At 53.8% G+C, this 57,671-nt stretch carries 41 protein-coding genes (2 of these 41 cut by a window edge); 36 read left to right on the plus strand and 5 right to left on the minus strand.

The annotated features are described in order from the left end of the window. From SACSAC_RS13630 to SACSAC_RS13650, 5 genes are all read left to right on the plus strand, one after another. On the plus strand, positions 1 to 40 hold the 3' portion of the coding sequence (locus tag SACSAC_RS13630; RefSeq protein ID WP_037287283.1) for an aspartate aminotransferase family protein. It extends 1,148 nt beyond the left edge of the window; only the last 40 of its 1,188 coding nucleotides appear in the window; its start codon lies beyond the left edge, outside the window; it ends in the stop codon at positions 38 to 40. A 152-nt stretch (positions 41 to 192) separates the two neighbouring features. Then, positions 193 to 1,149 (plus strand): ornithine carbamoyltransferase, encoded by a 957-nt coding sequence (gene argF, locus SACSAC_RS13635; RefSeq protein ID WP_037287286.1) that lies wholly within the window; start codon positions 193 to 195, stop codon positions 1,147 to 1,149. Positions 1,150 to 1,279: 130 nt separating this feature from the next. Next, positions 1,280 to 2,512, plus strand: coding sequence for an argininosuccinate synthase (locus tag SACSAC_RS13640; RefSeq protein ID WP_037287288.1), 1,233 nt, complete (start codon positions 1,280 to 1,282; stop codon positions 2,510 to 2,512). Positions 2,513 to 3,128: 616 nt separating this feature from the next. Beyond that, positions 3,129 to 4,532, plus strand: a complete 1,404-nt coding sequence (gene argH, locus SACSAC_RS13645; RefSeq protein ID WP_037287290.1) for an argininosuccinate lyase — start codon at positions 3,129 to 3,131, stop codon at positions 4,530 to 4,532. Between the two features lie 256 nt (positions 4,533 to 4,788). Then, positions 4,789 to 5,934 (plus strand): GGDEF domain-containing protein, encoded by a 1,146-nt coding sequence (locus SACSAC_RS13650; protein ID WP_051507107.1) that lies wholly within the window; start codon positions 4,789 to 4,791, stop codon positions 5,932 to 5,934. Positions 5,935 to 6,095: 161 nt separating this feature from the next. Here SACSAC_RS13650 and SACSAC_RS13655 read toward each other — a convergent pair whose 3' ends face one another. Continuing rightward, positions 6,096 to 6,884: an alpha/beta hydrolase gene (locus tag SACSAC_RS13655; RefSeq protein WP_037287292.1), complete on the minus strand. Its 789-nt coding sequence runs from the start codon at positions 6,882 to 6,884 to the stop codon at positions 6,096 to 6,098. A 299-nt stretch (positions 6,885 to 7,183) separates the two neighbouring features. On the opposite strand from SACSAC_RS13655, the gene SACSAC_RS27145 reads away from it, so the two are divergent. The 3 genes from SACSAC_RS27145 to SACSAC_RS13670 are packed head-to-tail and all read left to right on the plus strand — an operon-like array spanning position 7,184 to position 10,189. Beyond that, a complete protein-coding gene (locus SACSAC_RS27145; RefSeq protein ID WP_169833773.1) occupies positions 7,184 to 7,762 on the plus strand; it encodes a type IV pilus modification PilV family protein in 579 nt (192 codons plus the stop codon). Beyond that, positions 7,743 to 8,297, plus strand: a complete 555-nt coding sequence (locus SACSAC_RS27150; RefSeq protein WP_051507109.1) for a prepilin-type N-terminal cleavage/methylation domain-containing protein — start codon at positions 7,743 to 7,745, stop codon at positions 8,295 to 8,297. Before SACSAC_RS27145 ends, SACSAC_RS27150 begins: the two co-directional genes overlap by 20 nt. Positions 8,298 to 8,332: 35 nt before the next feature. After that, on the plus strand, positions 8,333 to 10,189 hold the full coding sequence (locus SACSAC_RS13670) for a hypothetical protein (protein WP_037287295.1): 1,857 nt from the start codon (positions 8,333 to 8,335) through the stop codon (positions 10,187 to 10,189). A gap of 92 nt (positions 10,190 to 10,281) precedes the next feature. Here SACSAC_RS13670 and SACSAC_RS27155 read toward each other — a convergent pair whose 3' ends face one another. Continuing rightward, complete coding sequence (locus SACSAC_RS27155) at positions 10,282 to 15,336, minus strand: DUF5057 domain-containing protein (RefSeq protein ID WP_051507110.1); 5,055 nt, start codon at positions 15,334 to 15,336, stop codon at positions 10,282 to 10,284. 372 nt (positions 15,337 to 15,708) lie between these two features. On the opposite strand from SACSAC_RS27155, the gene SACSAC_RS13680 reads away from it, so the two are divergent. From SACSAC_RS13680 to SACSAC_RS13740, 13 genes are all read left to right on the plus strand, one after another. Then, positions 15,709 to 17,373, plus strand: a complete 1,665-nt coding sequence (locus SACSAC_RS13680; protein WP_037287296.1) for a GspE/PulE family protein — start codon at positions 15,709 to 15,711, stop codon at positions 17,371 to 17,373. A gap of 37 nt (positions 17,374 to 17,410) precedes the next feature. Further along, positions 17,411 to 18,460 (plus strand): type IV pilus twitching motility protein PilT, encoded by a 1,050-nt coding sequence (locus tag SACSAC_RS13685; protein ID WP_037287299.1) that lies wholly within the window; start codon positions 17,411 to 17,413, stop codon positions 18,458 to 18,460. Further along, positions 18,460 to 19,668 (plus strand): type II secretion system F family protein, encoded by a 1,209-nt coding sequence (locus tag SACSAC_RS13690; RefSeq protein ID WP_037287301.1) that lies wholly within the window; start codon positions 18,460 to 18,462, stop codon positions 19,666 to 19,668. The genes SACSAC_RS13685 and SACSAC_RS13690 overlap by 1 nt, the downstream gene beginning before the upstream one ends. A gap of 134 nt (positions 19,669 to 19,802) precedes the next feature. Continuing rightward, positions 19,803 to 20,291 carry a prepilin-type N-terminal cleavage/methylation domain-containing protein gene (locus SACSAC_RS13695; RefSeq protein ID WP_245608639.1) on the plus strand — a complete coding sequence of 163 codons (489 nt, stop codon included), beginning with the start codon at positions 19,803 to 19,805 and terminating at the stop codon, positions 20,289 to 20,291. Between the two features lie 255 nt (positions 20,292 to 20,546). Further along, positions 20,547 to 21,302, plus strand: a complete 756-nt coding sequence (locus SACSAC_RS13700) for a prepilin peptidase (protein ID WP_037287304.1) — start codon at positions 20,547 to 20,549, stop codon at positions 21,300 to 21,302. 15 nt (positions 21,303 to 21,317) lie between these two features. Beyond that, entirely contained in the window at positions 21,318 to 22,976 is a 1,659-nt protein-coding gene (gene pilM / locus SACSAC_RS13705; protein WP_037287307.1) for a pilus assembly protein PilM, read from the plus strand. After that, entirely contained in the window at positions 22,957 to 23,571 is a 615-nt protein-coding gene (locus SACSAC_RS13710) for a hypothetical protein (RefSeq protein ID WP_156951004.1), read from the plus strand. Before pilM ends, SACSAC_RS13710 begins: the two co-directional genes overlap by 20 nt. 413 nt (positions 23,572 to 23,984) lie before the next feature. Next, positions 23,985 to 24,671, plus strand: coding sequence for a cell division ATP-binding protein FtsE (gene ftsE / locus SACSAC_RS13715; RefSeq protein WP_037287312.1), 687 nt, complete (start codon positions 23,985 to 23,987; stop codon positions 24,669 to 24,671). After that, positions 24,661 to 25,569, plus strand: coding sequence for a permease-like cell division protein FtsX (gene ftsX, locus SACSAC_RS13720; protein ID WP_037287314.1), 909 nt, complete (start codon positions 24,661 to 24,663; stop codon positions 25,567 to 25,569). The genes ftsE and ftsX overlap by 11 nt, the downstream gene beginning before the upstream one ends. Positions 25,570 to 25,620: 51 nt before the next feature. Then, positions 25,621 to 27,003, plus strand: a complete 1,383-nt coding sequence (locus SACSAC_RS13725; protein WP_037287316.1) for a M23 family metallopeptidase — start codon at positions 25,621 to 25,623, stop codon at positions 27,001 to 27,003. A 154-nt stretch (positions 27,004 to 27,157) separates the two neighbouring features. Further along, positions 27,158 to 28,609: a S41 family peptidase gene (locus tag SACSAC_RS13730; RefSeq protein ID WP_037287319.1), complete on the plus strand. Its 1,452-nt coding sequence runs from the start codon at positions 27,158 to 27,160 to the stop codon at positions 28,607 to 28,609. Between the two features lie 73 nt (positions 28,610 to 28,682). Further along, the gene (locus tag SACSAC_RS13735; protein WP_051507111.1) at positions 28,683 to 30,104 is read left to right on the plus strand and encodes a PDZ domain-containing protein; all 1,422 of its coding nucleotides are present in this window, start codon (positions 28,683 to 28,685) and stop codon (positions 30,102 to 30,104) included. A gap of 323 nt (positions 30,105 to 30,427) precedes the next feature. Then, complete coding sequence (locus tag SACSAC_RS13740; protein WP_169833774.1) at positions 30,428 to 32,257, plus strand: methyl-accepting chemotaxis protein; 1,830 nt, start codon at positions 30,428 to 30,430, stop codon at positions 32,255 to 32,257. A gap of 169 nt (positions 32,258 to 32,426) precedes the next feature. Here SACSAC_RS13740 and SACSAC_RS13745 read toward each other — a convergent pair whose 3' ends face one another. Both SACSAC_RS13745 and SACSAC_RS13750 read right to left on the minus strand, forming a co-directional pair. Then, the gene (locus tag SACSAC_RS13745) at positions 32,427 to 33,257 is read right to left on the minus strand and encodes an OmpA/MotB family protein (RefSeq protein ID WP_037287321.1); all 831 of its coding nucleotides are present in this window, start codon (positions 33,255 to 33,257) and stop codon (positions 32,427 to 32,429) included. Further along, positions 33,257 to 34,033 carry a flagellar motor protein gene (locus tag SACSAC_RS13750; RefSeq protein ID WP_037287324.1) on the minus strand — a complete coding sequence of 259 codons (777 nt, stop codon included), beginning with the start codon at positions 34,031 to 34,033 and terminating at the stop codon, positions 33,257 to 33,259. The genes SACSAC_RS13745 and SACSAC_RS13750 overlap by 1 nt, the downstream gene beginning before the upstream one ends. Positions 34,034 to 34,550: 517 nt before the next feature. On the opposite strand from SACSAC_RS13750, the gene uvrB reads away from it, so the two are divergent. The 8 genes from uvrB to rfbB all read left to right on the plus strand — a co-directional run bounded on the left by uvrB (position 34,551) and on the right by rfbB (position 50,154). Beyond that, positions 34,551 to 36,542 (plus strand): excinuclease ABC subunit UvrB, encoded by a 1,992-nt coding sequence (gene uvrB, locus SACSAC_RS13755; protein WP_037292818.1) that lies wholly within the window; start codon positions 34,551 to 34,553, stop codon positions 36,540 to 36,542. 569 nt (positions 36,543 to 37,111) lie between these two features. Further along, positions 37,112 to 39,988: an excinuclease ABC subunit UvrA gene (uvrA, locus tag SACSAC_RS13760; protein WP_037287326.1), complete on the plus strand. Its 2,877-nt coding sequence runs from the start codon at positions 37,112 to 37,114 to the stop codon at positions 39,986 to 39,988. 286 nt (positions 39,989 to 40,274) lie between these two features. Continuing rightward, positions 40,275 to 41,324: a S1C family serine protease gene (locus SACSAC_RS13765; protein ID WP_037287329.1), complete on the plus strand. Its 1,050-nt coding sequence runs from the start codon at positions 40,275 to 40,277 to the stop codon at positions 41,322 to 41,324. 49 nt (positions 41,325 to 41,373) lie between these two features. Next, on the plus strand, positions 41,374 to 43,266 hold the full coding sequence (locus SACSAC_RS13770) for a stalk domain-containing protein (RefSeq protein WP_037287333.1): 1,893 nt from the start codon (positions 41,374 to 41,376) through the stop codon (positions 43,264 to 43,266). Positions 43,267 to 43,458: 192 nt separating this feature from the next. Further along, complete coding sequence (locus SACSAC_RS13775; RefSeq protein ID WP_037287336.1) at positions 43,459 to 45,090, plus strand: PA2928 family protein; 1,632 nt, start codon at positions 43,459 to 43,461, stop codon at positions 45,088 to 45,090. Positions 45,091 to 45,145: 55 nt separating this feature from the next. Beyond that, on the plus strand, positions 45,146 to 46,279 hold the full coding sequence (locus tag SACSAC_RS13780; protein WP_037287339.1) for a hypothetical protein: 1,134 nt from the start codon (positions 45,146 to 45,148) through the stop codon (positions 46,277 to 46,279). Between the two features lie 231 nt (positions 46,280 to 46,510). Beyond that, positions 46,511 to 49,024: a U32 family peptidase gene (locus SACSAC_RS13785; protein WP_037287342.1), complete on the plus strand. Its 2,514-nt coding sequence runs from the start codon at positions 46,511 to 46,513 to the stop codon at positions 49,022 to 49,024. A gap of 122 nt (positions 49,025 to 49,146) precedes the next feature. Then, positions 49,147 to 50,154: a dTDP-glucose 4,6-dehydratase gene (gene rfbB, locus SACSAC_RS13790; protein ID WP_037287345.1), complete on the plus strand. Its 1,008-nt coding sequence runs from the start codon at positions 49,147 to 49,149 to the stop codon at positions 50,152 to 50,154. A 41-nt stretch (positions 50,155 to 50,195) separates the two neighbouring features. Here rfbB and mraY read toward each other — a convergent pair whose 3' ends face one another. Beyond that, on the minus strand, positions 50,196 to 51,149 hold the full coding sequence (gene mraY / locus SACSAC_RS13795; RefSeq protein ID WP_037287348.1) for a phospho-N-acetylmuramoyl-pentapeptide-transferase: 954 nt from the start codon (positions 51,147 to 51,149) through the stop codon (positions 50,196 to 50,198). A 286-nt stretch (positions 51,150 to 51,435) separates the two neighbouring features. Here mraY and galU point away from each other — a divergent pair, with 286 nt between their 5' ends. From galU to pcrA, 7 genes are all read left to right on the plus strand, one after another. Further along, a complete protein-coding gene (gene galU, locus SACSAC_RS13800) occupies positions 51,436 to 52,332 on the plus strand; it encodes a UTP--glucose-1-phosphate uridylyltransferase GalU (RefSeq protein WP_037287351.1) in 897 nt (298 codons plus the stop codon). 88 nt (positions 52,333 to 52,420) lie between these two features. Next, positions 52,421 to 53,137 (plus strand): glycosyltransferase family 2 protein, encoded by a 717-nt coding sequence (locus SACSAC_RS13805; RefSeq protein ID WP_037287352.1) that lies wholly within the window; start codon positions 52,421 to 52,423, stop codon positions 53,135 to 53,137. Next, positions 53,134 to 53,526, plus strand: coding sequence for a DUF2304 domain-containing protein (locus SACSAC_RS13810; RefSeq protein ID WP_037287354.1), 393 nt, complete (start codon positions 53,134 to 53,136; stop codon positions 53,524 to 53,526). Before SACSAC_RS13805 ends, SACSAC_RS13810 begins: the two co-directional genes overlap by 4 nt. After that, the gene (locus tag SACSAC_RS13815) at positions 53,510 to 53,986 is read left to right on the plus strand and encodes a GtrA family protein (RefSeq protein WP_051507113.1); all 477 of its coding nucleotides are present in this window, start codon (positions 53,510 to 53,512) and stop codon (positions 53,984 to 53,986) included. The genes SACSAC_RS13810 and SACSAC_RS13815 overlap by 17 nt, the downstream gene beginning before the upstream one ends. Before the next feature lies 1 nt (position 53,987). Next, the gene (locus SACSAC_RS13820) at positions 53,988 to 55,253 is read left to right on the plus strand and encodes an ArnT family glycosyltransferase (RefSeq protein ID WP_037287356.1); all 1,266 of its coding nucleotides are present in this window, start codon (positions 53,988 to 53,990) and stop codon (positions 55,251 to 55,253) included. Positions 55,254 to 55,719: 466 nt separating this feature from the next. Then, positions 55,720 to 56,415 carry a heptaprenylglyceryl phosphate synthase gene (gene pcrB / locus SACSAC_RS13825; protein WP_037287358.1) on the plus strand — a complete coding sequence of 232 codons (696 nt, stop codon included), beginning with the start codon at positions 55,720 to 55,722 and terminating at the stop codon, positions 56,413 to 56,415. A 343-nt stretch (positions 56,416 to 56,758) separates the two neighbouring features. Beyond that, on the plus strand, positions 56,759 to 57,671 hold the beginning of the coding sequence (gene pcrA / locus SACSAC_RS13830) for a DNA helicase PcrA (RefSeq protein ID WP_425414809.1). 1,460 nt of this gene lie beyond the right edge of the window; only the first 913 of its 2,373 coding nucleotides appear in the window; its start codon is at positions 56,759 to 56,761; its stop codon lies off the right edge, out of view.

Genomic DNA, 57,671 nt, shown 5'->3' on the forward strand with positions numbered 1-57,671 from the left:
TTCGATTATTGAAGAAAAGGTACCGACACCCAGCGCTTAAAATAGAGCGAATGTGACTGTCTGAACAGTCAAGATTTCATAGTAGGGAAGAGTCGTCTCAGGCGGCGCTAGAGCGTTCGGCAAACCGGACAGTGACTTCCGGCTCGCGAACGCTTCTTTTTTGAAAATAACTGAATTCAAGGAGGCAACCTCATGGACCTGACCCAACAAGCGCACGGCATCGCCCTCAAAGGACGCGATCTCGTCGAACTGACCGATTACACGACCGAAGAAATTCAATACCTGTTGGACCTGGCGATCGAACTTAAACGCAAACAGAAAGCGGGAGAAACGTTCCGTCCGCTGGAAGGCAAGACGCTTGGCATGATTTTCGAAAAGTCGTCGACGCGTACCCGCGTATCGTTCGAAGTCGGCATGTTCCAACTCGGCGGGCATGCCCTTTTCCTCAGCAAAAACGATATTCAACTCGGACGCGGCGAAGCCATTCCCGATACGGCAGGCGTGTTGTCGCGTTACCTGGACGGCATCATGATCCGCACTTTCGGCCATGAAAACGTGACGGAGCTGGCAAAATACGCGGACATCCCGGTCATTAATGCCCTAAGCGATCTCGGTCATCCGTGTCAGGTGCTCGCCGATCTGCAAACGATCCAAGAACATAAAGGATCGCTGCGCGGCAAAAAGCTGGCATATATCGGTGACGGCAACAACATGGCGCACTCGCTGCTGCTCGGCGGCGCGAAGATGGGCATGGACGTGAGCATTGCGAGCCCGGAAGGCTACGAGTCGGATTCGGATATCGTGCGTCAGGCACAAGAAATCGCGAATCAAACCGGTTCGAAAATCGCCATCGTGCGCGACGCGCGCGAAGCGGTCGAAAACGCCGATGCCGTGTACACGGACGTCTGGGCGAGCATGGGCTTTGAAGAAGAACAGAAAGTTCGCGAGTTGGCGTTCAAAGACTATCAGGTTAATGAAGAGTTGGTACAGCACGCAAAGAGCGACTATCTGTTCCTGCACTGTCTCCCGGCACACCGCGGCGAAGAAGTGAGCGCAGGCGTGATCGACGGCAAAAACAGCGTGATCTTCGACGAAGCGGAAAACCGCCTGCACGCGCAAAAAGCGGTCATGGCGACCCTGATGGCGTAAGTTTTTTTACCGGACAAAAAAAGAGCGGCGCTCCTGAGTAAGCAGGAGAACGCCGCTCTTGCGACGAAAAAAGAAAGACCATCCTAACAAGATATGAACGGCAGCGTTCAGAGCGGAGGAATAAACAATCATGGCAAAAGAAAAAATCGTACTCGCGTATTCCGGTGGATTGGATACCTCGATCATTTTGAAATGGCTCAAAGAAACCTATGACGCGGAAATTATCGCTTTTACGGCGGATATCGGTCAAAAAGAAGAACTGGACGGCTTGGAAGAGAAAGCACTGGCGACAGGCGCTTCGAAAGTCTACATCGACGACCTGCAAGCCGAATTCGCTTCGGACTTCATCTACCCGATGTTCCAATCCGGCGCTCTGTATGAAGGACAATACCTGCTCGGTACCAGCATCGCGCGTCCTCTGATCGCGAAACGCATGGTCGAAATCGCTCGCGCCGAAGGCGCTACGATGATCGCCCACGGCGCGACGGGCAAAGGCAACGACCAGGTTCGTTTCGAACTCGGCGTCGCGGCTCTCGCTCCGGATATCAAAGTTGTCGCTCCTTGGAGACTCGACACGTTCCGCGACACGTTCCCGGGCCGTGCCGAGATGATCGCTTACGCCGAAAAACACGGCATCCCGGTTACGGCATCCGCTGCTAAACCGTATTCCACCGACCGCAACCTGCTGCATATCAGCTATGAAAGCGGCGTGCTGGAAGATCCTTGGTTCGATGCCAGCGCTCCGGAAAACAAAGAAATGTTCCTGCTCAGCGTAGATCCCGAAGACGCGCCGAACGAGCCGGAAATGCTGGAAATCGAATTCGAAAAAGGCAACGCGGTCGCACTGAACGGCGAAAAGCTGAGCCCGCTGCAAGTCATGGACAAACTGAACGAGCTCGGCGGCAAACACGGCATCGGCCGCGTGGACATGGTGGAAAACCGCTTTGTCGGCATGAAGAGCCGCGGCGTGTACGAGACTCCGGGCGGCACGATCCTGTTCACCGCTCACCGCAAAATGGAATCCCTGACCATGGACCGCGAAGTCATGAACCTGCGCGATTCCTTGCTCACCCGTTACAGCACGCTCGTGTACAACGGCTTCTGGTTCGCACCGGAGCGCCTTGCGCTGCAAGCTCTGGTGACGGAAAGCCAGAAAAACGTAAGCGGCACGGTTCGCGTGAAACTGTACAAAGGCAACGTGATCGGCGCCGGCGTCAAAAGCCCGGTCAGCCTGTACAACCCGGACATCGCGACGATGGAAGCCGACCCGAGCCAAGCTTACGATCAGAATGATGCGACAGGGTTTATCAGCCTTAACGCGCTTCGTTTGAAAGTGGGGACGGGAGTCGAACAGAGTAAGTAGTCTTTTTTGGGGGAAAGAGTGGGTTCCGGGGGAGTTTCGTAGCTTATGCTTCCGAAGTGACTTTCTTCGAAAGTCTGTAGCTCCTTCACTGAAACTCACCCTCCACCCACGCTATTCCCTTTTTTATAGGGGAAGTAAGGGCGTCCGGCTTGCGCGAGAAGACGGACAAGCTCTTGACCTTGCGCAGCCAAAAGTCAGGGTTCCTCGAACGGGAACCTGGCCGGACAGGGCAAGCTTAGCTGCCCGCTTCCAGCCCCGGGTCTTCCGGTCGAACAGGGCCACGCGGAGCGGCCCGCCTTCGACCCCGCCCTTGGCCGGATAAGCTGCGCAGCTTATCCGCCTCCGGCCCGGATCTAAGTCCCACCCGAGCGTCGCACAAGGCAGCAATCCGCTGCCCGCAACCCGCTCCCGTACCACCGTCAGCCGCGGCCCGCCGAAGGCAGGGCAAGCGCGGCGGCGCGTATCGCTAGCACCACCACTACACTAAAGCAAACCTCCCGCCCAAAGCCGACCGCAATCTCTGCCCTTTACAGGTGTCCAGAGGGCAGTCGCCCTTTGGGGCCCTCCCTTGGGGAGGGTTTGGGAGGGGACGCCACGAGGGGGAAGAGGAACGTTTATGAATAAACTATGGGGAGGCCGCTTCACCAAGCCGACCGACCGTCTGGTCGAGGAGTATACCGCCTCCATCAATTTCGATAAAGCACTGGCCGAAGAAGACATTCAAGGCAGCCTGGCGCATGTCGCCATGCTGGGCAAATGCGGCATCATTCCGCAAAAAGACGCCGACACGATCGCCGAAGGCCTGATCAAAGTCCTGCATAAGATCGAAGCCGGCGAAGTCGAATTCTCCGTTTCCGACGAAGATATTCATATGAACATCGAAAAGCACCTGATCCAGGAAGTCGGCCCGGTCGGCGGCAAGCTGCATACCGGCCGCAGCCGCAACGACCAGGTCGCGACCGACATGCACTTGTACCTGCGCAGCCGCGTCGTCGAACTGACAGGGCTGGTGCAAGCGGTCCAACAAGCGCTGATCGACCAAGCCAAGCAGCATACCGATACGATCATCCCGGGCTACACGCACTTACAAAGAGCGCAGCCGATCCTGTTCGCGCACCATCTGCTCGCTTACGTCTCAATGTTCCAACGCGACGCGGAGCGCCTGATGGACAGCTACAAGCGTATCAACGTACTGCCGCTGGGCGCGGGCGCGCTTGCGGGCACGACGTTCCCGATCGACCGGCATTTCGTGGCCGAACAGCTCGGTTTCGACGGCGTGTATGAGAATAGTCTGGATGCGGTCAGCGACCGCGACTTCATTTTGGAGTTCCTGTCCGGCGCGTCGATCCTGATGATGCATATGTCCCGTCTTTGCGAAGAGTTGGTCCTGTGGAGCAGCACCGAGTTCGGCTTCGTCGAGCTGGATGACGCGTTCTGCACAGGCAGCAGCATCATGCCGCAGAAGAAAAATCCGGACGTGGCCGAGCTGGTTCGCGGTAAAACAGGCCGTGTCTACGGCAACCTGATGGGTCTGCTGACGGTGTTGAAATCTCTGCCGCTCGCGTACAACAAAGACATGCAGGAAGACAAAGAAGGCATGTTCGACACGGTAGCGACGCTTGACGGGGCGCTGCGTTTGTTCGCTCCGATGATCGCGACGATGCAGGTTCGCACGGGCCGCATGCGCGAAGCGGTCAACAAAGACTTCTCGAACGCGACCGACATTGCGGATTTCCTGGTCGGCAAAGGCCTTCCGTTCCGCGACGCGCACGAAGTGATCGGCAAAACGGTCCTCTACTGTATCGAGAACGGCAAGTATCTGCTTGACCTCACGCTCGAAGAGTTCAAGACCTTCTCCGATCTGTTCGACGACAAAATCTACGACGTGCTTCAGCCGGAGAACGTGGTCAATGCCCGCAACGTCTACGGCGGTACGGCCAAGCCCCAAGTTGAAGCCGCGATCGAACGCGCAACGGCAACGCTTGAGCACACGACCGAGTGGCTGAGCACGCGACTGTAATCAATTATCGTAATCGATCATGATACTAGAATGATTTTTTTCGGCAGTATTGATGCGCCTTCGCTTCATCGAGCCTGTGCGAAAGAAAAGACGTCTTCCTCCGCGAAGGCGTTTTTTTTGCTTTTTCCTTTATTTTGAAAAAAGCAAACTTTGTTTGCAGAAACTCGGGAATCGGGTAAAATGTAGAAAAAGCGGCCGGCTAACCTGTCTTCTGCTTAATTCGCATTGTTGCAGACTGCGAGGCGCAATCTTAATTATGTTCAAAGAGTTATTTATCAACTTTACGATTCTGGCGACTCTGTTGTTTTTCGGTAATGTTTTTTTTAATCGTTTTCGTAAATCCTCGCTGGCCGCGCGTTCCGCTTCTTGGCTGCCTTGGTTTACCGGAGCCGCTTTGGGCGTCGCGGGTATCCTCATGATGGAATTCTCTTTTCCGATCGGAGAAAATTCGGTTATCGATCTTCGTCAAACGGCGATTATTATCGGCGTTTACGTCGCGGGAATTCCCGGCGGTTTTGCAGCGAGCCTGATCATCGCGGCTTTTCGCTTTTTCTTTTTCGGCGATTTCGGCTTGTCTTCGTACGTCGGTGCTTCTAATGCGCTCGTCACGTTCTTGCTCGTCATTTTGGTATTGAAAAAAGGACAGTTGGAACCCAAAAGATGGGCTTCGGCTTTTGCCATTCAAGTGGTTGTGCTCCTCGGCAGTTTTTATATCATGATCGGCCCGAGTTTCGTCAAGATCATACCGGTCTATTCCGTGATCATCGCGGGAACCGCCGTCTTTACTTTCCTCATGCTGCGCCATCTCAAAAATTCCAATGAACTTTTCGCTTTTATGGAAGACGCCGCGCACCGCGACTTCCTGACAGGCCTGCATAATCCGAGAGCTTTTCACATGCAGTACGACCGACGCGTGAAGCGTGCCCAGAAACATGGCGAAGAATTCGGCCTGATCCTGCTCGATATCGATCACTTCAAGCGCGTAAACGACACGCACGGACATCCGGCCGGGGACATTGTGCTCAGGCAGCTCGGCAAAATTCTGACCTCTTATTCGCCTGTCGACAGCTATGCGGCCCGGAACGGAGGCGAAGAGTTCGCGATCGTGATCGACCGCCACGAAGAAGAGTCGATCTTGCGCGTCGCGGAACGGATACGAGCGGTCGTGGAGGGACATGCTTTCGTGCTGGATGACGGAACCCGTCTACAGTTGACCGTCTCGCTCGGGTACGGCTTGTCGTACGCGGGCGCTCCCAGAACCTTGTTCCGCCGCGTCGACGATGCGTTGTACCGCGCGAAGGAAAGCGGGCGCAATCGGATCTGCAAAGCGAGCAACGAATTAGGGCGCTTGAGCGAAGCCGCATCGTCCGCCGGCCGAACCGACGCTCCGACCTCCAAATAGTATCTTCAAGCGTTTTCACGGAATGTGTAACGTCGAATAAGCCATGTCTCATCGTTACCGAGACGCGGCTTATTCGCATTCGCGCATAAAAACAGTCGTCCGTCGTTATTTCGCGATCCTTTCCGCCTGCAATGGAGACGAAAGAAATCGACGAACGGTCTTTACTCGCTCGGATCGCCGAGAGGGAGCCATTCCAGCACGTTTTGGATCATTTTATCCCAATAACCCCATTCGTGCTCGCCGGGACCTTCTTCGTACTTAAAGTCCAGTCCGCTGCCTTCGGCCGCTTTTTTGAACGTCTGATTGTCTCGGTAAAGGAAATCTTCGGTGCCGCAGCACTGGTACAGCTTCGGCTTAGGCATGCTCGATTTCGATACGCGATCCAGCAGGTACAGCAGATCATTTTCGCTGCCGCGTACTTTCTCCTCGCCGAAAACGGTACGCAGCAGGCCGGAACGGGGGTTGTCGGGATTTTCGGTCATCGAAGCGATGTCCAGCGCTCCCGAGAGGCTGGCTCCCGCCGCGAATAGATCCGGTCTGCGCAAAGCCAACTTGAATGCCCCGTATCCGCCCATCGACAGTCCTGCCGCGAAGTTGTCTTCGCGCTCGGCCGACAGCGGGAAGAAGGAACGTGCCAATTCCGGCAGCTCTTCGCTGATAAACTCCCAATATTTTTCACCGTAAGCCATGTCCGTATAGAAACTCCGGTGTACCTGCGGCATGACGATCGCGATTCCGTAAGCGGCGGCATATCGTTCGATCGACGTGCGGCGTACCCAGATCGTGTCGTCGTCGGACAATCCGTGCAGCAGGTAGAGCGTTTTGTGCGGCCCGGGACGCTTGACGTTTTCCAAGCCGATCTGCGAACGGGTCTGCTGCGGCAGAATGACGTTCATCGACGTACTGAGACCGAGCGATTCGGAATAAAAGTTGCAGGACAGTAATGCCATAAGTAAATTTCCTCCTTCAGTGTAAGTCCCTTGAATGCATAATGCGAGAGGCAAGATCCAATCGATGATAGTTGAAGAAAACGCTTTATTCGACTTGTTTATCATACCACTTTTGTCGACCTTCATGCGATTCCCGCAAGTCATTGGGATCAGGGCCGAAAGACCTAAATAATCATTGCCCCCCTGCAAGCCCGACCATATAATGAAAGAAGGAAAAAAGACCGATATATAAGCGAATGCCGTCTTTTCGGAACGTGATTTTCAAGAGTTTCGCAGACGCGCCGGAAGGAGGAGTTTTTTTGCTGGAGCGTTTTAAAAAGGAAGAAGGATTTACGCTGATCGAGATTTTGGCGGCGTTGTTGATTTTATCGATCGTGTCGCTTGCGATGACGGCTTATTTTAGCAATGCGATGACGTTTGCGAAAACGAACCAGAACAAGACGATCATGTCTAATCTTGCACGCAATGCGCTGGTCTACATGCAAAAGCAGGACTTTGATCGCTTGAATGAATACTTTAAATCGGATAGCGCAACGGTTGTTCAGGCCGCGACTCCGACGCTTGCGAAACGCGTAGGCATCACGCCGGAGACTTTTACGAGTTGCGCGGTCGAGACGACGGGAGTTTGCGAATTCAAAAATATTTTTGAAAACGGCAATTTAGAACCCGTCAAAGCCGTACTGGAGCCGCAAGTCAACGGAATCCGGTATCGGGTCGTGATCGAATATCAGCAAAATCTGAATCGGGCGAAAGCTGCGGGCGGGGATTTGCTGCTGCCGATCAGCGCGACGGTGACGACCGCATCGGACGGAGCAGGCGGGCCCGGGGCGGACGCGATTACGGTGGAGGGGTATGTCAATGCGCAATCGATTCGTTAAACGCTGGAAACAGGAAGAAGGCTTGACGCTCATCGAGCTGCTTGCCGTGCTGTCGCTGATGGGGATGATTCTCGGACTTATTTCGACGACGATTTTCTTCGGCTTTCGCAGCTATAACGCGGTAGGCGTCGAGAACAGACTGCGCGAAGAAGGGGATATTTTGATGTCGTCCATCATTACGGAGCTGTACGTGTCCGCGCCGGATCATGTATATGCGCTTGCCGACGGTAGCGGCTTTCGTATGGTAAATACCGATTTGAACGGAACCGAGCTGCCCGCGACGCAAAAAACGGTACAAATCGTGAACGGTCAACTGGAGATTCGAAAAGCAGGCGATGCGGCCGACGTCATTTATCAATCGACGCAGACGAACGCTCAGGTCGTATCCGGCCTTTCGTCGATACGGATCGAAGGAAGTACGGTCGGCGGTTTTGAGTACTATACGACCGGATTGATCAATATTCATCTTGTATTGGCGCTTGGCGGAGAGGCAAACCGATCTCAAATCGAGTTGGAAAGCCGTTTCGGATTTTAACGAAGAACAGATTTCGAAAGGAGAGCAAATCCAATATGAAACGGGCTCGCGAAGAAAAGGGCTCTGCCCTGGTGATGGTCATGTTCATGATGCTGATCTTGACGCTGCTTGGAGTGGCTGTATTGAGCGCAGCAGTAGGCGGAGCCAGACGGACGTTGACGCGAGAAAACGATATCCAGAGCCTGCAACTGACGCAAAAAACATTGGATGAGTCCGTCGCTTATATCGCCGCGAATCTGGAAGGGCAATCCGTGCAAGGCAATGCGCTTGGCTTACGTATCCAGTCCGTACTGTCTGCGATGCCGGCCTTACGCTCGGGTGACGATGGTTCCGGCGTTCAGACCGATTTGCAGTCGGCATCTGGAGAACTGATCTCGGCCGTTCCCAAAGCCGATTTTGAAGGAGACCCGCTTCGCGGCAATTCCTCCTATACGATTACGTTAACCGCCGAAGGCAATGTGAACGGCGTCAAACGCATGATGACCCAAAAAGTTAAAGTCAGCATGTACCCCGACTTTCTAAACTATGCGTTCGGTTCGGAAGAAGACCTGATCCTCAACGGTTCACCGCTGATTCGGGGCAATATTTATGCGGGAGAGACGTTGCGCGTCAGAAAAAAAGCCGAATATGCCTACAAAGGAAAAAGCGATTTGAGAAAAGAAAGCTTATTTCCTCTTATGTCTGCACGGGATGACGGAGCGATGCCGCTGGCTTTCGTTCAATCGCTGGATCAATTCGTGATTACCGAAGACCAGGATCGTTATCCGGAACGGGCGGTCAATCGGGGAACGGACGGCAGCGCGCTCAGCGGTGAGTTGACGAAAGTGAACGTAACCAAAGCGTTGGGCATCGACTTGAGTCAAGTACGCATTCGAAATAATGAACAGTTCATCCAAATCAATGTGCAGCAGTCGTTCCGGGAAAAGTTGGCAGAGGCACTCGGCGTGGACATCAGCAGCCTTCCCGACGACTTGACTGGATACTTGAACCGTTACGGCGGCGCGCTGGAAAAGCCGGAAAAACCCAAAGAGCCGGAACGCGTGCCCGAACCCCTGACGGAAGAAGAACGGAAATCGATCGCGTATCAGGCGAAGCTTCAGAAATACGACGAGGATCTCAAAGCTTACCTCGAAAAGTTAAAAGAATACGAAGCGGCGTTGGCTAAGCTGGCTTCCACGTTGTCCGCAATGCCCGGAACCGTCGTTTTCAAAGGCAATCCCAATGTGGACGGAGGCAGCTTGAAAGTAGACGGAAAATGGCTGCGCGATTTGGTTCAAACAAACAAATCGGCAAGTACGGGAACCGTAGGAGGCCCCCAACCTTGGCTGGTCATCAACGGTGACTTGAATGTCAACAACGAGATCGACAATTCGGCTTTGCGATTGTACAGCAATATCCTGGTTACGGGCTCCGTGAATCTGACGGGAAATATTGAAGTAGATTCGACGATGTTCGTTCTGGGAAGCACAACCATTCAGGATGCGGCCATTACCGGAGCCAAAGTTGCAGGTTCGGAGGAAAAAGAGATCGTGTTGATCTCGAAAGGTTCGATTCTTCTGAATCGGGTGGATGCGTTCAGTTCGACCGATAAAGTACAGACTCTGCGAGGATTCTTTTATACGGACTCCACCGCTCAACTGTACGGCGTAGGTTCGAACTTCGATCTGCGAGGCGGATTTTTCGCAAAAGGTTCGCTGACCGTCAATGCAGTAGTCGGCAATTCTACGGAAGGACTGGATCAGATCAACTTTGACGATCAGGTCGCAGGTAAAACAAGCCGCTTCAAAGTTGATTACAACGATGAAGTATTCGAGCATCAAGGCTTGGCACTTCCGAAAGTCGATCGGATCAGCGTCAAAGCCGAGAAGATCGAATTGGCGGATACCCCGTAAGTCCACTATTGCCGCATCCCGATTTGAATACAAAAGAAGCCCGCTCATGAATTCGTGAGCGGGCTTCTTCGTTTTGAAATTTTAAATTCGGCTTAGTACCGATCTCCGTCGGCCGGAGCGTTCGGATCGGCAGGTTTTGCGACGATAACCCGCGTCGAAGCGGTAATCGGCGCGGAATCGGGAGTTCTCTTGTAAGAGACCGTAACGACAATCTCGCTGCCTTCCTGTTTGCCTGTGATTACCCCTTTAGGACTTACGCTTACTTTGTCAGGCTCGGCGCTGCTCCATTCCAGTTGACCCATGATATCGCTGGCTTTGATGGAGAACGGCTCAACCAACAACGATTGAGGTCCGTTGTTGATCAGATCGACCGAACCTCCTTTTTGCACGGGCACCGTTGGCGGGAGCAGCAGCGCGGTCACGACAGGCTTGACGTTTACCGTTCGTGTGACTGTCATATCGCCTGCAGGCGTAGAAATGGTTGCCGTGATTTCCACGATACCCGGCTTGTTTCCGTTCAATTGGACATTTTGGCCGTTGTTGGTCGGAGTCTCCAAAGCCGCATAAGGTCCGATGCCCGAACCGGAGTTCTCTACGTCTTTGACCGACCATTTGATCTCTTTCGCTCCCGGGTAACCGGCCGGAAGAATATTGGTTTCAAAGTTGATCGATTCGCCCATGAACACAGTGTCGGGTCCTTGCATGTCCATGTCCAGTACCCAAATCGTTTTGGTTTGCGTGATCTCCGACGGTTTGTCGCCCGCGGTACGTACCGTGACCGTAACTTGTACCGGTCCCGGCGCCAAGCCGTCGACTTTTGCTTTGACCGGCTGCGGGCTGTCCGCAGTGATGACCGGATTCAATCGCGCTTTGTCGCTTCCGTCGGTAATCGACCAAACAATCCGATCGATATTGGCTTTGCCTGGTTCGATAACCGTGTTCAATTCAATGGTTCCGTTTTTCTTGACGGCATCGGGACCCAGGATTTGAACACTGTCGAGTTTGTCGGTAATCGTAAGCTGATGCGTGGCGTACAGCACTTTGGGCTTGGCGTTCGAGGCGCTGACCACCGTCGCCGTCGCTCTGAGCGTCACCGTTCCGCTTTTTATTCCCTCCACGTGAAGCTGTGAAGGATCGGTTTGTTTGGTTATCTTGACTCTTCCGCTGTTTTCTTCGATCACTTCCCATTGCACGTCTTTGATCGTGAGACTGGCGTTGTTAAGCACGGTTCTAATATCTTGTTTGGTCTCTCTGACGTTTACGGACGGGCTTCCCTGGATTGACAGTGCAGGCGATTCCACATTGATTTTGACCGTGCCCGTTTTACCGCTGCCGTCCGTTGCGGTAGCTGTGATGACTGCCACGCCTTCCGAAACGCCTTCCACGATTATCTTCTCGGACTTACCGTCTTTCGTGTTTTCCGGGTAAGTAATTTTCACGAAGGGATCTTTGGTCGACCAAGTCAAAAGGGGACGAGGGTCGCTTGCGACCGTGCCGTCCGACAGCTCGACGGTAGGTACGATCGTCGTAGAGTCATTAATCCATAGCGCTTGATCCGACATGGCAATACTTTTGGTTTTGACTACTGCATTGAAATAGGCCGGAGGGAACGGGATATTTTGGGTTTCGCCAGGCGTTGGGGCAGCACCCGGAGCAGCGCCCGCGAAAGTACCCTTGCCGATCGAAGTCCAACCTGTAGTCGTATAAGCTCCTGCAACGATTGTACCGAAGACGTCCCCGCCTTTAAAGTCCACCGTTCCGGTCGGAGCCAACAGAGTGGCTTTCAACCCTACGGATGTGAGCGTTACGGAACCTGTTCCTACGTAGTTGACGATGACTCGGTCTGCGGTGATCCCACCGAGAAGATCAAATCCGCCGGAAAAGGTCACGTTTCCGCCCACTACGTTCAAGATAACCGTAGAACCTGCCGGAGAATAGATCTTGATATTTTTCAGGTCGGAAAGTTGCCGACCGTCCACTTTGAACACATTGACGGCCGGGTCTTGAGTAGACGATTCTTTGCTTCTGAATACGATACCGCTTGTATCGGCGGTGTCTCTCGTTCCGTTGACGGTCAATGCATTGTAAGCGTTCGACAGATCGAGAAGCTGCTGCTTGACAGCCGCAAAGTCGGATACGCCTTTTGCGTTGGTCGTGCTTTTTTGCGCGGCCAGGCTCGAACGAATCGAATCCGGGCTTGAAGACTTTACGTAGGGACTATCGAAGTTGGATGTCCCGCCGTAAAGAATGCTGCCGCCGTTAACTCCGTATTGGTACTGGGAGCCTGTCAACGAGAAATTGCCGGGCGTATAAAAGTTCATGCCGTTGCCAACTTGATAGTTGACTAAATTCAAGTTGCCGCCTGCCCAGATCGAAGTGTTGTTCAGTCCGTTGTTTCCGGTCATGTTTACGCTGCCGTTTGCCACGACCGTAGTATTGTCGAAGCCGAATTGGCTCGAAGTAAAAGATCCTCCGGACAAGATCGGCCCGTTATAAATCGATCCGCCCGTGATGTCCAGATCGCCTCGTGTCGCCACGGTCGGGAAAGACGGATCTTTGGAAGGAAGCCCGCCGCCCATGCTGAAATTGCTTAAAGATACCGCGCCGCCAAACAAAGCGCGTCCCGATAACTCTCCTCCTCCGATCGTCGTTTTGCTTTCTCCGAGCGTGATCAGGCTGTAGCCCTTGAGCAGGTCGATTGCTTGTTGACCCGAACCGGAAGAATCGGACGCATGCACGTCTTCGTAGCTCAACCTCGCTTCGTTGAGATTGTATTTGTTCGCGACGGTCGGAATGACATTGACGCTGAACGCGATCTGACTGCCTTTGTCCGGTACGTAGGAAGAACCGTTCAGCGTATACGTGATTTTGTCGAACTTTTTCGTTAACGTGTAACCTGTCGCCGCCGTCCCTGTTTTGGTCATGCCTATCGGCAAATCGCCGGCAATTTCAAGCCCCGCTTGAAGTTTTTCGGTATACGCCACGTTCGAGATTTCGAGCTTTTGAAGCCCGCTCTCGCCGGGGCGGATATCGGCAGCCGGGATATTCTGCGGCGTTACCGTGTATTTCATGCCTACCGTACTGCGGGTCAGCACTTCGAAATTGCTCGGTACGTCGGTCGTGCGATCGGGAAGCAGATTCGCTTTTACGTTTTTCATGGTCAGGTCGATCGTTTTGACTACGGAAGCTCCCTGTTTGTCGCGAGCCGTAATTTCGATTTGAATTGTTCCTTCTTTTAACGGCAAAGGGTTAGCGAATTTTTTGGTAATGACCGCGCCTTTAGGCACGTTTTCTTCAGGAATCGCCATGTCTTTGACATATTGGCCGTTCACTTTGAACCGCACGGACGAATACACGGTAGGATCTTGAAGATCGAGGTCATTCACTTGGTAGCTGAATACGAGATCCTTCAAATAAGAAGGCTTGGTTCTTTCCGACTCCGTCGGCGCGATGACTTCGATGGTCGGCGCGTGGTTGGAGCCGATAAACGCTCGGAACATGGTATTGACGAACAGCTTTTGTTCCCATTCCGGGAATCGGGTATTGGTATGTCCCGTACCGGAGTACGTGACGTTTCCTTTGGAGTACGTATAGTAATGATCGTAGCTGTCGTCGCTGTCGCGTTTGTAAGAAGCATCGTCCCCGGTTTCGCTCACGATGTTGTACCACGGAACGACCGTCGGATCTTCCAGATCGAGCGCGTAATATTGGTTGTGCGTCAGCTTGATTTGGCCGACGTATCCGTCTTTGTTGCTAGGCTTAACCGACAGGTCGAACGGAAATTGCGTCAGCATCCCGCTGTTGACGATCTTGGTGCGGGTCGACGGGTTCGGCGCTCCGAGACCGAGGTTCGTATAAAGACCGGTCTGCCCGGTAGCTTTCTGGAAGCTTTTGATCCAGGCATTGTATTTGTCGCCGATCATCGTATCGTGCGTAAACATCACGGCTTGGCCCGTATTGATAAAAGCATTGACTCCTGCCGCGGCTGCGTCGCTAAGAGCACTTGAAGTTTGCGAATTGTAGTTATCGACAAAGCCGAAAATGACCATGTCGTACTTGCCGTTCAAATTCGCGTAAGAGTTGGCATTGCTCGCGTTGTTGAATTCGCTGAACAAGACCGGCGTGATTTGAATATCGTAATCTGCCGAGCGAAGATACGACGGAGTCATGTTGGTATCCGTGGTCAGGCTGCTCGCGTTGTTGCTCGGCATGACCTGAAGAACCCGGATGACCGTTTGTTTGTCATGCACCCGGAATGCTCCGCTCGTGTAGTCGGTCAAATTATTGGCCGTGACTTCAAGCCTCCAATAAATCGGGCCAGAGAACGTTTGCGGGAGCTTGTAGCTAAGCTTGCCCGAGCGGGCGGTCAACGTTGAACTGGACACGATATTTTCGTCCGTAAGCTTCAGAACCTTATCTACGCTGATATACAGTTTTGCGTTAACCGGCGAACTGAAATCGCGCACGTTGTTGGCGTTGAACGTGAAATTTAGCGTATCACCCGTAGTGTATACCCGGGTCGGATTCGCAAGGAAATCCTCCGGCTTGGTCAACAGCTCGATCTGCGGGCGCTGCTTGTACGAAGCGTTCCCCGATTTGATTTCTTTGACGATCGCGTTAAGTGCGGCAGCGTCGTTAACGGTACGAACGTTGCTTCGGGTTTTGTATGCGTTATACAGCGCATACAGCTTGCCGTCGGCGCTTTGCTTCGCGACGGAAGCGTGGAATATGACCGGAAGGCCCAATTGAATATAATCTTGCGCGATCTGATCGGCTTTCAGTTTCGTGATGTCGTTCAGTTTGTCCGTCGTATTGTGGGCTTTTCTTTGCTCGTTGTTGGGACCCGACGTGAACGTGGAGGGCTGGGCCGTACTGTAAGTACCTTCGCCGAAGTAAACGGCATCGTACTTTCCGTTCAGCTCTTCGCGCATAGCCACGAATGTCTTCATGCGCATCGTATCGACCGTCACGTTATCGGTGCCAGCTAGGGCGTCCCGCAAAACGAAGCTGCCGTTATCTACGATCTCCAGAATTTTGATCTTGTAAGGAGGTTCGGTATCGGCCATCGCTCTCCAGACGCCGAGCGGCACGCTGACCAGAATCAGGATCATTACGATGCTCCATATGCCTAGGCGCTTTTTCGTCACTAAAATTCCTCCTTGGGTTCTATGCGAAATATTCATATCGGAAGAAAACTTCCAGAAATAATTGTCAAAAGGAATAGCCTGTGTTATATAATCATTTTAGGTCATAAGGCTTAGGTTCTCAATACTAATTCCTTATTATCTGTAAATCAGTTGCGCGAAATTAGCAATATGCACGATTTTTCGATTTTTTTCTTAAACCCTCTAAAAAAACCCTCCCGATTCTACGATATATATAAAGACGCTTCGGGTCGTCGGTCCCATTTTTGGTGAATCCTTCGTCTCATGCGCTTGTTAATCCTTATTTTATTTCGGTTGGAAACAGCAAAGTTTGAATCTCAAATTTTAATAAATATAGGCGGAGATGAAGCGGGAATGGCAATCATTAAAAAAAGGCTCGGCGACTTGCTCGTCGAGAACGGCATTATTTCCGAAGAACAACTGCAGCAGGCGCTCGTCGAGCAGCGGGAGACCAAGCGCAAACTCGGTGACCACCTGATCGCGCAAGGCACCATCACGGAGCAGCAGTTGATCGAAGTGCTGGAGTTCCAGCTCGGAATTCCCCACGTCAGCCTGTTTAAATACCAGATCGATCCGGCAATCACGCAGATCATTCCGGAAAGTATGGCCAAGCGTTATCAAGTGCTTCCTTTTATGAAAGAGGGCGGGAAGCTGATGGTTGCCATGGCCGATCCGCTCGACTATTTCGCGATCGAGGATCTGCGCATGAGCACGGGCTTCCGGATAGAGCCGGCGATCTGTACGCGAGACGAACTGCAACGCGCGATTGCCCGTCACTACGGCATGCGCGATTCGATGAATCTGATGATGGGCGAACTGCCGAGCGCGGAGGAGATCGAAGAAACCGAGATCACCGACGAAGACTCGCCGATCGTGAAGCTGGTCAACCAGATGATCCAGCAGGCTGCCCAACTCAGGGCTTCGGATATTCACGTCGACCCGGGCGAAAACAATCTGGCAATCCGCTACCGGATCGACGGATCGCTGCGGACCGAACGGATGATTCCGAAACAGATGCAGGGATTCATCACGGCGCGCCTGAAAATCATGGCCAAACTGAACATTGCCGAACGGCGTTTGCCGCAGGACGGCCGGATCAAAATGCAGGTGGATTACCGCATGATCGATATCCGGGTATCTTCGCTGCCGACCGTACACGGCGAGAAAATCGTACTCCGGCTGCTCGACCTGACGACCGGCGTGCAATCCATGGACAAGTTGGGTTTCGATGATCGGAACTCGTCCGTGTTCAAGGAAATGATCGAACGCCCTTACGGAATCATGCTGCTCACCGGACCTACCGGCAGCGGTAAGACGACGACGCTTTATTCGGCACTCAACCATTTGAATACGGAAGAAACCAATATTATCACGGTCGAAGATCCGGTGGAGTATCAGATTGAAGGCATCAACCAGGTTCACGTAAACCCGGCAGTCGGATTAACGTTCGCAGCCGGTCTGCGTTCCATTCTCCGGCAGGACCCGAATATCGTCATGGTCGGGGAAATCCGGGATACCGAGACGGCAGAGATCGCGGTGCGCGCCTCGCTCACGGGCCACTTGGTCTTATCGACGCTTCACACGAATGACGCAGTCAGCAGCGTGACGCGCCTTCGCGATATGGGCATCGAGCCGTATCTGATCGCTTCGTCGCTCATCGGGGTCGTGGCTCAGCGTCTGGTCAGGAAAATATGCCCGGAATGCCGAACCGAGTACACGCCTTCGGAACAGGAAAAAATTCTTATGCAAAGCAATGGGGCCTTTGCCGATAAATTGTACAAGGGCAGAGGATGCGGCAACTGCAGCAGTACGGGATATCGCGGTCGGGTTGCCATCCATGAAGTTCTGCCGATGACGGACGCGATGCGCCGTTTGGTCAACGAATCGGGCAGTATCGAAGATATGCGCAACGTAGCCAGTAAAGAAGGCATGAAGTCGCTGCTCGAAGACGGCTTCCGCAAAGTCGCGATGGGCATTACCACATTGCAGGAAGTCATGAAAGAAACCGTCGCCCATTAACGGAAGGGCCTCTAACAACGGCGAGGAGCTGCTGAGGATGAACGAACAAACACGGACAATCGAAGAGCTGCTGCGCGAAATGCACGCCAAAGGCGCGTCCGACCTGCATATTGCGGTCGGTGCTCCGCCAAGCGTACGAATTCACGGCTCGCTGATGCCGCTAAGCGCGGCAACGGTCAGCCCGGCCGAAGCCGAGAGCATGGCGGATGCGCTGCTCGGCGAAGAACGGTCGCGCAGGTTCCGCACGGAAGGCGAATTGGACTTCGCTTACGCGCTTCCGGGCGCCGATCGGTTCCGGATCAACGTATATCGCCAAAAAGGATATGCGGCGATTTCGGCCCGTTCCATTCCCGAGCGCATCCCTACGATGGATAAGCTCGGATTGCCGGATTCGCTGGCCGCGCTCGCCCATCGGCCGCAGGGACTGATCCTGGTCACCGGTCCGACCGGGAGCGGCAAATCTTCCACGTTGGCCGCGATGATTCAAGATATCAACAGCAAGACGAGCAAACATATCGTCACGCTGGAAGATCCGATCGAGTTCATGCACGAGCATCGCAAGTCGCTTGTTCATCAACGGGAAGTCGGATTGGATACGGCGAGCTTCGCAGACGGCCTGAGAGCCGCGCTGCGGCAGGACCCGGACGTCATTCTTGTTGGGGAAATGCGGGATCTGGAGACGATCTCGGCGGCGATTACCGCGGCGGAGACGGGCCACTTGGTCTTAGCGACGCTGCATACGACGGACGCCCCCAAAACGATCGACCGTATCATCGATGCGTTTCCCGGCCATCAACAGCCGCAGGTACGCACGCAGCTGGCATCGGTACTGACCGCGGTCATCTCGCAGCGCCTGCTGCCGAACCGGGGCGGTCAAGGACGAACCTGCGCGACCGAAGTGCTGATTAACACGCCAGCCGTCGCGAACCTGATTCGTTCGGAAAAGATTCATCAGATCCGCAGCGTGATGCAGACAGGCAAGGCTCACGGCATGCACACGCTGGAGATGAATATTCGCGAGCACTTGCAGCGCGGACAAGTTGATCCGGCGGCAGCCAAAGAGTACATGACGGAGGTGACCGCCTGATGGCGCAGTTCGAATATCAGGTGCGAACCGGCAGCGGCAAACGGCTTAAAGGCAAAATGAACGCGAGCGATAAAGCCGCCGCTATGGAAGAACTCCGCAAACGCGGATTGAAAGTTTTCTCGCTTGTTGAGAAAAACAACACTGTATTGGCGAAAGAAATTTATATCGGCAATCCGGTTAAATCGATACATTTCATTATCTACTGCCGGCAATTCGCCACGTTGATTCGCGCAGGGATTACGATTGTGGATGCGACGACGATTTTGGCAGGACAGACGGAGAGCAAAGCGCTGAAAGGCGCATTGATCCAAGTCGCTTCAAGCCTGCTCAAAGGGATTCCGTTCTCGCAAGCCGTGCAGGAACATAAGCGGATCTTTCCTTCGTTGTTCGTAAGCATGGTGCGCGCGGGGGAAGAGACGGGGGATTTGGAAGGCACGCTGGATCGACTGGCCGTTTTCTTCGAAAAGCAGCACTCGACTCGCGAAAAAGTGAAATCGGCGCTGACCTATCCGGCGACGGTAGCGGTACTGGCAATCGTGTCCACGGTGTACCTGCTCTGGGCGATCGTGCCGCAGTTTATCACGATGTTCGATTCGTTCGACGCGGAACTGCCGGCGATTACGGTAGCGGTATTGGCTTTGAGCAACAGCATTCAGCATCGTTGGTATTTCTGGGGCTTGGCGATTTTGATGCTAATTGCGGCCTTTTTTATCGCCAAGCGCACGGAACGGGGATCGTATTGGATCGACTACATGAAGTTGAAAGTCCCGGTCTTCGGCAAATTGAACCAAAAAAGTTCAATCGCGCAGTTTACGCGTACCTTTTCTTCATTATATGCGAGTGCCGTTCCCGTGCTTCAGTCGCTGACGATCGTCGAAGATGTGGCAGGGAACAAAGTAATCGGTAATGTGATCCGTAGCGCTGGAGACTCTCTGCGGCAAGGTCGGTCGTTATCGGCTCCTTTGGAAAAGTCATGGGTTTTCCCGCCGCTTGTCACCCAGATGATCGCAATCGGCGAAGAAACCGGGGCGTTGGGCGACATGCTCGGCAAAGTCGCAGATTTTTACGAGATGGACGTGGATAACACGGTCGACCGTTTGAAGTCTTTGCTGGAACCGTTGTTAATTGTATTTTTGGCAGCAGTCGTCGGAACGATTATGGCGGCAATTATGCTTCCGATGTTTACGTTGTACAGCAGCATTTCTTAAAAAAGCGCGCGGCTCCATATGAAGTGTCGGACCTCAAGGCCGGATATGTAGGGCGCCGCGATCTGATCCTGATTTAGGATCATTGGCAATACCGGAGAACCTCCGGAAAATTAACTCACGGGAGTGAAGACTAGATGAATCAAGCAGTAGAAGCGGTTGTTAACGAAGTAGAAGTGAAAGAATCCGGCAAGTCGACATTCATGCAGCGCGTATGGACAAAAATGGGCAAAGAAGAAAAAGGTTTTACTCTGATCGAACTCTTGGCTGTCCTTGTCATCATCGCAATCATTGCTGTTATCGCAATTCCGTTAATTGGCGGAATCATCAATAACTCGAAAGAAGATTCTGATGTAGCATCTGCTCGTCAGGTTTATGATGCTTCACGTCTCTACGTCATTGGTGAGCTTGGTGGTCAGTTCGAGAAGGTTGGTGGCTTAACAATTACTCTTGCAGAACTGCAAGCAAAAAAATATGTAGATAGCCCGCTTTTGCTTCCAAGTACTAAAGCAGCAGCTTCAGGAGGAAGTGTAGTTTATGGTGAAGACGGAACACTGAGTGAAGTTACTTTGGGTGCAGAAACATACACTGATGATGAGGTTTTGGCAGGTAAGAAAGCAGATTAATTTATAAATATTTTAAAATGATTGATTTAAAACCGGAAAAACCACAGTTTTTCCGGTTTATTTTTCATCCCGAATCCAAATGGAAGCATTTCACTAGAGATTTACGGGAAAGCGGAGTGGTTTTCTTTACCCTTCGGTGTTCTCATTTGCCTAATCTCATCAGGAAATTGGAGGGCAACAGCGATTGGAACAACCTTTTAGACTGGAGCGCCTCGTTCCAAAGTCAAATTCTCCCGCTCCAATCCTTCACACTTTATGACTATATTCATCGCCATCTATATCACCGTCATTGGCCTGCTATTCGGTTCTTTTTTCAATGTGGTCGGACTCAGGGTTCCTGTCGGCGAATCGGTCGTTCATCCGCCTTCGCGCTGCGGAAGCTGCGGCACGCGCCTGGGGGCCAAAGATATGATTCCCGTACTTAGTTATATGTTTTCGCGTGGAACATGCCGGCATTGCGGCGTCGGATTTTCGCCGGTCTATCCGCTGTTCGAAGCGGTAACCGGGCTCCTTTTCCTATGGATGTATCTCCGCTTCGGCCTGACGGGAGCGGCTGTGCTCGGCATCGTGCTGGCCAGCTTATGCGTCATCGTCACGGTCGCGGATTTGAAATATATGCGTATCCCCAATAAAGTTCTGTTGTTTTTCGCTCCGATCCTGATCGCGCTTCGCTTTGCGTTCATGGATGCGGCATGGTGGCATTACGTGCTCGGAGGCATTTTCGGCGGGGGCCTGATTTTATTGGTCGTATTGCTCAGCAAAGGCGGCATGGGAATGGGGGACGTCAAGCTTTTCGCGTTGTGCGGACTGATATTGGGAATAGGACCCGCAATACTCGCTTTTATGCTGGCCTGCGCGTTCGGCACGGTGGTCGGCGTCATGCTGATCGTTTTTAAAATCGTGCAGCGCAAACAGCCCGTGCCTTTCGGACCGTGGCTCGCACTCGGAACGTTGATCGCTTATCTATACGGAACGCAGATTATCGGCGGATATTTATCGCTGATCGGTTAGGAGGACATACCAGGCATGCTGGGAATCGGAAACAAAAAAGCGGGACTCGCGATCGAACAGAACGGTGTCCGCTTCATTCAATTGAAAAACAACAAAACCTGGGAAATCGAAAAGCAAAGCTTTTTGCCGCTCGAATCCGGAACCATCATCGAAAACCAGATTGCCGACGAAGAGAAGCTCCGTCTTCAGATTCGGCAATGGGTCGAGCAGGAAGGGTTAAAAGGAAGCCGCGTTTCCTTATCGGTACCTCCTTCGCAGGTCATTATTCGAAAAATGAATATTTCGGCCGTCAATCCCAAGCAGGTGGAGCAGTTGGTCGCGCTTGAGGTCGAAACGGGACTTCATCTGCCTTTCGAAGAACCCGTATACGATTTTATTCCGATCGGCCGGGAAAAGCAGCTTCAGGAAAACGGCGTGGAAGAAGAAGTGACTCGGGTGCTCGTATTTGCCGCGCCCCGTCGATTGATCAACGAGTATATCGAAATCCTGAACGAAGTCGGCATCAAAACGGATAGCGTGGAAGTATCGGCGACCGCATTGGCCCGAATGACTCAAATTTCGCACGGCCGGTCTTTTGCCGACACGATGCTCGTTCATTTGGAGCATTCGCAAATGGACGTATATATGTTCCGCGAAGGGCATCCGGTATTTTTGCGTACGGTCAATCTGCTCGATATCACCGAAGAAGCGCCTATGTTCCAATCGGAATCCTACTTGGCGCAAAAATCGGCATTAGCGGACGATCACTTGTCCTACGAGCAAATCGTGGAAATCACCGCTGAAATTTCGCGCATGCTTAACTTCTACCAATACAGCTTACATGACGGCGCGGCTCGGATCACGGAGCTTATCGTGACCGGTCCCGCGTCGATCCGGCGCCAACTGGTCGGCGAGCTGAGCCAAGCGTTGTCGGAGATCGAAATCGAGGAACTTCAGCTGGAAGCGACGCCCGGCAAAGCGGAAGACGACTCGCTGAACCTGTACCGGGTAGCCGTCGGCGCCGCACTGCGGGACGAAAAAAACAGTTTGATTGATCTGCTTCCACGCACCGACCGCGAGGCGAGAGTTCTTCCTTATGCGCTCGGAGCACTGCTGTTGATCTGGTTATTGTCTCTTGGAGGCCTGACAGCGTTCTACGTGATGCAAAACAATCAATTGGAAAGTCAAAAGACTCAGATCTCCGGGCTTCAAGCGGACAGCGACGTTAAGCAGCTCGAACTGGCTTCGCTTCAAAGCAGCGGAGGATCGCCTGCGGCCTTAATCGCCCAGCTTAAAGCGCTGCGCATGGATGCAGTATCCGTATTGGAGCAACTGGATGCCGCATTGCCGGAACGCGCCGTGATCCGCGATATTTCCTATTCGCAAAACAGCACGATTGACCTGACGGCGGACGTGGGCAAGATTGACGATGCTTCCACATATCTGGCCGAGCTAAAAAGTCTTACTTTCGTCACGGATGCGCAGATTTCCAGCTTGGTCGAAGAACGAGACACGGGCGGGGTAAGCGGCTTGTACGCGGTGGTCTATACCGTCGCGATGCAAGGCGCGCCGACCGACGCAGCGGGAGCGGCCGAACAATCGGTGCAATCCATCGGTGAAACGATCGCCCCCGGTGCCGCGTCCGACGATCTTACGAAACAGGAGGAGAGCGTCAATGATGGAACGAATCCATAATAACCGTCAGGCGCTCATGCTGGGTGTCGCGGTATTGTTCTTGCTTTTACTGGTGCCGTACATGCTAATGTTGAGGCCTCAAAGCGAAGAAATTTCTGTAAATGACGGGGAAATCGTACGTTTGCAGCAGGAGAACGATCTTTTTCAACGGAAAATAGACGAACTTACTGCTGAAGGAGCGGATGATTTGAGCGACGAAGAGATCGCGCAAGTCCTTCCGACGGTCTCGAATCAGGAACAGATCGTCAACGATTTATACAAAGTCGGCGTGGCGACCAGCGTTCGGCTGTCCGATGCCACGTTTTCGAACGAGAACACGGCGGCAAGCCAAACCGATGCCGGCTCGCAAGCTTCGGTTTCGGGTCAGGTCCGTTCCGTGTATGTGACGGTCAATATTCAAGGCAGTTATGACGGGATCAAAAATTGGATGAGCGAGATCCAGAACCTGCCCCGTTTGACTGCGGTCGAGCAATTCAGAATAGATAAGCCTTACGTGTACCGGGGAACTTTGCTTTCCGCAACGGTTACGTTTACCGCGAGTTATCTGCCGCAAGCGGCGAGCCCGGCGGATCCGGCGGAAGTGCCGGCATCCTGACGAAGCGGCGTGACCTGCGAGGTAGACGCGCTTGATCGTAATCGGTTATACTGGATTTGCGTGTTTGAATGCCATGGATACGGAATGGTTTATAAAGATAGTGCCGGGGTAGCACCCCGTAAGCTTCGGAGCCGCTTGCTAGCGTGCCCGGAGCTTTTTTGCAAGAGGGAGGAATAAGAAAAACCTCCCCCCTGGCCCTACGCATTATGAGAAATCCGGGTCTCTACTCACGGAGTAACAAATTTGTTACAATGAATACATAGAGAAGAGCTTAGGCGCTTAGGCCGATTGACGAATAAAGGCCGGGCATGAATATATAGACGCCGTGATCGGCAGGCGGTACTGGGGAACGACAGGCGTGCGGGGGACGCGAATACGCCTGGCTGCAAAATCAAAAACCGGGAAGTGATACTGTGATCGATATGCAGGATGTGTGGAAGACATATCCGAACGGAACTCATGCGCTCAAAGGAGTTACGGTCCAGATCGACCGTAGCGAGTTCGTATACGTCGTCGGCCCGTCGGGTGCGGGCAAGTCGACGTTCATGAAGCTGATGTATCGGGAAGAAGTTCCGACGAAGGGGCAAATTTCCGTTAACGGATTTAACCTCGGCAAGCTTAAGCAGCGCAACATTCCGCTGCTTCGCCGCAATATCGGGGTGATTTTCCAAGATTATCGGCTGCTGCCTAAACTTACGGCTTACGAGAACGTGGCCTTCGCGATGGAAGTCATCGAAGCACCGAGAAAGATCATGAAGAAGCGTGTCATGGAAGTGCTCGACCTGGTGGGGCTGAAGAATAAAGCCAATCGCGAGCCCCAACATCTGTCGGGCGGCGAGCAGCAGCGGGTTGCCATCGCGCGGGCGATCGTGAACAACCCGTCGGTGATCGTGGCGGACGAGCCGACCGGCAACCTTGATCCGGAGACGTCCTGGGGCATCATGCAGCTGCTGGACGAAATCAATTTCCGCGGCACGACGATCGTCATGGCTACGCACAATAAAGAGATCGTGAACACGATGCGCAAGCGCGTGCTCGCAATCGAAGACGGAGAGGTCGTTCGCGACCAGCTGAGGGGAGAATACGGTTATGAATTTTAATACCCTTCTGCGGCATTTTCGCGAGGGCACGAAAAACGTATTCCGCAACGGCTGGATGTCGATCGCCTCGATGCTGTCCATCGTCGTGTCGCTTTCGCTGCTCGGCGTCGCCCTGCTGCTGGTTCTGAATCTGGATCGGGCGGCAGACGAGGTCGACAAGCAGATCGAGATCAGCGTATACCTGAATCTGGAGATCGATCAGGCAGGTCGCGATACGGTGGAACAAGAAATCCGCAGCATGCCGGAAGTTCAGGAAGTCAGCTTCGTGTCGAAAGAAGAAGGTCTTGAGACGATGCGCGAGACATTAGGCGACGCGATGGTTAAAGGATACGAGGAGACGGGGACGAATCCTCTGCCCGATATGTTCAAAGTACAAGTGATCGAAGCCACGACGGTGCCGTTCGTAGCCGATAAGATTTCGGCGCTGAACGGCGTTGATCCCGACGGGCCGATTTACGAAGTCGATTACGGAAAAGGAACTGCGGAACGGCTGTTTCAATGGACACAGACCGTTCGCGTAGTCGGCGTGGTGCTGGTGCTCGCACTTGGCGTCATGGCGATGTTCCTGATTGCCAATACGATTAAAATCACGATTATCGCCCGCCGCAGAGAGATTGCGATCATGAAGCTCGTGGGGGCTACGAACCGCTTTATCCGCTGGCCGTTCTTCATCGAAGGCGTGCTGATCGGCATGACGGGTTCCGCAATCACGCTGGGCATCCTGCTTTATGTTTACTTCAGAGTCGAATTGGCCGCATCCGGTTGGACTTCGGCGCTGTTCACGCTCATTCCGCTAAGCGATGTTTGGCTCTGGTTCAGTATTTTGATCCTTGGACTCGGCTTCCTGATCGGAGCTTGGGGAAGCACCATTTCCATTCGCAAATTCTTGAAAGTCTAACGTCGAATAAAGGTCCGACAATAATCCGAAATAAAGGATGGGGAATCCGCTTTGAAAAAAACAGCTTCGGTATTGGCCGGCGTTTTGTTGGCCGCAGTGATCGTCCAGCCCGTCAATCTTTACGCTGCGGGCGCGACTGACAAAATCGATCGTCAGCTTGAAGAGCTGCAGCAAAAAGAGCAGGACGCGCAGGCCCAGAAGAACGCGGCGGATGCCGATAAGCAAAAAGCCGAGCGCAGCAAAAACAAAACGGCCGAATACCTGGAGCAGGTTCTCGCGAACATCGAAGCGGTCGGTAGCAAGCTGACCCAGGTGACGGTAGAGTTGGCGGATACGGAAACGCAGCTCGAGCAAACGAAGCAGGAACTTGAAAAAGCCAAAAAACGCATTGCCGAGCGCGAAGGATTTCTCGACACGCGTGTTCGCCTGATGTACACGGACGGAGCCGTTTCCTATCTGGACGTCCTGATGGCTTCGGCTGATTTTAGCGACTTCCTGAGCCGTGCAGACTCGATCAAGCGTATTATCGGACAAGACAACAACGTTTTGGACGAGCAAAAGCGCGATCAGGAGATCGTAATCGAGAAGCAAGCCGATTTGAAAAACCAACATGCCAAGCAGAAGACGCTGTTGGCTCAAGTCGAATCGCACAAAAAAGATCTCGATGCAAAAGAACAAGAGAAACGCGAACTGATCGCCCAATACGAAGTCGATATTGAAGAAGCCGGCGAGATCAGCGAAGAGCAAGACTCGATGCTGATCGAATTCGCGACCAAGCGCTCCGATCTGGAACGCGAGAAGCGCGAAATCGAAGAAGCTCAGCGCCGGGCGGCAGCCGAAGAAGCACTGCGCGTCGCTCAAGAGAAGGCTCGTCAAGCCGCGGCTGCGAAGAAGGCAGAAGAGCAGCGCATCGCCGAAGCAGAAGCCGCTCGCGCGGCAGCAGCCGTTCAAGCTCCGGCGACCAGCGACTACTCGTACAGCAGCGGCGATTCTTCTTCGTCGGATTCGTCTTCCGGTTCCAACTCTTCCTCGAACAGCGGTTCGATGCTGACGCCGGTCGACAGCTACCGCATGTCGTCGGGTTACGGCACTCGCGTGCACCCGATCACCGGCAAAGTCAAAAAGCATACGGGCGTCGATATGGCAGCACCGCAAGGCACGGATATTCATGCCGCCGAAGGCGGCGTCGTAACGGTTGCCCAATGGTGGAACGGTTACGGCAACACGGTCGTGATCGACCACGGTAACGGAGTTTGGACGCTGTACGGCCATATTCGCGACGGAGGCATTGCGGTCTCGTCGGGACAAACCGTATCTCGCGGACAAAAAATTGCCGAAGTCGGCTCAACAGGGAACTCGACGGGACCTCACTTGCACTTTGAGGTACGCATCAACGGCGAACCCGTCAATCCGGTCCCTTATCTGGGCTGGTAAATCCGGTTATACAAGGCCAAGTTCGACCCCATTTGCTTCCCGCCCGGTACGTTTACGGGCGGGTCTTGCGTTTGACGGAAGCTTCGGCCACAATAGGGAAAACAACATCACCATTTGAAGATAGTTTGAGGATACTTCCAAGGAGGCTTGCACCATGGTAAAAAAACGGACAGCGATTCTGTTGGTCATCCTGGCCATGATCATCGGAGGGGGAGCGGTGCTGGCCTTGACGAATTATCCGATCTTCGCGAGCAGCGGGGCGAGCGCAAGCACAGGGCTCAGCCAGGATGAGATGAACAAGCTGAATACGGCGGTCAAACTGATCGAAGACGGCTATTATAAAGAAGTCGATCACGAGAAACTCGTGACAGGCGCGATCAACGGGATCGTAGGCGCGTTGGACGACCCCTACTCCTCCTATATGGCAGCGGAGCAAGCGAGCGAATTCAACGAATCGATCGAAGGTTCATTTACGGGAATCGGCGCGGAAGTCGAACTGAAGAACGAACAAGTAACGGTCGTGTCCCCGATCAAGGGTTCGCCGGCGGAAAAAGCAGGCATTCAAGCGAAGGACGTTCTGCTTTCCGTAGACGACGAATCGCTGGCCGGTCTTGATCTGCAAACGGCCGTGTCCAAGATTCGCGGTCCGAAAGGCAGCAAAGTCACGATCATGGTGAAGCGTGAAGGCACGACCGATCCGATCAAGTTCGAGCTGACGCGTGACGACATCAAGTTGGAGACGGTCAACGCTCATATGGAAGACGGCGGGATCGGCGTTATCGAAGTGACTCAATTCTCCGCCAATACGGGCGATCGCTTCAAGGAAGAATTGACCAAGCTGGAAAAACAGAAGATGAAAGGCCTGGTTATCGACCTGCGCAGCAACCCGGGCGGCCTGCTCAACGTCGTCGTGGACATGGCGGAAGAGTTCGTGCCGAAAGGCAGCATTATCGTGCAGGAAGAACAGCGCAGCGGTACGCGTCAGACGGTTCGTTCCTCGGGCGTAGCTGCTGAGAAAGCTTATCCGGTTACGGTGCTCATCAACGGCGGCAGCGCCAGCGCCTCCGAGATCATGGCGGGCGCGCTGAAGGAATCTGCGGGAGCCAAGCTTTTGGGCGAAAACTCCTTCGGTAAAGGCACCGTGCAAACGAGCATTCCGGATCGCTTAGGCGACGGCACGCTCCTCAAAATCACGATCGCCAAATGGCTGACCCCGGATGCCGAATGGATTCATGAAAAAGGCATCAAGCCGGACGAGAAGATCAGCCAGCCGGACTACTTTACGGTAGCGCCGATCGATAAAGAACAGACGCTGAAGTACAACATGAACAATGATAACGTCAAAAGCGCGCAGATCATGTTGAGCGGACTGGGTTATGATACCAAGCGTAAAGACGGTTACTTCGATGCGGAGACCAAAAAACAAGTTCAAGCTTTCCAAAAAGCGAAAAAGCTGACGGTAAGCGGATTTGTGGACGAAAAGACGGCTCTTGCATTGGAAGCGGCTATTCTGGAACAAATCGCCGATCCGGCCAACGATACGCAGTTGAATAAAGCGATCCGGGAACTCAAGCAGGAAACGCTTGCTCCGGCGTCGAACTCCTGACATAGCGTTTTGAACGAATGAGAGAAGGCGCAAGCCTTCTCTTTTTATTTAGCGGGACGAAAAGGAGACACCGATGAACGAATATGTGGAAATCATCCTGTCGGGACTGCTGGAACTTGTGATTCAGCCTTTTTATTGGGCGGGACTGTTGATCCTGCTCTTGTATTATCGCCGTCAGGGGATTTTGGAACGGAAACTTTTTCATATCCGGCTGCATGGGTACGGCATGCCTGCCATGTGGGCGCTGCTTGGCGGATTATGTGCAGGCGTAGCGGTTTCGTTAGTGATGGCAGGCATCGGATTTACAATGACGCCTGTCGGGGCGGCAGCGGTATGGGTGACTGCGCTCGTGCTGCTGGTCTTCCGTATTCGCTTTGCCAACTTTATTTACGCTGTAGGCGTTCTCGGCCTTTTGCAATTAGTGCTGAGCTACATTCCCGGTCTGCCTGATGCAGGCATTTTCGGCACGATATTCGGAGCGATCGACGAGTTGAATATCGCGGCGCTATTGGTGCTTGCGGCGCTGCTGCATTTAGCGGAAAGCGGGCTGATTGCCTGGCAGGGAAAAGATTTTGCTTTGCCGACGTATATACCGGGAAAAAGGGGACGTCCCGTCGGGGCTTACGTTTTGCGCATGCTCTGGCTAGTGCCGACCTTGCTGCTTGTTCCTTCCGAAAACGGTCCGATCTCATTGCCGTGGACTCCGCCTCTTCTGGCGGGTCTTGGGCTTCCGGAAGCAACCGGATATATGCTGCTGGCGCTGCCGGTCATGATCGGCATGCCGGAAGTGACGTGGACGCTGCTGCCGGAGCGAAAAGCAGCGCGTGCTGCACGTCGCGGGCTGATGTTCGGCGCTGCCTTATTGGTATTGGCGCTGGGTGCCGTATTCTGGTCGCCGATGACCGTAGTCGTCGGGGTTGCGGGCATTGCCTTGCGTGAAGCGCTGATTCGGGACAGTTTGCGCGAAGAGGAAGGTCAATCCGCGATGTATGCCCATTCCGGCCGAGGGCTTCGAATTTTAGCTGTCCAACCGGGGAGTCCTGCCGAGGACATGGGGATTTTGCCGGGCGAGACATTGCTGAAGGTGAACGGCAGTCTGGTTGCCACCACGCAGCAAATGCACGAGTCGCTACGCGTGAATTCGGCCTTCTGCAAGCTGGAAGTGCAGAATCGCAGCGGGGAGAGCAAGTTCTTGCAGCGCCCCATCTACGATGGCGATCACCATCAGCTTGGATTCATCTTCGCGCCGGACGATGCTTCGGTATCCGAAAAGCATGCACATCCTCTGTCCTTGCCGGGCTTATGGAGCGTGCACCCCGAACAAAGACGTATTTCGGGAAGCTCCGCCCCCGAGAGCCAGCCGGTCTTATTGCTGGACGGACCTTTAGGTAAAAGCGAATCCATTGGCGAACCCGATGCTGACATTACAAGCCGAAAAGATGAAGATTACACGGATTTGCAGAGATCCGGCACGGAAACCGCGAAGTCGGAATAGTACCTTGTCAACGCTAAAGTAAGGTTACGCCCGAATAGGCAAATCGGTTGATTTGATCGATTTCAAAGGACAGTTCCGCCAGTTACGCAACCGCTGGTGGAACTGTCTTTTTTATGCGTTCAACGCCGAATCTTCGCAGACCTAACATGATCCTTTCGGCCTATGTCGGTATTTTGTTTATGTATGCGTTATCTTTAAAAAATGTCATAAAAATAGGACCTTTATTCATAAAATTCATGCACAGATTTTACGAGAAGCTGATAGAATGAAGAAACCTAAACAGGAATGAGACTTTAAGACTAGTTGAGGAGGCGATGAACCACGTGAGAAACTTCAAAGTCAAAACGAAGATTTTATTGCTGACTCTGCTGTCGGGAGTCATGCTGTTGGCGGTGGGTTATACCGGATATTCGACGATGAAGCAGATGGCGCAGACGTCGGAGAATATGTATCAGAACAATTTGAGATCGCTGAATGCGATTGGGCAGGTGAGTTCCAACAATAGCGCGATCGAAGCCTACGTGATGGAAATGATGCTCAACTCGGATTATACGGCAACCCAAAATTTGTCCTTAAGCATCAGCGACCGTACGGCTCGCAATGCGATGGCTTATTCGGAATTGGAACAGATCTCGCTGAGTGCAGCTTCCAAAGCGCTGTACGATGAATATAATACGTTAACACCGGATTACTTTAACGTTCGTTCGCGCATTGTCGATTTGGCGACGCGCAACGAAAGCGAACAGGCCTACGCCATGTTCCAAGAGGAATTGCAACCGATTCGCGAGCAGGTCAATCTGGTCGTGAACAAGCTAAGCTCTCAATTGCTGCGCGAAGCGCAAAGCAATAATGCGTCCTCTCTGGAATTGGCGAAAACGTCTACGATTTTGATTATCATCTGTATCGGAGTCGGGATTTTGTTGATTGCAGGCGGAGGATTATTAATCTCTCGTTTGGTTTCTTCTCCGCTGCGCGAAATGCAGAAGATGATGCAGCGCGCCGAGAACGGGGATTTGAGCGTGCAAGGGACTTATCTGTATCGCGACGAGATCGGACAGGTTACCCGGTCGTTTAATCGCATGATCGACGGGCTGCGCGATCTGATTCGGCGGATCGACGAAAGTGCCGTAACCTTGTCTGCTTCTTCGGAGCAACTGGCTGCGAGCGCGGAGCAGACGACGGGAGCCGCCGGCCATATCGCGACGTCTTCATCCGAGTTATCGTCCGGCTTCGAAACGCAAGCGAAGACGATCGGCAGCGTGAGCGGATTTGTTGACGAAATGGAAGGCAATATGCGCCGACTCGGCAAAAACGGCGAAGAGATTGCCGAGTCGGTCGAAGCGGCCAATACGGCGGCAGAACTGGGAAGCGAGGAAGTGAAAAAGACAATCGGACGGATGGGCGAGATCGATCGCAGCGTTGCGCACGCGCTTGAAGTCGTAACGGCACTTCGTCAACGCTCGGAAGAAATCGGGGCCGCTGCGGTATTAATCGATCAGATTGCCCGGCAAACCAATCTGTTGTCCTTGAATGCTTCGATCGAAGCGGCGCGTGCCGGAGAAGCCGGCAGAGGGTTCGCGGTCGTGGCTCAAGAGATCCGCAAACTTGCCGAAAGCGCAGCGGATTCGACGCGGACCATCAGCGAGATCATTACAGCGATTCAGGAGGAATCGGAAGCAGCCGTTCGTTCGCTGAATGAAGGCGCCGATCGCGCCAAGCTCGGTGTCGAGAGCGGCCGAGAAATTTCCGAGGTGTTTGGTCGCATCCGCAGCTCCGTTGCCGAAGTTCGTCAAGAGACGGGCGAGTCCGGCGAATTGATCCATCTCCTAATGACGCAGACATCGCGAATTGCGGATGCGATGCGGGATGTAAGCTCTATTGCCCAAGAAGGCGCGGCTGGAATCGAAGAAGTCAGCGCCGCCGGCGAAGAGCAGTTGTCCACGATGGAAGAAGTCCAAGGCTCTGCGCGCTTCCTGTCCCGGTTGGCGGAAGAACTTCAAGAAACGTTGACTCGTTTTACATTAGAGAGCATAGACGAAGCGGAGGCCAAGACTCCCGCAAAGACTTCCGAATCGGAAACAATCGAGAACGAAACCGCTCATGCGTCATCCGAAGAAAGCAAAGACGAAAAGAATTTGAACACGGTGGCGTAGTAGCTTGTCTTGAATAAATCGAAGGTTTACTGTTCGTCTGAAATGTACACGGTACTAGTGCGCTGAACGAGGTCGAAAATGCTCTGCTCAATCGAAAAATCCTGCGAGAAGATCTTATGATCTCCCGCAGGATTTTTTTAGCTATACGTCGGTCAGATCCATTATCCGTTCAGGGTGTCGATCCAACCGCATCCGATTGCAGCTGCCGCAGCACCGTGATCTCGACGCGCCGGTTCTGTTGGCGGCCTTGGGCCGTCGAATTGTCGCCGACCGGACGCGTATCCGCATAACCGGCATATTGGAACTGGGAAGCATCAAGGCCGCGCGCGTCGATAAAGTAACGAAGCACGGATAAGGCCCGGTCGCCGGACAGTTCCCAGTTATCGGCATAACGCCCGCCCGTGATCGGTTGGTTGTCCGTATGGCCTTCGATGCTGATCGTCGCGTCAACCGTGCCGAACAGGCTGGATAACCGATCCAAAATGCCGGATGCGCCGCTTTTCAGATCGGCCCGGCCGACATCGAACAGGAAGCGGTCGCTGAGCGTGATCGAGATTCCCTGAGGTTTGTCGGCGACGAAGATCTGATCCTCCAGACCGTTGTCCGCGATATACGAGTTGATCGTTTGCAAGAAGCTCGCGAGCTGCCGTTCCTGTTCCCGGAATTGCAGCTCGCGTTCGGTCGGTTCTTCCTGAATCGGCTCTTCCTCGGGATCGTCCGGCACGATCTGCGCTCCCTGATCTTCTCCTTCGGTGCCGGGAAGCTGCTGACCGTCCTCGCCCGTGATCTTCGGACCGCCGTCCAGAATATTATTTCCGGATTGAAACGTCGTTTGCAAAGAAGACGAGACGGCAGCGTACTTCTCCGCGTCCACCGAACTCACTCCGTACATGATGACAAAAAAGATCAGCAGCAGCGTCAACAAGTCGGCGTACGTAATCAGCCAACGTTCCTGCTGATGGGAAGGGCCTTCCTTTTTTGCGCGGCGGCGTCTGCTCATCACAGACCCGCCCCAACCGGTTTTTCATCCTGATAGTCATCCAGATAGGTCGCCAGTTTTTTGCGGACCAGGTTCGGATTTTCCGCGTTTTGAACGGCAAGCAAGCCTTCCAGCATCATTTCCATCACTTGGACCTCCTCTTCTCCGCGCGCGCGGATCTTGGATGCGATCGGCAGGAAAATCAGGTTGGCGCTGGCTACGCCGTACAGGGTAGCGATAAAGGCGACTGCGATGGAAGAGCCGAGGTTGGCCGGTTCCGCCAAGCTGCCGAGTACGCGGATCAGCCCCATCACGGTTCCGATAATGCCCATCGTAGGCGCGTAACCGCCTGCGGATTCGAACATTTTGGCGTACCCGTCGAATCGTTCCTGCCTTTTATCGATCTCCAGTTCGAGAATCCGTCGAATGAGCGGTTGGTCGCCTCCGTCCACGATCAGGCCGAGGCCTTCGCGCATAAAAGGATTCTCGTGGTTTTCTGCCGTTTTCTCTAAAGCGAGCATGCCCGAGCGGCGCGCCGTATAAGCCATATCCGCCAGATCGTCGATCAGCTGCCCGGCGTTCGTCGGCTGCGGAGCGAACGCTAGTTTCAGCGCTTCGGGCAGGGTTCGGAGCCTTTTCCACGGAAAACTGATCGCGACGGCAGCTGCCGTTCCGCCGAATACGATCAGTGCTGCAGCGCCTTGCAGCAAGCCGCCGGCTTGTCCGCCTTCCCACAAAAAACCTCCGATCAGCGCGGCAAAACCGACAATGATTCCGATAATCGTAGTGATATCCATGCGTTCGTTCCTCTCTGCGGCAAAAGCTTAAAATAAGGGTTGAAAGAGTCTTGTGCATTTTCATAAATAATTGCATCGTATAGAGAAAAAGAGTATACTTAACGGGAACACGCATTCTTATTGCTGGAGGTTTGAACGGGCGAAGAGCGGACTCTTTTCGTCAATTTAAGGCGTCGTTTTCCGCAATCTTCAGATTTGTCGTCTTTCGTAAAAAAACGATGACCCGCCTCTGTTTTGCGTATCGGCAGGCTTTTGTCCAAGGTGTTATCCACCTCGTAAAAGCATGGCCGTTTTTTTTGCGAATCCCCAAAACGGCTGCAAAAAGCCCGTAAAATAGGCATTTTCGCGACTTTGGAGTACGGTGACGGTTGCGATGCTTCGTTCTCCGCGCGAAAAAGTGGTTATGTACAATATAAAGCATCCCGACGGCGTGTCAAACGAAAGCGATACGTCGGTTTTTTTCGTATTCTCTGCTACAAATATTATCACTTCAAACGATGAGGGTGAAATAGGGCCAATGAGCGATATTGTAATCAGTAACAAGGCGTTCGAGATTGTCTCGGAATTTTCGCCTCAAGGCGACCAGCCAAAAGCGATCGATCAATTGGTTGAAGGCGTACAGGCGGGCAAAAAGCATCAGACGCTGCTCGGCGCGACAGGCACGGGGAAGACGTTCACGATCGCGCAGACGATTTCAAAGCTAAATCGTCCGACGCTCGTCATTGCCCATAACAAAACGCTGGCGGCGCAGTTGGCGAGCGAGTTCAAAGAGTTTCTGCCGAACAACTCCGTCGACTACTTCGTCAGCTACTACGATTATTTCCAGCCGGAAGCGTATGTTCCTTCTTCGGACACGTACATCGAAAAGGACTCCAGTATCAATGAAGAGATCGATCGGCTGCGCCACTCCGCGACCAGTTCGTTGTTCGAACGCCGCGACGTGGTGATCGTGGCGAGCGTGTCCTGCATTTACGGTCTCGGTTCGCCGGAAGAATACGGAAATCTGCTGCTCTCGCTGCGCGTGGGCATGGAGAAGTCGCGGCAGGATATCCTGTCCCGTCTGGTCGACATTCAATACCAACGCAACGATATCAACTTCGTTCGCGGTACGTTCCGCGTGCGCGGCGACGTGGTTGAGATCTTCCCGGCTTCGCGAGAAGAGCATGCCGTACGCATCGAATTGTTCGGCGACGAGATCGAGCGGATCAGCGAGATCAACGTGTTGACCGGCGAAATTACGGGCGAACGCGACCATATCGCGATCTTCCCGGCTTCCCACTTTGTCACGCGTGAAGAAAAAATGCGCGTGGCGATCACGAACATCGAGCGGGAACTGGAAGAGCGTCTCGCGGTATTCAAGGAGCAGGGCAAATTGCTGGAAGCCCAGCGTTTGGAGCAGCGCACGCGTTACGATATCGAGATGATGAAGGAAGTCGGCTTCTGCTCCGGCATCGAGAACTATTCCGGACCGCTGACTTTCCGCGAACGCGGCGCCACGCCGTACACGCTGATGGACTATTTCCCGGACGACCTGCTGATCGTGATCGACGAATCGCACGTGACGCTGCCGCAGATCCGGGCCATGTACAACGGCGACCAAGCGCGTAAAAATGTCCTCGTCGATTACGGGTTCCGCCTTCCGTCGGCGCTCGACAACCGTCCGCTGAAGTTCGAGGAGTTCGAAGACAAAGCCAATCAGCTTATCTACGTATCGGCAACGCCTGGACCTTACGAGATGGAGCATTGCAGCACGATGGTCGAGCAGATCATCCGTCCGACCGGCCTGCTTGATCCGATCATCGACGTCCGCAAGACGGAAGGCCAGATCGATGACCTGATCGGCGAGATCCGCGACCGGATCGAGAAGGACGAGCGCGTGCTGGTCACGACGCTCACCAAGAAGATGTCGGAAGACCTGACCGATTATCTCAAGGAAGTCGGGATCAAGGTCCGCTACCTGCACTCGGATATCAAGACGCTGGAACGGATCGCGATCCTGCGCGACCTGCGTCTCGGCGTCTTCCATGTCTTGGTCGGCATCAACCTGCTGCGGGAAGGCCTCGACCTGCCGGAAGTCTCGCTCGTGACCATTTTGGACGCGGACAAGGAAGGGTTCCTGCGTTCCGAGCGCTCGCTGATCCAAACCATCGGCCGCGCCGCGCGGAACTCCGAAGGCCGAGTCATTCTGTACGCCGACAAAATCACGGACTCGATGGACAAGGCGATGAAGGAAACGGAACGCCGCCGCGAGATCCAGATTGCTTACAACGAGCAGCACGGCATCACGCCGCAGACGATCAAGAAAAAGGTTCGCGACGTGATCGAAGCCACGAAGGCCGCCGATGCAAGCTCCGACTTCTTGTCGGGCGCCGAAGGCAAAATGACGAAGAAGGAACGCGAGAAGATGGCGGTTCGCATCGAGAAAGAAATGAAGGAAGCGGCGAAAAACCTCAACTTCGAGCGGGCGGCCGAGCTGCGCGACGCGCTGCTCGAGCTTCGCGCGGAGTAATGGTCTAGGGTATGCTGTCGGGGAAGTTCCTGTTCGCTGGGGGCGGGGAGGACTGCGGGAGGGATTGGTTCAAGACGCTGTCTCACCCGGAAAGCCTGATTAGAATTTTAGTGGAAGCTTTCCGGGTTCAAAGGCGTCTTTCACTCAATCCCTCCCTCCGCCCGCCGCTGCGCGGCGAAAAGAACCTTCTTCGACAACCGGACCATTGCTTACGCTCGGTCAGGTGATTTTTATAATAAAAAGATCAACACAAAAACCAAGAACTCCAAAATAAAATAAAGACCCTAAAACGACTTCCCTAAAAGAAAAGACCTGCGGCGATCGTGGGCGTACGGCGGGTAAGAGCGGAGGGGGAGGTGGGTTCCTGAAGAAGCGAAGCGCTCGCCTTTGAATTCGGATTTTCACCTTATAAAAGTCAAATGAGAAAATCCGAATTCAACACGCGATCGTAAGGAACCCACCGGACCCGCAGCGCCTCCGGCGCACGCACTCCCACCGATCCTCGCCGCAGAAGTCTTTTCGAATTAAACAAGTCAAACACCAACAAATAGATGTGGAGGTTGAGGCCGGTGGCAAGCGAAAATATCGTAATCAAAGGTGCCAGAGCACACAACTTGAAAAACATTGACGTGACGATCCCGCGGGATCGTTTCGTCGTCCTGACGGGCCTTAGCGGCTCGGGTAAGTCCTCGCTTGCGTTTGATACGATCTACGCCGAGGGGCAACGCCGTTATGTCGAGTCGTTGTCGGCTTACGCGCGTCAGTTCCTCGGCCAGATGGAAAAGCCGGACGTCGACTCGATCGACGGATTATCCCCGGCCATCTCGATCGACCAGAAGACGACCAGCCGCAACCCGCGTTCGACGGTAGGCACGGTTACGGAAATTTATGATTACCTGCGTTTGCTGTTCGCGCGGATCGGCAAGCCTCATTGCCCGGATCACGGCGTGGAGATCACTTCGCAGACCGTCGAGCAGATGGTGGACCGGATCATGCAGTTCCCGGAGAAGACGCGACTGCAAATTCTGGCTCCGGTCATTTCCGGCAAAAAGGGCGAGCATAAAAGCTTATTCACCGAAGTGTCCAAACAGGGCTTCGTCCGCGTGCGCGTCGACGGCGAGCTGCGCGATTTGTCGGAAAGCATCGAACTGGAGAAAAACAAAAAGCATACGATCGAGGTCGTCGTCGACCGGATCGTGATCAAAGACGACGTGCAGACCCGTTTGGCCGATTCGATCGAGACCGCGCTGAAGCTATCCGGCGGCCAACTGCTGGTCGATATCATCGGTCAGGAAGAGCTGCGTTTCAGCTCGAACTTCGCCTGCCCGATCTGCGGATTCAGCATGGAAGAACTGGCACCGCGCATGTTCTCGTTCAACAGCCCGTTCGGCGCTTGCCCGGACTGCGACGGTCTGGGCGTCAAAATGGTCGTCGATCCCGAGCTTCTGGTACCGGACGAACGCAAGTCGATCGAAGACGGCGCGTTCACGGCTTGGAGCGGAGGCTTATCCAACTATTATCCGCAGTTCCTGGCCGCGATGTGCGAGCATTACGAAATTCCGACGAACGTTCCGGTATCGGAACTAACGAACGACCAGAAGAATAAAATCCTGTACGGAACCGACGGCCAAAAGATCAAATTCCGTTACGAAGGCGACTTCGGCCGCAGCAAGGAAGTCACGGTCGCGTTCGAAGGCATCATTCCGAACTTGGAGCGCCGCTACCGAGATACGTCTTCGGACAGCATGCGCGAGTATATCGAAGGCTTCATGGGCACCAAGCCTTGCGGCAGTTGCAAAGGCCAGCGCCTGAAGCGCGAAATTCGGGCCGTCACGGTAGGCGGGGTCAATATCTCGCATGTGACCGATCTGTCGATCTCGAAAGCGACGGAGTTTTTCAACGAACTGGAATTGAGCGAAAAAGAACGTTCGATCGCGAACCTGATCCTGAAAGAAGTATGCAGTCGTCTCGGCTTCCTTGAAAACGTCGGCCTGACGTACTTGACGCTCAGCCGCGCGGCCGGAACGCTTTCGGGCGGCGAGGCGCAGCGGATTCGCTTGGCGACGCAAATCGGCTCCAGCCTGATGGGCGTCTTGTACATTCTCGACGAGCCGAGCATCGGTCTGCACCAGCGCGATAATGATCGGTTGATCAAGACGCTGCTGCATATGCGCGACTTGGGCAACACGCTGATCGTGGTCGAGCATGACGAAGATACGATGCTGGCCAGCGATTATATTATCGATATCGGTCCGGGTGCCGGCGTGCACGGCGGTCAAGTCATCGCCGAAGGCACGCCGCAGGAAGTCATGGACAATCCGGATTCGCTGACCGGACAATACTTGAGCGGCCGCCGCTTTATTCAGGTTCCGCTTGAACGCCGCCAACCGGGCGAGCGTTGGTTGGAGATTCGCGGCGCGAAAGAAAATAACCTGAATAACGTGAATGTCAAAATTCCGATCGGCCTGTTTTCCGCGGTAACCGGCGTCTCCGGCTCCGGCAAGTCGTCGCTTGTGAACGGCGTGCTGCATAAAGCACTGGCACGCGATCTTAACCGGGCGCGCGTGAAGCCGGGCAAGCATAAGGAAATCCGCGGCCTGGAATACGTCGATAAAGTCGTCGATGTCGATCAATCGCCGATCGGCCGTACGCCTCGCTCCAATCCGGCGACGTATACCGGCGTCTTCGATAATATTCGCGACCTGTTCGCAACCACGAACGAAGCAAAGGTGCGCGGTTACCAGAAGGGCCGCTTCAGCTTCAATACGAAAGGCGGCCGCTGCGAAGCGTGCAAAGGCGACGGCATCATCAAGATCGAGATGCACTTCCTGCCCGACATTTACGTGCCGTGCGAAGTTTGCAAAGGCAAACGATATAATCGCGAGACGCTGGAAGTGAAATATAAAAACAAAAACATCGCCGACGTGCTGGAGATGACCATCGAAGACGCGGTCGAGTTTTTCCAAAACGTGCCGAAGATCAGCCGCAAACTGCAAACGCTGCTGGACGTGGGTCTCGGCTACGTGAAAATGGGACAACCCGCAACGACGCTGTCGGGCGGCGAAGCGCAGCGCGTGAAGCTGGCCTCCGAGCTGCACCGTCGCAGCACGGGCAAAACGATCTATATTCTCGACGAGCCGACAACGGGCCTGCATGTCGACGATATCGACCGTCTGCTGAGCGTATTGCATCGTCTGGTCGAATCCGGAGATACGGTTCTGGTCATCGAGCATAATCTGGACGTGATCAAGACGGCTGATTATCTGATCGATATGGGACCGGAAGGCGGAAGCGGCGGCGGCGACGTCGTAGCAACCGGTACGCCGGAAGAAGTGGCCAAAGTCAAAGGATCGTATACCGGTCATTATCTGGCTCCGGTGCTGGAACGGGACACGCAACGCACGCGCGCGGAACTTGAATCCAACCATCAGCCTTCGGGCGATTAACGGGCAATAAGAATTTATTCGAATAACAGCGGCTGCTTTGCCTGGCGGCCGCTGTTTTTTTACATACAACGCGTATCCCGCATCTGCCTCGGCGGAATCGGAAAACCCTTTTTGCATGGACAATAAGAAGGGCTTCTTTTTTTAAACGCAATGGAATAAAATGGGTTTAGTGTAAGTCAAGCGACTGCGAGTCGTTTTTCCCTGGCGGCTGGCTTGCCGGATGTGTTAAGGTTGGATGGATTGCGCCGGGCTTCCGGACATGCGAAGAAAGAGGGTTGTCGACGGTATGAGAAAAACGGGAACAAAAGCGGCGTGTCTGCTGCTGTCAGGAGCGATCGGAATCGGCGGCTTCGGCTTTTTGCCGCAAGCAGAAGTGAGCGCGGCATCCGCCAAATCGTCGGGAACGACTTCCTCGAAGACAGTACCTCAAATTATTGCTCAGGTGTCTCCTTCGGTAGTCGGAATCATCGGTGAAGTTCCTTCCGAGTACGCTGAGGAATGGAGCGACTACGAGAGCAGCGAAGACGAATACGAATTGGCGCACGGGTCGGGCGTCATCATCCGTTCGAACGGCTGGATCGTAACGAACGCCCATGTCGTGGACGAGATGGAGAACATTCAGGTCGTCACATCCGAAGGGAAATCCTATAAAGTTCGTGAAGTTTACAGTGATCCGGTCAGCGATATTGCGTTGATCCGTATTAATGTAACAGGTTTTAAGCCGGTTACATTTGTCTCTTCCGGCGAAAAGACATTGGTGGGCGAGCAGGTGATCGCGATCGGAACGCCTGTATCGTTGTCGCTGCGAAACTCGGCCACGCTCGGCATTATCAGCGGCCTTAACCGTGCGGCGGGTGCGGAGTATCGACTGATCCAGACCGACGCAACCATTAATCCGGGGAACAGCGGCGGGCCTCTGGTCAATATGCGCGGCGAAATCATCGGGATCAACTCGATGAAATTCGCAGCCGTCGATATCGACAATACAGGCTTTACCATCCCGGCCGGAACGGTGCAATACATCGTCAACCAATTGTTCGAACAAGGCGAAGTGATTCGTGCAGGTCTGGGACTGGGTCTCGAAGAAAGCTTCTCCGCCACGGTCGGGCTGCCTTCGGATGATCCGCTTACGGTCAGCGAAGTACTATCCGATGAAGCGGCCGCGGCCGGAATCAAGGAAGGCGACGTGTTATACAGCGTGGCCGGACATCGCATTACGGCGCTTGTCGATCTGAACGAGCTGATGAAGACCTACTCGCCCGGACAGACCGTACGCGTGTTGATGCAATCCGGAGGAGATATCGTAGAGCGCAAAGTCGTTTTGACAAGCGAATAGATCCGAGCACGGTCGGCCGATAAGGCGTAGCGAAAAAGGGGGAAGACGAGTGAGACTGGCGAAAAGAGGCATGGCGCTTTTGTTCGTGCTGCTGCTTGCGATCGGGACGGCTGTGCCCGCGCTCGCGGCAGGGCAGACGACGCTGACGCTGCAAGTACGGATCGGCAGCACGTCGGCGCTGATCAACGGCGAGAAGCAGAATATTGAAAAGCCGTATATGCAAAACGGAATGACCATGGTGCCGCTCGGCGTATTTCAGCGGGCATTCGGTACGAGCAGCCGTTTGGAAGGCGACGACACGGTGCGGTTATCGCAAGGCTCGCACACGGTCACGTTCAAAATCGGAAGCAAAACCGCTTGGGTCAACGGGAAGAAGATTGCTCTTGCCGCAGCACCCGTGATGAAAAACGGAACTCTGATGGTGCCTATGCGTCCGGTTACGGACATGCTGGAAGCCAAAGTGAAATTTTCTTCCGGTACGATTGTCGTGACGCTGATGTCGGATACCGGCGTTCCCGGACAACCTTCCGATAACGAAGCGGAAGCCCCTGCAACGGCGCGGGTGGGAAGCAGCCATGCGAACTGGTCGATCGACTATCCGGCAGATACGGTGGCGCAGCCGGGAGACGACGAGTTTTCCGCGATGATCGGCGATCTGGACGGTTCCTACATGCTGCAAATTCATGTGTGGGAAGAAGACCGGAACGTGTCTGTGACCGACATGCTGGAACAACTGGAGCAGGAGTCGCTTAGTGCGGGAGAGACGCTTGTCGACCGTCAAACATTCCCGAACGCGGCGATTCCTTATGCGCAAATCATTGCACGCGATGTCGACGGCATCTATTGGGAATCCCGTCGTTATTACGATGAAGGGCATGTCTATTCGCTGTATATGGGAGACTCGTTGATCGAAGATTATCGCGAGTTTGACCAATGGACGGATTTGCTGGATTCGTTTCGCCCTTCGTTCAATACCCAGGGGGTGCAAACGGAAGACCTGTCGAATGTGAAGGACGGCTACATCTCCGCTGCTTCGCCCGACTACGGCGTGACGTTGAAGGTTCCGGCAACCTGGACTCCGACCGGCAGCGGGCAGTTGGAGTATTCGTCGAAGGACGGATCGTTTTTGTCGCTGCATGCGGTAAGCGTGGACGGTTCCGGTGCGGCAGGCTTAGCGACGTGGCATGACTTCCTGCAGGCGAAAACGGATGAGGTTTTTCTCCCGCAAACCGCCAAGCCGGTAACCAGCGAATCGGTGCAGGCTTCGGGGCAGGACGCGATCATCGAAAGTTTGGTTTATGATCTGGGCGGAGGCAGCTTCTATTGGAACTGGCTTGTGCTGGAGAACGAAGGCTATTTCTATGTATTGCGTTACTCGGCTCCGGAAGGAGCTTACAATAAACAGACGTTTCTTAAGATCGTCGATTCTGTCGAAATCGACTTCGAGGCCGTACCGTCGCGCTTTGGCAAGCTTGGACAAATCTCTTATCTCAAAGACCTGAAGTTGGACGTGACGCAAAGCACGCCTGATTTCCTGTTTGCCGCTCCCGCTTATTGGACCACCCAGGCTTCGGACGGCACAGGATTGGACATGCGTTATTTCATTCCGGGCGGATCTTTCCGCGTGAGCAATGTCGATACCGGGTTGGAAGCTTCGGCTGCTCAGGCCGTACGCCGTTATGCGGAGCTGAAGCTGGATGATCCGACCTTGACTTACGAAACGCCGAAACGCACGACGATCGCGGGAGTTCCGGCTATTGCGATTTCGTATGCAGGCACGGGAACGAACGGCAACTTGTATCAGGCCGAGGATATTTACTTCCGTCATCAAGACAAGACCTATTGGATTCATCACCAACTGGATCGGGGAACGGCGACGCCCGAGCAGTTGAACGGGATCGAGCGTGCGCTTCAATCGTTCCGGTTTCTCCCCGCCAAATAAAATGCGCAATCATACAGAGTAACAGGCAAGGTTCGGCAGTAGGAGAGAACGCGTGCAACTGGAACGATCGGCCCGATATTTACGCGGCCGGTCGTTTTTTTTGACGGAAATTCCGATGAAACGATTTCGATTTACTTGTCGTAGTAAGCAAGGAATAGAAAAATGCAATATCGAAAGGAGATTTTTTTTGGTATGGACGCTACGTTTTCGGAAAAGATTTTGTTTGCGTTTCGCTACAACGACTCGATCTGGCACAATGTATTTCTTACGGTTATTTACATATTGCTTGCCCTCTCGCTATTCACGCTGATTCGGCGGATCGCACGCATAATTGCACAGCCGAGGGATATTCGGGACGAAGCACCCCGCCCTCCGTTTTTTAAAATGTTATCCCGATGGTTTGCGGGCAGCCTGGCGTTTCTTGCTTTTCCCGTTATTTTATTTTTGATTCTGACGCTGACGCTCGGAAGTTCGGACCATGCAGGTATTTCTCCGCGCACGCTCTCCTACGAACGCGAAGGCGTACAGACCTCCGTTCTGCTTATTGACAAGTTTATCGCGAACTCCTCGGACAGAGGGATAACGTCGGGATCAAGCAAATCTTACGTGTACGCGATGAACGAAAAGACAGGCGAGCCCATTTGGAAAACAGGCATCGGCCGCGCTTACGCTCCTTACCTCATGGGACAAACGGAAGACCGCATCGTGGTATTCGACGGCTCGGGTCCGCTCGTGTTAAGCAAAGCGGACGGAGCCAAGTTGGCCGATGCCCGCAAGATGGAGTCGTCCAACACGGAACTGGAAGGACGTTTCCCAGAAGAGTCGAAAAGCTACCGTTGGGATGAAAAACGCAAGCAGATCGTATTCCAAGGGTTGGATGGCGGCTTGTACAGGGTTGACCCGGACACGCTCGAAGGCGGAGCCTCCAGTGCCAAATTGTCCGATTATTTCAAGGAAGACGACTCGGACACGGTTTATATCCCGGATCGTTTAGCTATCGTTCAATCGGGAAAAGGCGACGGAAACTATCGCATTTTCGCGAATGAAGAAACGGCGGAGCAGCTCCGTGAAGGGACGTTTGCCCAGGAGGATTCGCCCAATGCTTCGTCCGAAGCCGAAGATATGCGAAGACGTATTTATACAGGTTCGCTGCTGGCAGGCGGAGAGATCGCGGTCAAGGATCTGAAGCCGCTGATGGATCAAGTCTTTTTGCGCGGAGCCTTTCTTAGCGATCTGAACCGGGCAACCGCAGATTCTGACGATCCGTATATGCTGTCCGGTTTTCCGGACTATTCGTCGATAGAGAAAGAACCTCGAATGCCGGACTCGCCGGAGAGCGTCGATTGGCCTTCGCGGATGACCGTCGAGGAGTACGAAGCTTACAAAGCGGAAGAAAATAGGCGGATCGAAAATTATTACGCGCAGCGCGATCAATATGATGCCGCCAATAAGAGCTACCGGGATCAAAAGACGCTGTACGACCATATTGCGTATTCCCTAATGATCCAAAACGGAGGAACGCCGGTACCGCCTTTTCATTACGCGGATGCGTCCGGCGAAGGAGAAGTATTCCTGGTCGCTCACTATTCCAGCCTGGCCGGCGATGCCGACCTCCTGATCAGTGCCGTGGACATGGACAAGGCTGAGGTGCTTTGGACGGCCGATACGCACTTGAAGGATATCGAAAGTTACAGCCCGTCCGAAGAGCGCATGACATTGACAGGGAGGGGAGAAGACGGGAATTCGTACGCGTTCAGCTTATCCTTGAAGGACGGAAGCGGTTGGGGGTATGACTTTAGATATGATCGGATATTGAAGTTCTAGTATTTTCGATATAGGATATAAGTTCGACAAGACACGGGAAAGCAGAGGGGACATCATGAGAAAAAGAGTAAAAGCTTTGCTCTCGTCATTTTTGGCGTGCAGCGCGCTTTTGGCGGGAACAGCATTCGGAGCGGTCGTTTCGGCGAGCGAGCGAACTGACGAGGCGCAGCAAAAAGGCAGCGTGATTGTTCCGGCAGATACGCTGAGCGAAGGAATGACGCCGTCCGCGCTTCCGTATGTTCCTGCAGCGGAACTTTGGGAACAGAAGATGGAAATCACTTCGCAGAGCAAAGCTGTAGCATTGGGAGATTCGATTTATTTTACGAGCTCGGTGAACGGAACTGCTTATCTATCCAGCACTATAATGCCTCCTTACAATGTGTCGGCTCTGAACGTCGGCGTAAAGGCCGGGAATGTATTGAGCCGAGAAGTCGTGGCCGGAGAACCGACGTCTTTTTCGACAGCGGGTTTGCGCAACGTAAGTTTTCCGGAAAATTACACGTTCAATATTACCGTATACCAAACAGGCACTTCTCGATATACGGTAAGCGAAGTTCAAGTTCTGGATGACAGCAAGCGACTGACGTCGCAACCGGTGCAAATCCATTACGGGGACACGCCGGAATATTTCTCGTTCGACTATAACCGCATGCTGCGGTTAGCGCCGGGAAAAAGTTTGAATTCGATCATCGAACTGAAGCTTGAAGGCGAACAGAAATTCAAAGCGTTCGACCGTAATCAAGGTGCCGTAGAAGTCGTGGGCGGAAGAGTATACGTCTATTTGGAACAAGCGCCGCTAGGTCGTAATTTTTATTTAAAATTGCGAACCGGATCCGTGATGAGCTCGGACGGACATCGCAACAAAGAAGTCATCAGCGGGCCGCTAAAATCATTTATTCCGATTCATTTGATTTCGCATGGTGCCCAAACAAGCGCTACTGTCAAAAAGGGAGAAGAAATCGAGTTTTCCATCGACTATCCGGGGACCGTTTACCTGTCTCCGAGCATGCTCGTCGGTTCCAAAGAAGACTTTGACAAAACTGCCGCAAAAGGTCTTGCCAAAAAGCTGGAGGTTTCCGCGGGGCAGGCCAAACAGCCGTTGAAGATCTCCACGCGAGGGTTGCAGGCAGGTCGCTATATGCTGCATGTTTGGAGCGGACACAGTATTGTTATCGAGATCGTGGATTAAGTTGGACGAACAAGCACCATTCATGAAGAGACGCGCCGCGCACTCCGCCCGCGTCTCTTTTTTTGTTCGCTTGTATGCTAAAACTCTGTCAATGCTCCCGCGACTCTGCTACAATAGACTAGTTAAAAATTAAGATGTAACGCAGGTTTTGACGATATGATATGAGATAAGTACATGCGGCTTGCTTGAGTTGAGCATTTCTCAAAGCGGTGCGCGGGAGGATAACGATAAATGAGTACACCACAAATCACAAGACGCGACGTCGAGCTGCTGGCACCTGCCGGTGACTGGGATTGCATGCGTGCCGCTGTAGCCAACGGTGCGGACGCGGTCTTTTTTGGCGTTGAAAAGTTCAATGCGCGCGCGCGCGCGAATAACTTCCGGATGGACGAACTGCCTGAGATCATGGGCTTTTTGCATAGCTACGGGGTAAAAGGATTTCTGACTTTTAACATTTTGGTTTTCGAAAACGAGCTTGAGGACGCGCGCGGGCTGATCGATGCTTGCGTAGCTGCCGGCGTGGATGCGGTCATCGTGCAGGACTTGGGTCTGGTCAAAATGATCCGCGAGATTTCGCCGGACTTCCCGATCCACGGTTCGACGCAGATGACGATCACGTCGCCGGAAGCGGTCGAGTTCACCAAGCCTTTTAACATGGAACGGGTCGTGTTGGGGCGGGAAAACAATCTTAAGCAAATTCAAAAGATCGGCGAGCAAGCCAAGCTGCCAATGGAAGTATTCGTGCACGGCGCGCTGTGCGTGTCGTATTCCGGTCAATGCCTGACATCGGAGATGTGGGGCGGGCGTTCCGCCAACCGCGGCGAATGCGCGCAGGCATGCCGCCTGCCGTACGACCTGATGGTCGACGGCGAGCATAAGCCGATGGGCGATATCGCGTACCTGCTTTCGCCGAAAGACTTGGCCGCGATCGACATCATGCCGGAGCTGATTCAAGCAGGCGTGACTTCTTTTAAAATCGAAGGCCGTCTGAAAACGCCGGAGTACGTCGCGAACGTGGTCAGCAAGTATAATGCCGCGATCAACCGTTACTTCGACGGCGACGATTCGAAGCCTTCGGAAGAAGAGGTTCGCGAACTGCAGCAAAGCTTCTCGCGCGGTCTGACGCACGGCTTCCTGGACGGCACGAACAACAAGCAGTTGGTCGAAGGCACATTCCCGAAAAGCCGCGGCGTGTATCTGGGACGGGTCGAGCAGATTCTGCGCGACGGCGTCGTTTGCCGCATCGAAGCTCCGCTCAAGCGCGGCGACGGCATCGTGTTCGACGCGGGAGATCCGACGAAGAAAGAAGAAGGCGGACGCGTCTATGACGTGCGCCGCAAAGGCGTGAAGCTCGAAGGCGAAGCCGGTCAAGGCTGGGTCATCGACATCGTGCCGGGACGCAACGACGTGGATTTGCGCCGTTTGCACGTCGGGGACCGCATTTGGAAAACGAATGACCCGGCGCTGGATCGCAGATTGCGTCAGACGTTCGAAACCGAGAAGCCGTACCGCGTATTCCCGTTGACGGTCAAAGTCATGGGCAATCCGGGTCAACCTCTCGTTTCGATCTGGACGGACGTGGACAAAGGGACTACAGTTCGCGTGGAGTCCGAGATGGAGCTGGAGATTGCCAAGAAGCGTCCATTGGGTTACGAGATTCTTGAAGAGCAATTCGGCCGTTTGGGCGGTACGGTATATCAGTTGGAAGAGTTGGAAGTACAGCTGCACGGAGACGTGATCGTGCCGATGCGAGAGCTGAACGCGATGCGCCGCCGGGCGGTCGACGAATTGGCCGGCGAACGTCCGAAGCCTCCGGTATACGTGCATCGGGATATCGAAGTATACGGCGACTCGTCGCATACGGCGAAGCCGATCGAGCGTTCCGAAGCTCGCATCACCGCATTATGCCGCAGTCTGCCGCAGGTCGAAGCCGCGCTGGAAGCCGGCGTCGAGATGATCTATGCGGACTTCGAGTTTATTAAGCAGTTCCCGGCAGCCGTGGCGGCCGTGCGTGCAGCGGGCAAAAAGATCGCGCTGGCGACGCCGCGCATCCATATGCCGAACGAAAACGGCTACCACGCGAACATCTTGCGTTTGGAGCCGGATGCGGTGCTGGTGCGCAATACGGGCGCCCTATACTACTATCTGCGCCACCCCATGGAGAACCCGGACAAGAACCATCCGGAGCTGATCGGCGATTTCTCGCTCAACGTGGCGAACCACAAAGCCGTCGATCTGTTCCTGGAAGCCGGTCTTGACCGCGTGACGCCGTCGTACGATCTGAACATCCAACAGATGGTCGATCTGCTCGGACGCTCGCAGACGGACAAAATGGAGATTGTCATCCATCAGCATATGCCGATGTTCCATACCGAGCATTGCGTGTACTGCACGTTCATGAGCGAAGGCACCGACTTCACGAACTGCGGCCGCCCGTGCGAAGAGCAGCGCGCGTCGCTGCGCGACCGCATCGGCATGTCCCACCCGGTTCGCGTCGACGAAGGCTGCCGGAATACGGTATACAACGCGATCGAGCAGTCCGGCGCGGAATACCTGAACGAGTTCCTCGATTCCGGCGTGCCGAGCTACCGCGTCGAGTTCCTCGAAGAGTCGCCGGAGCAGGTGCTTGAAGTTATCGATCTGTACACGCGCGCTTTGAGCGGCAAGATCAGCGGTTCGGAGGTTTGGCGCAAGCTGAAAGCGACGAATCAGTTGGGGGTTACGCGGGGGCAGTTGGTGAAGTAAGACACGCATTCAAAATAGGAAACTGCTTGTATAAGGCGCCCGATTATTCGGAGCGTCTTTTTTTCGCCGGTATCGTTATATAATAGAAGAAAATTCGGTTCGGATTTATGAGGAGGAACGCCATGAAGCTGCTTGTAACCGGAGGAGCAGGGTTTATCGGAAGCAACTTTATTCATTATATGCTTCATCATTTTCCGCATTATACCGTAATCAATCTGGATAACCTGACCTACGCGGGGAATCTTATGAATCTCTATCCCGTACAGGATTATTCCAATTACCGATTTGTGAAAGCTGACATTTGCGACGAACAAACCGTTCAACGCCTGTTTGCGGACGGAATCGATATCGTGGTGCATTTTGCAGCTGAATCGCATGTCGATCGAAGCATTAAGCAGCCGGAGATATTCGTGCAAACCAACGTGGTCGGCACGCAGGTACTGCTCGAAGCTGCCCGCATGCATGGGGTAAAAAAATTCATTCAAGTATCCACGGACGAAGTTTACGGATCGCTGGGCCCAGAGGGTCTCTTCACTGAAGAAAGTCCGCTGGCGCCAAACAGTCCGTATTCTGCGTCTAAAGCTTCGGCTGACCTGATGGTTCGCGCTTATCACGAGACATTCGGGCTGCCTGTCAATATCACGCGCTGCTCCAATAACTACGGGCCTTATCAATTTCCTGAAAAACTCATTCCGTTCATGATCGCTCAAGCCCTGAAAAATCAACCTTTTCCTGTATACGGAGACGGATTGCATATTCGGGACTGGTTGCATGTCGAAGACCATTGTCAGGCATTGAGTTTGGTTATCCATCAAGGGAAAGACGGCGAAATTTACAATATCGGAGGGCAAAGCGAGCGTACAAGTCTCGAAGTCGTAGAGAAAATCGCAAGCAAGATGAATCGGCCGGCTTCGTCGATTCGTTATGTCGCGGACCGCCCCGGTCATGATCGGCGATATGGAATAGATGCGTCAAAGATCCGAAACACACTCGGTTGGCAGCCTGAATATTCATTTGAAAAAGGACTTGATGCCACGGTGGATTGGTATCTGAACCATATTGAATGGTTGGAGAGCACGCGATCGACCGAGTCCGGGCGTTTTTTTGCAGAGCATTACGGAAATCTATAACAAAAGCGGCTTCCTTTTTTTGAAAAGGAGGCCGCTTTTGTTTACATCCACAAATACCAAATCAACCAACTCAAGAACGCCCCGATCCAAGACACGTTTCCGAACACCGCCACGATCTTTCTCTCGTTCCATCCATACTTCAAGCTGTAATGATAATGAATCGGCGTCATGCGGAAGATCCGCTTTTTCGTCCGTTTGTAATAAGCCACCTGAATAATAACTGAGAACTGCTCCGCGAAATAAATGATAAACAGCAGCGGCACCAAAATTTCGACCTTCTCGATCACGGCCATCAGCGACAACGAACCGCCGATCGCCAGCGATCCCGTATCGCCCATAAACGCTTTGGCCGGATACTTGTTGTACAGGAACAATCCCAGCAGCGCGCCCACCATCACCAGCGAGAACAACTTGATCGCCGGTTCGTCCGAGATGACGAAGAAGAACAAATAAGTCGGAATCGCCACGATAATCAGCAGTCCGTCAAGCCCGTCCGTGAAGTTGATCGCGTTGGCGGAACCGACGATAAACAGCAGCATGATGATAAAATACACCGCCGACGGAAGCGCCCAGACGAATCCGCCCGGGAATGTAATCGTCGGATCGACGCCGAAACTGTTCATCGCGATCAACAGTACCGTAATCGTGAACGCGAACTGCATAACCAATTTGGCTTTGCCCGAGATTCCCTGCGGGTCTTGGAACGCGGCCTTTTTAAAGTCGTCGCTGAAGCCCACGATCCCGAACAGGATAAACGTAGCGGCCATCAGCCACATCAGCGGCGTCGGTTGGGCGATCAGCGCGACGAGCACCCCGATCATGAACACCATGCCCGCCATCAGCGGCGTGCCTTTTTTGGCTTGGTGGTCGGGCGGCAGCTCCTTGCGGATCGGCTGCAACCAACCGATGCGGCGCAGCGTGCGAATCCAAACGGGTGCGAACAAAGCAACAAGGACAAACGAAAGAGCAGCGGCAATCAACGTGTAAAAGTTCATGGGTTTCCATATTCTCCAATCGGCATTTCGGATTTTGAAGCGACTATATTTGGGTTAATAATAGACGTAAAGGTTATGTAACTCCCTTATTTTAAGCAATTTGCACGTCCGCCACAAGAGAAGCCCAGGAGAATTTGGCTTTTTCCGCATTGACGAGCTAAAATGAGAACATACCAAGCAGGCTCATAGAGCAGCTTTCGTTTCCAACAGAAGCGGCACGGCGGACGCGGAGGGTTAACGTTAACCTACATACTCGAACCCATTTTATTTAGGAGGAACTATACCTATGAGTACACAGAAAATCCGCAAAGCAATCATTCCGGCTGCCGGTCTCGGCACGCGTTTCCTTCCCGCCACCAAGGCGATGCCGAAAGAAATGCTGCCGATCGTCGATAAGCCTACCATTCAATACATTGTCGAGGAAGCGGTAAAGTCCGGCATCGAAGACATCATCATCGTGACGGGCAAAGAAAAACGCGCGATCGAAGACCACTTCGACACTTCCTTCGAGCTGGAGCACAATTTGGAGGAAAACGAAAAGTGGGAGATGCTCGAAGAAGTGCGCAATGCCGCCAACATGGCCGACATCCACTACATCCGTCAAAAAGAACCGAAAGGCCTCGGCCACGCCATCTGGTGCGCGCGCAAGTTTATCGGCGACGAACCTTTCGCGGTTCTGCTTGGCGACGATATCGTCGAATCCGACACGCCGTGTCTGAAGCAGATGCTCGACGTATTCGATAAACACCAAGCTTCCGTCGTAGGCGTGCAGGAAGTCCCTTGGGAAGACGTATTCCGCTACGGGATCGTGGACAGCGAAGCGATCGACGGCGAAGAGCGTACGTTCAAAGCCAACGGGCTGGTCGAAAAACCGAAACAGGAAGACGCGCCGTCCAATCTCGCCATCATGGGCCGCTACATCCTGACGCCGGAGATTTTCGAGATTTTGGAGAATCAACCGACCGGAGCAGGCGGCGAAATTCAATTGACCGACGCGATCGCGACACTCGGCAAAACGCAGGACGTGCTCGCTTACAACTTCGAAGGACAGCGTCACGACGTAGGGGTCAAGATCGGTTTTATCGAGACGACTATCCACTACGCGCTGCAAAACGACGAGATGCGCGAGCCGCTGATCCAGTACATGAAGAAGGCGCTGGCCGAAACCGAAGAAAAGCGCTAAAATAACGACAACGTCAAGCCCGGCCGTCGGCCGGGTTTTAACATGTTCAGGCAGCAAGCCAAATGTTTGATCAGAAAAGGAGCACGCCATGGCGCCGTCCAAACCCAAAGTTTTATTGATCATCCCCGCGTTCAACGAACGCGATAATATCGGCCCATTGCTCCTTTCCTTGCGAGAGCAGGGACTTGAAGCTCTTGTCGTAAATGACGGATCGACCGACGATACCGCCGAGGTTTGCGCGAGCGTCGGCGCGAATATCGTCACGCTGCCCAGCAACCTCGGAATCGGAGGCGCCGTGCAGACCGGTTACAAATACGCGTATGCCCACGGCTACGATATCGCGATCCAGTTCGACGGCGACGGCCAGCACCGCGCGGAATTCGTCCATGCTTTGATTGCTCCATTGCTGGACAACGCCGCAGACCTGGTCATCGGCTCGCGCTATATCGAAAAGCAAGGCTTCCAGTCAACGGTTTTGCGCCGCGCCGGCATCCGTTACTTCAGCCGCTTGATCCGTTTGATCACCGGTCAGACCGTCACCGATCCGACTTCGGGTTTCCGCGCGGTCAATCGCCGGATCATGCACATGTTCGCAACTCAGTATCCGACCGATTATCCGGAGCCGGAGTCGATCGTTCACGTACTGCGTTCCGGCGGACGGGTCGTCGAGGTTCCGGTGCAAATGTCCGAGCGTGTCGGGGGCCATTCGTCGATTCATCATTTGCGTTCCGTCTATTATATGGTAAAAGTGTCGCTGGCCATCCTCATCGATGCTTTGCGCGGACATGGGGTGAGGCACTCATGATCACGCTCAAATTGCAGCTGCTGCTGATCGCGTTCAGCCTTGTCGTGCTTTTCGTGTTCATCAACCGTACGCGCCGTTACAAATTGGAACTCAAATACGCGCTAGTGTGGATCTTTTTCAGCGCAGCCGGCGTGATCGTCTCCATCTTCCCGCAAATTTTCTTTTTCATCGCGCGCGTCATGGGGATCGAGGTTCCGGTCAATGCGGTGTTCCTGCTCGCCGTATCGGCCATATTCCTTACGCTGTACAGCCTGACCGTCTCGTTATCCAACCATTCCCGCAAGCTTCGGACGCTGACGCAGGAAATGGGACTGATGCAGCATAAGATCGCGGAAATGGAACGGCGGATGAAGCAGGCGGAAGGAGGTTCGCATGACGATTCGCAATAAAGAACGAACGTTGCAAAAAAGCTCTTTTTACGATCGGCTGTTGAATCTTCTTCCCCCGATCATCCGGAACAACCTGGTCGATTTTCTCAAATACGGCGTCATCGGCGTCGTCGGAACAGTGCTCCAGACCGGAACCTTGTTCATCTATGTGGAAAAAGGCCACGGCGATCCGTTGGTCGGTTCCACGCTGGGCTTCATCTTGTCGCTTCTGTTCTCTTATATGGCGAATTCGCGTTGGACCTTCCGAAAAAGCGAACGCTCCGCGTCGGCCTTGGTCAAATACACGGTCGTTTCTTGCGCGGGACTGCTGTTGAACCTGCTGATCCTGTTTCTGTTCGACCGCGTATTCGGCTGGTGGTACGGCTACGGACAGATCGCCTCCATCGTGCTCGTTCCGATTCACAACTTCATTCTAAACAAAGCCTGGGCGTTCCGAACGCCGAAGCGGGAGGACCGATAATTTGTTTTCGTTAAAAAAAGAAACCCGTCAAACGCGCACGCGGCTGCTCCTGCTCTGTTTATTTGTTTTTCTCGCCAGCTGCGCCATATCGCTCGGATACGGAGACCGTTTGCTGCTCGGCTCCTATGAAAAAATGAACGACGACGACGTCAAATACGTGCAGACCGCCGACGTCTTGCTGGAAACCGGCGTGCTATCCTACAATACCGGCGGCGAACCGTCGACGTTCATCATGCCCGTGTTTCCTCTGCTATTGGCAGGCGTCAAATGGCTTGCGGGCGACCAAGGCGGGATTGCGCTGCTGCGCATTTTGCAAGGAGCCTTTCAAGCGTTCGGCGTCTACTTGATGTTCATCCTGGCGCGTCGCGTATTCCAAAATACTCGAATCTCGATGACGGCGGCCGTTCTGCTTGCTTTATATCTGCCCGATTATTTCATCTCCGCTTCGATTTTGACCGAGTCCGCGTTCCGTCTTTGTCTCATGTTGACCGTTTGCTGCCTGCTGCGAGCGCTCGATAAACCCGGCGTCGGAGGATGGGCTGTTTTCGCCGTGTTCTGGACAGCATTATGTTACTTCAAACCGCACGCTGCCCTGCTGCCGCTCGTACCGGGACTGTTTTGGTTAGCTCGCCGTTATTCCTTTAAAAAGATGCTGGCCTACACCGTCGTGATTCTCGGCGTTTTCGCGCTGCTCATGTCTCCGTGGTGGATACGGAATTACGAAGCTTTCGGCCGATTCATTCCGTTCACGGAAGCCGCGGGCAGTCCTTTGATTTTGGGTTCGACCGCTTTCGGCCAAGTTCCGGACGGTTTCTACGAAAAGTATCCGGAGTACGGCGGCGACGTCATGAAAGGCTCCGACGATGATCTTGCGCAAGCCGCGGGGCGAATGATCGCTTACGGATTCACGCACGAGCCTTTGAAATACGCGGCGTTTTATACATTCGGGAAGTTCGGCGGTTTGTACGGCATCGCTTATTGGGAACGTCCCATTTTCGGCATGACGTGGGCGCACTACTTCCCGGTGCATGCGGCTTACGTGCTGATGGGCCTTTATGGCATTTGGCTGGCTTGGAAAAGGAAATGGATTGGCGCGTATGCTCCGCTTGCCGTACTCGCGTACTTTACGCTGATCTATGTGCCGTTCATCGCGATTCCGAGATACGGGTATCCGAACATGTTCTTGTTCGTGCTGTTCATGGCGCCGGTGCTGGTCGGATTGTTCGATCGGCTTCGAGCACGAAAAGCGAAAAGATCCTATTCGTAAAAGGGCGTAATGCGCTGCGGGAAAAATTCGTTCAAGACGCTGTCTCACTCGGAAAACTGGATTGGAATTAAATTAGGTCGTTTTCCGAGTTCAAAGGCGTCTTTCACTGAATTTCTCCCTCCGCTTCCGCACCTTTACTGAATTTCTCTTCACCTTTTGATTTTTATCGGCTTGAAGACTTTTCGACACGTTAGCTGCTCCTTTCAGGAGCGGCTTTTATTCGGTTGGATCAGTTTCTTTATTGTCAGTGTTGTCAATGCGAAGCACGTCGAAATGAAGCTATTTCGCCGTGTTCGTATTATATGCGAACAAAAAATTGACACCGCCTTATACGTAGCATAGACTTATGTTGGAACAGCCTGCTCAAAGCCTAAAAAGGCAATACGTTTGACGCTCTCTAGCCGCAATTTCGGTTTCGAATCGGTCAACGCTTCAGCAGGCGAACAAGGCGGATGGAGGAGTCAAAGTGAGTCAGTTATTCAAGACGTGGAGACACGTGTTCAAGCTGGATCCGGATCGGGAGTTGTCCGACGAAGAGTTGGAAGCCGTATGTTTGTCGGGCAGCGACGCGATTCTGGTCGGAGGTTCGAGCGGGGTGACCTATGAGAATACCGTAGATTTGATGTCTCGCATTCGGCGTTACGAACTGCCTTGCGCGCAGGAAGTCTCGACGCTGGATTCGGTCGTGCCCGGATTCGATCTCTACCTGATCCCGATGGTCCTGAATACCGAGCACTCGGAATGGATCACCGGACATCATCGCTCCGGCCTTGAAAGCTACGGCGAGATCATCCCTTGGGACATGGTTGCCGCTGAAGGGTACATCGTACTCAATCCCGACTCAACCGTCGCTCGCTTGACCGGTGCCGATTCCAATATTGACGCTGGCGGAGCAGCGGCTTGCGCCCGCATGGCCGACAAGCTGATGCGTCTCCCGATCGTCTACGTCGAATACAGCGGTACATACGGCGACCTTGATCTCGTCCGCGAAGTCCGCCGCGTCACAGACGAAGCGACCGTCTTCTACGGCGGCGGCGTCCGCAACTACGAGACCGCCCGCGCCGCCGCAGGCGCAGCGCATGTCGTAGTCGTAGGCAATATCGTCTACGACAACTTGCCTGCCGCCCTCGACACCGTCCGCGGCGTCCGCGACGCCGATTGAGCATGACTTGGTATTAAGATGTGATCGATCATCGCTTATGTGCATAACTTATGGACATGCGGCCCCTAGATACAGGGTTAACGCATCCAACCGCCTTTGGCCGGACAGGACGCAACCAGCGTTCTCCTCCGGCCCATCACTCGGACTTCCTTCGTAGAAGTCCATCCCTACAACACTATCCCGGAATGCGCCAACAAGCGCATTCCTTATGCCTTTTTCCCTAACAAACACTATGCGCGCAGGAGCGGAGGGAGGCAGGAAGCCTGAAGAAGCAACAGCGATCGTAAGGCCCCTGCCTCCCGCAGCGTCACCCAAGCGCATCCGAAAGGAGCCACCACTCATCATGTCTTTTAACCTTGACGAATCCATATCCCGCCTCAACCCTCAGCAGCGCAAGGCCGCGCTCAAAACCGAGGGCCCGCTGCTCATCATGGCCGGCGCGGGAAGCGGCAAGACCCGAGTGCTCACGCACCGCATCGCCCACCTGATCCAAGCCAAGAAGACCGCGCCGTGGGGCATTCTCGCGATTACCTTTACCAACAAAGCCGCGCGCGAGATGCAAGAACGGGTCTCCGCGCTCGTCGGCCCGGAAGGCAAAGAAATCTGGGTCTCCACCTTCCACTCCATGTGCGTGCGCATCTTGCGCCGCGACATCGAACGGATCGGCTTTTCGTCCAGCTTCTCGATCCTCGACTCCGGCGATCAGCTGTCCGTTATCCGCAACTGCATGAAGGACTTGAACCTCGACACGAAGAAATTCGAGCCGAAAGCCGTTCAAGCCCTGATCAGCGCCGCGAAAAACGAACTGATCACCCCGAAGATGTACGAGCAAAAAGCCGGCGGCGACTTCATGGAATCGATCGCGGCCAAAGTCTACGTCATGTACCAAAAGCGTCTCCGCAGCAACAACTCGCTCGATTTCGACGATCTCATCATGAAAACGATCGAGTTGTTCAACGAAGTGCCCGAGGTGCTTGACTTTTACCAGAAAAAATTCCGCTACATCCATGTCGACGAATACCAGGATACCAACCGCGCGCAATATATGCTGTGCCGCATGCTGGCCGACAAGCACCATCAGATCTGCGTCGTGGGCGACAGCGACCAATCGATCTACCGTTGGCGCGGCGCCGACATTACGAACATCCTGAACTTTGAAAAAGACTACCCGGAAGCCGAAACGATCCTTCTCGAGCAAAACTATCGTTCCACGGCGAACATCCTGAATGCGGCCAACAGCGTGATCGGGCGCAACA

Origin of the sequence: Saccharibacillus sacchari DSM 19268 (assembly GCF_000585395.1) — a bacterium.
Lineage (GTDB): Bacteria > Bacillota > Bacilli > Paenibacillales > Paenibacillaceae > Saccharibacillus > Saccharibacillus sacchari.

Bases quoted from the DNA above. Each gene is read 5' to 3' on its own strand.
- SACSAC_RS13735 (WP_051507111.1), top strand. From the start codon at position 28,683: ATGAACGAATATGTGGAAATCATCCTGTCGGGACTGCTGGAACTTGTG.
- ftsX (WP_037287314.1), top strand. From the start codon at position 24,661: ATGAATTTTAATACCCTTCTGCGGCATTTTCGCGAGGGCACGAAAAAC.
- SACSAC_RS13730 (WP_037287319.1), top strand. From the start codon at position 27,158: ATGGTAAAAAAACGGACAGCGATTCTGTTGGTCATCCTGGCCATGATC.
- SACSAC_RS13655 (WP_037287292.1), bottom strand. From the start codon at position 6,884: ATGGCATTACTGTCCTGCAACTTTTATTCCGAATCGCTCGGTCTCAGT.
- rfbB (WP_037287345.1), top strand. From the start codon at position 49,147: ATGAAGCTGCTTGTAACCGGAGGAGCAGGGTTTATCGGAAGCAACTTT.
- SACSAC_RS13685 (WP_037287299.1), top strand. From the start codon at position 17,411: ATGAACGAACAAACACGGACAATCGAAGAGCTGCTGCGCGAAATGCAC.
- argF (WP_037287286.1), top strand. From the start codon at position 193: ATGGACCTGACCCAACAAGCGCACGGCATCGCCCTCAAAGGACGCGAT.
- SACSAC_RS13670 (WP_037287295.1), top strand. From the start codon at position 8,333: ATGAAACGGGCTCGCGAAGAAAAGGGCTCTGCCCTGGTGATGGTCATG.
- SACSAC_RS27150 (WP_051507109.1), top strand. From the start codon at position 7,743: ATGCGCAATCGATTCGTTAAACGCTGGAAACAGGAAGAAGGCTTGACG.
- SACSAC_RS13785 (WP_037287342.1), top strand. From the start codon at position 46,511: ATGAGTACACCACAAATCACAAGACGCGACGTCGAGCTGCTGGCACCT.
- SACSAC_RS13700 (WP_037287304.1), top strand. From the start codon at position 20,547: ATGACTATATTCATCGCCATCTATATCACCGTCATTGGCCTGCTATTC.
- SACSAC_RS13775 (WP_037287336.1), top strand. From the start codon at position 43,459: ATGGACGCTACGTTTTCGGAAAAGATTTTGTTTGCGTTTCGCTACAAC.
- SACSAC_RS13810 (WP_037287354.1), top strand. From the start codon at position 53,134: ATGATCACGCTCAAATTGCAGCTGCTGCTGATCGCGTTCAGCCTTGTC.
- SACSAC_RS13680 (WP_037287296.1), top strand. From the start codon at position 15,709: ATGGCAATCATTAAAAAAAGGCTCGGCGACTTGCTCGTCGAGAACGGC.
- argH (WP_037287290.1), top strand. From the start codon at position 3,129: ATGAATAAACTATGGGGAGGCCGCTTCACCAAGCCGACCGACCGTCTG.
- pilM (WP_037287307.1), top strand. From the start codon at position 21,318: ATGCTGGGAATCGGAAACAAAAAAGCGGGACTCGCGATCGAACAGAAC.
- mraY (WP_037287348.1), bottom strand. From the start codon at position 51,149: ATGAACTTTTACACGTTGATTGCCGCTGCTCTTTCGTTTGTCCTTGTT.
- SACSAC_RS13780 (WP_037287339.1), top strand. From the start codon at position 45,146: ATGAGAAAAAGAGTAAAAGCTTTGCTCTCGTCATTTTTGGCGTGCAGC.
- SACSAC_RS13805 (WP_037287352.1), top strand. From the start codon at position 52,421: ATGGCGCCGTCCAAACCCAAAGTTTTATTGATCATCCCCGCGTTCAAC.
- galU (WP_037287351.1), top strand. From the start codon at position 51,436: ATGAGTACACAGAAAATCCGCAAAGCAATCATTCCGGCTGCCGGTCTC.
- SACSAC_RS13815 (WP_051507113.1), top strand. From the start codon at position 53,510: ATGACGATTCGCAATAAAGAACGAACGTTGCAAAAAAGCTCTTTTTAC.
- SACSAC_RS13710 (WP_156951004.1), top strand. From the start codon at position 22,957: ATGATGGAACGAATCCATAATAACCGTCAGGCGCTCATGCTGGGTGTC.
- SACSAC_RS13745 (WP_037287321.1), bottom strand. From the start codon at position 33,257: ATGAGCAGACGCCGCCGCGCAAAAAAGGAAGGCCCTTCCCATCAGCAG.
- SACSAC_RS13690 (WP_037287301.1), top strand. From the start codon at position 18,460: ATGGCGCAGTTCGAATATCAGGTGCGAACCGGCAGCGGCAAACGGCTT.
- SACSAC_RS13765 (WP_037287329.1), top strand. From the start codon at position 40,275: ATGAGAAAAACGGGAACAAAAGCGGCGTGTCTGCTGCTGTCAGGAGCG.
- SACSAC_RS13640 (WP_037287288.1), top strand. From the start codon at position 1,280: ATGGCAAAAGAAAAAATCGTACTCGCGTATTCCGGTGGATTGGATACC.
- SACSAC_RS13650 (WP_051507107.1), top strand. From the start codon at position 4,789: ATGTTCAAAGAGTTATTTATCAACTTTACGATTCTGGCGACTCTGTTG.
- SACSAC_RS13750 (WP_037287324.1), bottom strand. From the start codon at position 34,033: ATGGATATCACTACGATTATCGGAATCATTGTCGGTTTTGCCGCGCTG.
- uvrB (WP_037292818.1), top strand. From the start codon at position 34,551: ATGAGCGATATTGTAATCAGTAACAAGGCGTTCGAGATTGTCTCGGAA.
- SACSAC_RS13695 (WP_245608639.1), top strand. From the start codon at position 19,803: ATGAATCAAGCAGTAGAAGCGGTTGTTAACGAAGTAGAAGTGAAAGAA.